At 74.9% G+C, this 55,703-nt stretch carries 48 protein-coding genes, 3 pseudogenes and 3 riboswitches (1 of these 54 running past the window's edge); of the genes and pseudogenes, 35 read left to right on the top strand and 16 right to left on the bottom strand.

Features of this window, described 5'->3' with window-relative positions; genetic code table 11:
• From AB0N04_RS27870 to AB0N04_RS27880, 3 genes and pseudogenes are all read left to right on the top strand, one after another.
• Positions 1–263: pseudogene (locus AB0N04_RS27870) on the top strand (NmrA family transcriptional regulator); the annotation flags it as partial.
• A 179-nt stretch (positions 264–442) separates the two neighbouring features.
• Entirely contained in the window at positions 443–1,039 is a 597-nt protein-coding gene (locus tag AB0N04_RS27875; protein ID WP_363365487.1) for an anthrone oxygenase family protein, read from the top strand.
• Positions 1,040–1,312: 273 nt separating this feature from the next.
• The gene (locus AB0N04_RS27880) at positions 1,313–2,008 is read left to right on the top strand and encodes a polysaccharide deacetylase family protein (protein ID WP_360217174.1); all 696 of its coding nucleotides are present in this window, start codon (positions 1,313–1,315) and stop codon (positions 2,006–2,008) included.
• Positions 2,009–2,190: 182 nt separating this feature from the next.
• Here AB0N04_RS27880 and AB0N04_RS27885 read toward each other — a convergent pair whose 3' ends face one another.
• A complete protein-coding gene (locus tag AB0N04_RS27885; protein WP_360217177.1) occupies positions 2,191–2,685 on the bottom strand; it encodes a DUF1772 domain-containing protein in 495 nt (164 codons plus the stop codon).
• 159 nt (positions 2,686–2,844) lie between these two features.
• Here AB0N04_RS27885 and AB0N04_RS27890 point away from each other — a divergent pair, with 159 nt between their 5' ends.
• The 4 genes from AB0N04_RS27890 (at position 2,845) to AB0N04_RS27905 (ending at position 6,669) form a co-directional block, all read left to right on the top strand.
• Positions 2,845–3,852, top strand: coding sequence for an AraC family transcriptional regulator (locus AB0N04_RS27890; RefSeq protein ID WP_360217180.1), 1,008 nt, complete (start codon positions 2,845–2,847; stop codon positions 3,850–3,852).
• 168 nt (positions 3,853–4,020) lie between these two features.
• Complete coding sequence (locus AB0N04_RS27895) at positions 4,021–4,599, top strand: TetR/AcrR family transcriptional regulator (RefSeq protein ID WP_360217183.1); 579 nt, start codon at positions 4,021–4,023, stop codon at positions 4,597–4,599.
• Between the two features lie 137 nt (positions 4,600–4,736).
• Positions 4,737–5,915, top strand: coding sequence for a GDSL-type esterase/lipase family protein (locus AB0N04_RS27900; RefSeq protein ID WP_360217186.1), 1,179 nt, complete (start codon positions 4,737–4,739; stop codon positions 5,913–5,915).
• Between the two features lie 100 nt (positions 5,916–6,015).
• A complete protein-coding gene (locus AB0N04_RS27905; RefSeq protein WP_360217188.1) occupies positions 6,016–6,669 on the top strand; it encodes a hypothetical protein in 654 nt (217 codons plus the stop codon).
• A gap of 98 nt (positions 6,670–6,767) precedes the next feature.
• Here AB0N04_RS27905 and AB0N04_RS27910 read toward each other — a convergent pair whose 3' ends face one another.
• Together AB0N04_RS27910 and AB0N04_RS27915 are read right to left on the bottom strand one after the other, a co-directional pair.
• Positions 6,768–7,604 carry an SDR family oxidoreductase gene (locus AB0N04_RS27910; RefSeq protein ID WP_360217191.1) on the bottom strand — a complete coding sequence of 279 codons (837 nt, stop codon included), beginning with the start codon at positions 7,602–7,604 and terminating at the stop codon, positions 6,768–6,770.
• A gap of 254 nt (positions 7,605–7,858) precedes the next feature.
• Positions 7,859–8,431: a histidine phosphatase family protein gene (locus AB0N04_RS27915; RefSeq protein ID WP_360217194.1), complete on the bottom strand. Its 573-nt coding sequence runs from the start codon at positions 8,429–8,431 to the stop codon at positions 7,859–7,861.
• Between the two features lie 166 nt (positions 8,432–8,597).
• Positions 8,598–8,690: riboswitch (cobalamin riboswitch) on the top strand.
• A 63-nt stretch (positions 8,691–8,753) separates the two neighbouring features.
• Between AB0N04_RS27915 and AB0N04_RS27920 the strand changes: the two genes are divergently transcribed.
• The 12 genes and pseudogenes from AB0N04_RS27920 to AB0N04_RS27975 all read left to right on the top strand — a co-directional run bounded on the left by AB0N04_RS27920 (position 8,754) and on the right by AB0N04_RS27975 (position 21,131).
• Entirely contained in the window at positions 8,754–8,978 is a 225-nt protein-coding gene (locus AB0N04_RS27920) for a CbtB-domain containing protein (RefSeq protein WP_360217197.1), read from the top strand.
• A 19-nt stretch (positions 8,979–8,997) separates the two neighbouring features.
• Complete coding sequence (locus AB0N04_RS27925) at positions 8,998–9,750, top strand: CbtA family protein (protein ID WP_360217200.1); 753 nt, start codon at positions 8,998–9,000, stop codon at positions 9,748–9,750.
• Between the two features lie 165 nt (positions 9,751–9,915).
• Positions 9,916–10,635, top strand: a pseudogene (locus tag AB0N04_RS27930) (enoyl-CoA hydratase/isomerase family protein); the annotation flags it as partial.
• On the top strand, positions 10,632–11,516 hold the full coding sequence (mmsB, locus tag AB0N04_RS27935) for a 3-hydroxyisobutyrate dehydrogenase (RefSeq protein ID WP_360217203.1): 885 nt from the start codon (positions 10,632–10,634) through the stop codon (positions 11,514–11,516). The pseudogene AB0N04_RS27930 and the gene mmsB, both read left to right, overlap by 4 nt.
• Positions 11,513–12,286 carry an enoyl-CoA hydratase gene (locus tag AB0N04_RS27940; RefSeq protein WP_360217206.1) on the top strand — a complete coding sequence of 258 codons (774 nt, stop codon included), beginning with the start codon at positions 11,513–11,515 and terminating at the stop codon, positions 12,284–12,286. The genes mmsB and AB0N04_RS27940 overlap by 4 nt, the downstream gene beginning before the upstream one ends.
• A 96-nt stretch (positions 12,287–12,382) precedes the next feature.
• Positions 12,383–12,523, top strand: a riboswitch (cobalamin riboswitch).
• A 98-nt stretch (positions 12,524–12,621) separates the two neighbouring features.
• A complete protein-coding gene (locus AB0N04_RS27945; RefSeq protein WP_360217209.1) occupies positions 12,622–13,707 on the top strand; it encodes a peptidase in 1,086 nt (361 codons plus the stop codon).
• A 51-nt stretch (positions 13,708–13,758) separates the two neighbouring features.
• Positions 13,759–14,238 (top strand): flagellar hook-length control protein FliK, encoded by a 480-nt coding sequence (locus AB0N04_RS27950; RefSeq protein WP_360217212.1) that lies wholly within the window; start codon positions 13,759–13,761, stop codon positions 14,236–14,238.
• Positions 14,239–14,404: 166 nt separating this feature from the next.
• Positions 14,405–14,534, top strand: a riboswitch (cobalamin riboswitch).
• A gap of 107 nt (positions 14,535–14,641) precedes the next feature.
• Positions 14,642–16,222 carry a prenyltransferase/squalene oxidase repeat-containing protein gene (locus tag AB0N04_RS27955; RefSeq protein WP_360217215.1) on the top strand — a complete coding sequence of 527 codons (1,581 nt, stop codon included), beginning with the start codon at positions 14,642–14,644 and terminating at the stop codon, positions 16,220–16,222.
• A 116-nt stretch (positions 16,223–16,338) separates the two neighbouring features.
• A pseudogene (locus AB0N04_RS27960) lies at positions 16,339–16,773 on the top strand (hypothetical protein); the annotation flags it as partial.
• Positions 16,774–17,440: 667 nt separating this feature from the next.
• Positions 17,441–18,661: a CbiQ family ECF transporter T component gene (locus tag AB0N04_RS27965; protein WP_360217218.1), complete on the top strand. Its 1,221-nt coding sequence runs from the start codon at positions 17,441–17,443 to the stop codon at positions 18,659–18,661.
• Positions 18,658–20,301 carry an ATP-binding cassette domain-containing protein gene (locus AB0N04_RS27970; protein WP_360217221.1) on the top strand — a complete coding sequence of 548 codons (1,644 nt, stop codon included), beginning with the start codon at positions 18,658–18,660 and terminating at the stop codon, positions 20,299–20,301. Before AB0N04_RS27965 ends, AB0N04_RS27970 begins: the two co-directional genes overlap by 4 nt.
• Positions 20,298–21,131, top strand: a complete 834-nt coding sequence (locus tag AB0N04_RS27975) for an ECF transporter S component (protein ID WP_360217224.1) — start codon at positions 20,298–20,300, stop codon at positions 21,129–21,131. Before AB0N04_RS27970 ends, AB0N04_RS27975 begins: the two co-directional genes overlap by 4 nt.
• 87 nt (positions 21,132–21,218) lie before the next feature.
• On the opposite strand, the gene AB0N04_RS27980 is transcribed toward AB0N04_RS27975, so the two are convergent.
• The 3 genes from AB0N04_RS27980 to aceA form a co-directional block, all read right to left on the bottom strand.
• Positions 21,219–22,085 carry a 3-hydroxybutyryl-CoA dehydrogenase gene (locus AB0N04_RS27980; protein WP_360217227.1) on the bottom strand — a complete coding sequence of 289 codons (867 nt, stop codon included), beginning with the start codon at positions 22,083–22,085 and terminating at the stop codon, positions 21,219–21,221.
• Positions 22,086–22,110: 25 nt separating this feature from the next.
• Positions 22,111–23,721 (bottom strand): malate synthase A, encoded by a 1,611-nt coding sequence (gene aceB / locus AB0N04_RS27985; protein WP_360217230.1) that lies wholly within the window; start codon positions 23,719–23,721, stop codon positions 22,111–22,113.
• A 99-nt stretch (positions 23,722–23,820) separates the two neighbouring features.
• Complete coding sequence (aceA, locus tag AB0N04_RS27990; RefSeq protein ID WP_360217233.1) at positions 23,821–25,113, bottom strand: isocitrate lyase; 1,293 nt, start codon at positions 25,111–25,113, stop codon at positions 23,821–23,823.
• Between the two features lie 362 nt (positions 25,114–25,475).
• Here aceA and AB0N04_RS27995 point away from each other — a divergent pair, with 362 nt between their 5' ends.
• Positions 25,476–26,870: a short-chain fatty acyl-CoA regulator family protein gene (locus AB0N04_RS27995; protein ID WP_360217236.1), complete on the top strand. Its 1,395-nt coding sequence runs from the start codon at positions 25,476–25,478 to the stop codon at positions 26,868–26,870.
• A 53-nt stretch (positions 26,871–26,923) separates the two neighbouring features.
• Here AB0N04_RS27995 and AB0N04_RS28000 read toward each other — a convergent pair whose 3' ends face one another.
• Positions 26,924–28,246, bottom strand: coding sequence for a diacylglycerol kinase family protein (locus AB0N04_RS28000; protein ID WP_360217239.1), 1,323 nt, complete (start codon positions 28,244–28,246; stop codon positions 26,924–26,926).
• 207 nt (positions 28,247–28,453) lie between these two features.
• On the opposite strand from AB0N04_RS28000, the gene AB0N04_RS28005 reads away from it, so the two are divergent.
• Complete coding sequence (locus AB0N04_RS28005) at positions 28,454–29,200, top strand: hypothetical protein (RefSeq protein ID WP_360217242.1); 747 nt, start codon at positions 28,454–28,456, stop codon at positions 29,198–29,200.
• Positions 29,201–29,227: 27 nt separating this feature from the next.
• Here AB0N04_RS28005 and AB0N04_RS28010 read toward each other — a convergent pair whose 3' ends face one another.
• Together AB0N04_RS28010 and AB0N04_RS28015 are read right to left on the bottom strand one after the other, a co-directional pair.
• A complete protein-coding gene (locus tag AB0N04_RS28010) occupies positions 29,228–29,533 on the bottom strand; it encodes a GNAT family N-acetyltransferase (RefSeq protein ID WP_360217245.1) in 306 nt (101 codons plus the stop codon).
• A gap of 59 nt (positions 29,534–29,592) precedes the next feature.
• A complete protein-coding gene (locus AB0N04_RS28015; RefSeq protein WP_360217247.1) occupies positions 29,593–29,976 on the bottom strand; it encodes an ASCH domain-containing protein in 384 nt (127 codons plus the stop codon).
• Positions 29,977–30,299: 323 nt separating this feature from the next.
• On the opposite strand from AB0N04_RS28015, the gene AB0N04_RS28020 reads away from it, so the two are divergent.
• From AB0N04_RS28020 to AB0N04_RS28030, 3 genes are all read left to right on the top strand, one after another.
• Complete coding sequence (locus tag AB0N04_RS28020; RefSeq protein WP_360217250.1) at positions 30,300–32,528, top strand: tetratricopeptide repeat protein; 2,229 nt, start codon at positions 30,300–30,302, stop codon at positions 32,526–32,528.
• A 297-nt stretch (positions 32,529–32,825) separates the two neighbouring features.
• A complete protein-coding gene (locus AB0N04_RS28025; RefSeq protein WP_360217253.1) occupies positions 32,826–34,151 on the top strand; it encodes a peptide ligase PGM1-related protein in 1,326 nt (441 codons plus the stop codon).
• Entirely contained in the window at positions 34,148–35,257 is a 1,110-nt protein-coding gene (locus tag AB0N04_RS28030; protein ID WP_360217256.1) for a zinc-binding dehydrogenase, read from the top strand. The genes AB0N04_RS28025 and AB0N04_RS28030 overlap by 4 nt, the downstream gene beginning before the upstream one ends.
• 140 nt (positions 35,258–35,397) lie before the next feature.
• Here AB0N04_RS28030 and AB0N04_RS28035 read toward each other — a convergent pair whose 3' ends face one another.
• From AB0N04_RS28035 to AB0N04_RS28045, 3 genes are all read right to left on the bottom strand, one after another.
• Complete coding sequence (locus tag AB0N04_RS28035) at positions 35,398–35,928, bottom strand: MaoC family dehydratase (protein ID WP_360217259.1); 531 nt, start codon at positions 35,926–35,928, stop codon at positions 35,398–35,400.
• A gap of 17 nt (positions 35,929–35,945) precedes the next feature.
• On the bottom strand, positions 35,946–37,181 hold the full coding sequence (locus tag AB0N04_RS28040; RefSeq protein WP_360217262.1) for an aminotransferase class I/II-fold pyridoxal phosphate-dependent enzyme: 1,236 nt from the start codon (positions 37,179–37,181) through the stop codon (positions 35,946–35,948).
• Between the two features lie 160 nt (positions 37,182–37,341).
• Positions 37,342–38,220, bottom strand: a complete 879-nt coding sequence (locus tag AB0N04_RS28045) for a CoA ester lyase (protein ID WP_360217265.1) — start codon at positions 38,218–38,220, stop codon at positions 37,342–37,344.
• Positions 38,221–38,603: 383 nt separating this feature from the next.
• Here AB0N04_RS28045 and AB0N04_RS28050 point away from each other — a divergent pair, with 383 nt between their 5' ends.
• The 7 genes from AB0N04_RS28050 (at position 38,604) to AB0N04_RS28080 (ending at position 47,261) form a co-directional block, all read left to right on the top strand.
• Complete coding sequence (locus AB0N04_RS28050; RefSeq protein ID WP_360217268.1) at positions 38,604–40,541, top strand: hypothetical protein; 1,938 nt, start codon at positions 38,604–38,606, stop codon at positions 40,539–40,541.
• A 585-nt stretch (positions 40,542–41,126) separates the two neighbouring features.
• A complete protein-coding gene (locus AB0N04_RS28055; RefSeq protein ID WP_360217270.1) occupies positions 41,127–42,206 on the top strand; it encodes an inosamine-phosphate amidinotransferase 1 in 1,080 nt (359 codons plus the stop codon).
• A gap of 217 nt (positions 42,207–42,423) precedes the next feature.
• Complete coding sequence (locus AB0N04_RS28060; protein ID WP_360217273.1) at positions 42,424–44,484, top strand: phosphocholine-specific phospholipase C; 2,061 nt, start codon at positions 42,424–42,426, stop codon at positions 44,482–44,484.
• A gap of 157 nt (positions 44,485–44,641) precedes the next feature.
• The gene (locus tag AB0N04_RS28065; protein WP_360217276.1) at positions 44,642–45,622 is read left to right on the top strand and encodes a S8 family serine peptidase; all 981 of its coding nucleotides are present in this window, start codon (positions 44,642–44,644) and stop codon (positions 45,620–45,622) included.
• On the top strand, positions 45,619–45,834 hold the full coding sequence (locus tag AB0N04_RS28070; protein ID WP_360217279.1) for a hypothetical protein: 216 nt from the start codon (positions 45,619–45,621) through the stop codon (positions 45,832–45,834). The genes AB0N04_RS28065 and AB0N04_RS28070 overlap by 4 nt, the downstream gene beginning before the upstream one ends.
• Positions 45,835–45,909: 75 nt before the next feature.
• Positions 45,910–46,869: a hypothetical protein gene (locus tag AB0N04_RS28075; protein ID WP_360217282.1), complete on the top strand. Its 960-nt coding sequence runs from the start codon at positions 45,910–45,912 to the stop codon at positions 46,867–46,869.
• Positions 46,870–46,991: 122 nt separating this feature from the next.
• Positions 46,992–47,261, top strand: coding sequence for a hypothetical protein (locus AB0N04_RS28080; protein WP_360217285.1), 270 nt, complete (start codon positions 46,992–46,994; stop codon positions 47,259–47,261).
• Positions 47,262–47,366: 105 nt separating this feature from the next.
• Here the strand turns inward: AB0N04_RS28080 and AB0N04_RS28085 are convergent, their stop codons facing one another.
• The gene (locus AB0N04_RS28085) at positions 47,367–47,873 is read right to left on the bottom strand and encodes a hypothetical protein (RefSeq protein WP_360217288.1); all 507 of its coding nucleotides are present in this window, start codon (positions 47,871–47,873) and stop codon (positions 47,367–47,369) included.
• A 463-nt stretch (positions 47,874–48,336) separates the two neighbouring features.
• Between AB0N04_RS28085 and AB0N04_RS28090 the strand changes: the two genes are divergently transcribed.
• Positions 48,337–49,389 carry a DNA polymerase IV gene (locus AB0N04_RS28090; protein WP_360217291.1) on the top strand — a complete coding sequence of 351 codons (1,053 nt, stop codon included), beginning with the start codon at positions 48,337–48,339 and terminating at the stop codon, positions 49,387–49,389.
• A 383-nt stretch (positions 49,390–49,772) separates the two neighbouring features.
• On the opposite strand, the gene AB0N04_RS28095 is transcribed toward AB0N04_RS28090, so the two are convergent.
• The gene (locus AB0N04_RS28095; RefSeq protein ID WP_360217294.1) at positions 49,773–51,035 is read right to left on the bottom strand and encodes a glycosyltransferase; all 1,263 of its coding nucleotides are present in this window, start codon (positions 51,033–51,035) and stop codon (positions 49,773–49,775) included.
• A gap of 389 nt (positions 51,036–51,424) precedes the next feature.
• On the opposite strand from AB0N04_RS28095, the gene AB0N04_RS28100 reads away from it, so the two are divergent.
• Positions 51,425–52,066 (top strand): hypothetical protein, encoded by a 642-nt coding sequence (locus tag AB0N04_RS28100; protein WP_360217297.1) that lies wholly within the window; start codon positions 51,425–51,427, stop codon positions 52,064–52,066.
• A 145-nt stretch (positions 52,067–52,211) separates the two neighbouring features.
• Positions 52,212–53,105 (top strand): hypothetical protein, encoded by an 894-nt coding sequence (locus tag AB0N04_RS28105; protein WP_360217300.1) that lies wholly within the window; start codon positions 52,212–52,214, stop codon positions 53,103–53,105.
• A gap of 148 nt (positions 53,106–53,253) precedes the next feature.
• Here AB0N04_RS28105 and AB0N04_RS28110 read toward each other — a convergent pair whose 3' ends face one another.
• Both AB0N04_RS28110 and AB0N04_RS28115 read right to left on the bottom strand, forming a co-directional pair.
• Positions 53,254–54,357, bottom strand: coding sequence for an NADH:flavin oxidoreductase/NADH oxidase (locus AB0N04_RS28110; protein WP_360206584.1), 1,104 nt, complete (start codon positions 54,355–54,357; stop codon positions 53,254–53,256).
• Positions 54,358–54,463: 106 nt separating this feature from the next.
• Entirely contained in the window at positions 54,464–55,180 is a 717-nt protein-coding gene (locus AB0N04_RS28115) for a GntR family transcriptional regulator (protein ID WP_360206587.1), read from the bottom strand.
• Between the two features lie 186 nt (positions 55,181–55,366).
• On the opposite strand from AB0N04_RS28115, the gene AB0N04_RS28120 reads away from it, so the two are divergent.
• Positions 55,367–55,703 carry the beginning of an SDR family oxidoreductase gene (locus tag AB0N04_RS28120; protein WP_360206590.1) on the top strand. The gene runs 461 nt beyond the window's last position, so the window shows 337 of its 798 coding nt (coding positions 1–337); its start codon is at positions 55,367–55,369; its stop codon lies off the right edge, out of view.

Here is a 55,703-nt window from a genome sequence, read left to right on the forward strand (position 1 = left end):
TGCTGTCGTTCGCGGAGGTGGCGGGGGAGTTGTCGCGGGCGACGGGTCGGGTGGTGCGGTTCGAGGCGGTGTCGGAGGCGGCGTACCGGGGGGTGCTGGCGCAGGCGGGGCTGCCGGAGGACTTCGCGGAGCTGTTCTCGGTGATCCTGGACGGGCGCAACGCCTCGTTGGGGGACGGGGTGCGGCGGGCGCTGGGGCGGGAGCCGCGGGACTTCGCGGACTACGCGCGGGAGGCCGCCGCCACCGGAGTCTGGGACGTGTGAGCCGGCGGCAGCGGCCGATCCGCCTGCCCGTCATGTCCGTTGATCGTCGGTACCGGGCCTCGCCGGCCTCCTGACCACCCACCCGGGCCGGAACCGGGCGGGGTGGCGGAGGTCGCGGCCCGGGACCGGGGTGGCCCCCGCGCAGGGCGGGGGCCGGGGAGAGAACCGAAGGATTACCGATGCGCTCGAACCAGACCGCGACCACTTCCTCCACCGCTCCACCGGCCTTCGGCGGCCTCGGCGCGGGTGCCGCGGCCCAGGCCGCCCCCGCCGTGCGGAGCAAGGCAGCCGGGCCCGTCCTCGTGGGCGCGACCGTCGCCATGGGCCTGATGGCGGGCCTCTTCTTCGCCTTCGACGTGTCCGTGATGCCGGGCCTGGCGGCCGGCGACGACCGGACGTACGTGACGGCGATGCAGCACATCAACAAGTCGATCGAGAACGGCATGTTCGGCCTGGTCTTCGTCGGCGCCTTCGTGGCGACGGGCGTGGCGGCCTGGCTGCAGCACAAGGCCGGCCGGCGCCAGGCGGCGCTGTGGGCGGGCGCCGCCACGCTGCTGTACGTGGTGGCGCTGATGGTGACGATGGGCGTCAACATCCCGCTCAACAACCAGCTCGCGGCGGCCGGTGACCCGTCGCAGATCAGCGACTTCGCCGCGGTGCGCGCCAAGTTCGAGGGCACCTGGGTGGCCACCAACATGGTCCGCACGCTGCTCTGCACGGCGGGGCTGGGTGCGCTGGCCCGGGCGCTGGTCCTGTACGGGCGTTCCGAGCGCTGAACGACCGTGTCCTGTCAGGGGGTCGGGGCCGGAAGGCCCCGCCCCGGGCAGGGCCCGCGGCACCGCCCCCGGTGGCACGCGCCGCACCGGGGGCGGTGCGGCGCGCGCCGGGGCCCGTCGGTCGTGCCGCGCGCCGCGGGTGCGCCGTGCCCGCCGGCCGGTCGACCCGCCGGTCGGCTGGCCGGATCCGCCCCCGGGCGGTCGCGCCGGTGCGCCGGTCGGGCGCAGACTGCACGCAGGCAGGCAGCGGAGTTCCGACGGCAGGGGGCGGGCATGGCAGCACGTACCGGCAGGCGCACGGCAGTTGGACGAGTCCGGACGGCGGTCGGCGTGCTGGCCGCCGCCCTGACGGCCGCGGCGGCGGTCGCGGTGCCGGCCGCTCCGGCGGAGGCGGCGGGCGGACAGGGCGGCAAGGTCGTGTACCTGACCTTCGACGACGGCCCCAGCCCCGCCTACACGCCGAGGATCCTCGGGATCCTCTCGCGCTACGGCGTGCGCGCGACCTTCTTCGAGATCGGGCAGAACGTCGCCGCCAACCCGGGGCTCACCCGGCAGGTCGCCCGGCAGGGCCACAGCGTGCAGAACCACTCCTGGTCGCACCCGGACCTGCGCAGGCTCTCCGGGGCGGCCGTCAGCGCCCAGGTGGCCGACACCGACAAGGCGATCCGGGCGCAGACCGGCCGCACCCCGACCTGCCTGCGCCCGCCGTACGGCGCGGTCAACGGCACGGTGCGCTCGCGGGCGGCCGCGCTCGGCAAGCAGGTGGTGCTCTGGTCGGTGGACCCGGCGGACTGGTCCCGGCCGGGCGCGGCGGCCATCCGGTCGCGGGTGCTGGGCACCGTCCGCCCGGGCTCGGTGATCCTGCTGCACGACGGGGGCGGGGACCGCAGCCAGACCGCGGCCGCGCTGCCGGACATCCTGTCCACCCTGAAGGCCCGCGGCTACGGCTTCGCCACCCTCTGCGGCTGACCCCGGAGGGTGGCGGCGGCCCCGGCGGGAGGCGGGTGGCGGGAGGCAGGTTCCGTGCGGCGTGCGGAGGGTGGCGGCGGACGGTCACGGTGCCCGGCGCACCACCGCCGGGGCACACGGCACGACGCGGCGCCGGCCCGGGCGGACGGAGTCCCGGGCCGGCGCCGCGTGCGGCGGGTGCGTCAGGCCTGGCCGTGCAGGATCAGCGCCCAGCCGAGGCAGGCCAGTGCGGCGGTGCACAGCAGGGTGCGCAGCACGTTGAAGCGCGCCCAGCGGGCCTCGAAGCGGCTGCGGACGGCGGCCGGGTCGGCGATCCGCCGGGGGTCGCCGGCTGCTTCGAGCTCGTCGTTCAGCGGGATGTTCACCGAACGGGTGACGCCGATCGCCGCCACGTACAGGACGAGCGCGGCCACCGTGGCGGGCAGCGCGTGGTGGCCGTCCGAGGGCAGGTGCAGGGCGACCGCGGCCCCGGTGGTGAGGAGGGCGCCGACGAAGCCGAGGACGAACCAGCCGTTCAGGATCGCCACGTTGACACGCTGCATCACCTCGATGAACGTGCGGTCCTCGACCTGCGCGAGCGCGGGCATGACCGAGCACGAGTAGGCGTAGAACAGCCCGGTGGTCAGGCCGCAGGTGACGGTGGCCGCCACCAGTACGAGTGTGCGTGCCAGTTCCATCTTCGTAGCCCCTCACTGTCTCTGCACTGCATCTGCTTGTCGGTCCGTCCCCCGTGTACCGATCATCCGGCATCCGGGGCGCCCGGGCCACCTCGATCGCTCAAGACTCTCTCAAATGACGAGCCGTCAAATAATGTCCCTCCGTCTACACTTGGCGGCATGGACACTCTGACAGGTCTCCTCGACGGGCCCAAGGCCCGCGGCGCGTTCCTGCTGCGCTCGATCCTCACCCCGCCGTGGTCGCTGCGGATCGAGGACCGGGCGCCGCTGTCGGTGGTGACGATGGTCCGCGGCGAAGCCTGGATCCTGCCCGAGCGCGGCACGCCCCTGCTGCTGCACCCGGGCGACGTGGCCATCGTGCGCGGCCCGGAGCCGTACACCGTGGCGGACGACCCCGACACCCCGGTGGACGTGATCGTCGGGCCGGGCCAGGTCTGCACCCGCGACGGGGTGGACGTCTCCGAGGTGATGTCGCTGGGCGTCCGCACCTGGGGACAGGGCCGGGAGGGCGACCAGGCCTCCTCGGTGGTGCTGTCCGGCACCTACCAGGCCGAGCACGAGATCGGCCAGCGCCTGCTCGGCTGCCTGCCCGCGCTGCTGGTCCGGCCGGTCGGCACCGGCGCGGACGACACCCTTGTCCACCTGCTCTCCGCCGAGATAGGGCGCAACGAGCCCGGCCAGGAGCTCGTCCTGGACCGCATCCTCGACCTCCTGGTCGTCTCCGTCCTGCGGGCCTGGCTCGCCGCCCCCGATTCCGGCGCCCCCGCCTGGTACCGGGCCCAGCATGACCCGGTGGTCGGGCCGGTGCTGCGGCTGATGCACGACGACCCCGCCACCGCCTGGACGGTCGCCGACCTGGCGCAGAAGGTCGGGGTCTCGCGGGCGGGTCTGGCCCGCCGGTTCACCGCCCTGGTCGGCGAACCGCCCATGGCCTACCTGGCGGGCTGGCGCCTGGCCGTCGCCGCCGACCTGCTGCGCGAACCCGAGTGCACCATCGCCTTCGCGGCCCGCAAGGTCGGCTACAGCAACGCCTTCGCCCTGTCCGCGGCGTTCAAGCGGGTGCGCGGCATCAGCCCGCAGGAGCACCGCCGGCTGGCCGCCAGCGGCGCCCCGGCGCAGCAGCCCGGCTTCTCTGGCCCGGCGGAGACGGTGATCCTGGCGGGTTGAGGGCGGCCCGGCCCGCCGCGGCGGCCCGCGGGCGCCGGTGGTCGCCGCGGCCCGTCGCCCGCCACCACCGACATCCGGTGGAAGGCCGGCGGCTTGGCGCGGCGAAGCCATTTGCCTAAATGGTGTAGGTAATTCCATACTGGGTTCAGCCGGTACGGGAGGAACGCCATGGCACGAGCAGGACTCAGCACACAGCGGTTGGTCGTCGCGGGCGCGGAGCTCGCCGACGAGGTCGGCTTCGAGCAGGTGACCGTCGCGGCCCTGGCCCGGCGCTTCTCCGTCCAGACCGCCAGCCTCTACTCGCACCTCAAGAGCTCCCAGGACCTCAAGACCCGGATCGCCCTGTACGCGCTCGAGGAGCTGGCCGACCTCGTCGCCGACGCCCTCGCCGGCCGGGCCGGCCGGGACGCCCTCGCGGCCTTCGCCGACGCCTACCGCGACTACGCGGCCCGGCACCCCGGCCGCTACGACGCCACCCGGCTGCGCCTGGACGCCGCGACCGCCGCCGCCAGCGCCGGTGTCCGGCACGCCCAGATGGCCCGGGCGCTGCTGCGCGGTTACGACCTCGCCGAACCCGAGCAGACCCACGCCGTGCGCATGCTCGGCAGCGTCTTCCACGGCTACATCAGCCTCGAGGCGGCCGGCGGATTCAGCCACACCGCCGTCGACGCGCAGCAGTCCTGGGACTGGATCATCGACTCCCTCGACGCCCTGCTGCGCTCGGGCGGCGCCCCGCGGACCTCGTGAACGCCGGACCCCGCGAGCGCCGGATCCGGCGAGCGTCGGGATCCGGCGAGCCCCGGGACGCGGTGAACGCCCCGCCCACCCGAACGCCTGACGCCCCGTGAGCGCCGGGCCCTGTGAACAGCACCGAGGAAACGGCCATGAGCGCCCCCCGCACCACCGCCACCACCACGACCCCCGTCACCGAGGAGCTGCTCCGCGGCCACCTCGACGTCGAGCACACCGGGCGCGGGCTGCTGCCGCACCGCCTGCCCGCCCGGGCCCGCCGGCAGATCCCCGACGACCAGCTCGCGATGGCCGAGTCCCAGCCCTCCGGCGTCCGGCTGGTGTTCCGCACCCGCGCCACCGCGATCACCCTGCACACCGTCCCGACCAAGCGCGCCTACCCGGGCGTGCCGACCCCGCCGGACGGCGTGTACGACCTCCTCGTGGACGGTCGCCTCGCGGCCCAGGCCACCGCCGCCGGCGGGAACCTGCGCACCGTCGACCTGGCCACCGGCCGCGTGGAGCTGCGCCAGGGCCCGCCCGGCGCCGCCGAGTTCACCGGTCTGCCCGGTCGTGACAAGACCGTCGAGATCTGGCTGCCGCACACCGAGACCACCGAACTGATCGCCCTGGACACCGACGCCCCCGTCACCCCGGAGCCGGAGACCACCCGGCGGCGCTGGCTGCACCACGGCAGTTCGATCAGCCACGGCTCCAACGCCGCCCACCCGACCGGCACCTGGCCCGCCATGGTGGCGGCCGGGGCGGGAGTCGACCTGGTCAACCTCGGCTTCGGCGGCGGCGCCCTGCTCGACCCGTTCACCGCCCGGGCCATCCGCGACACCCCCGCCGACCTGATCAGCCTCAAGATCGGCATCAACCTCGTCAACGCCGACGCGATGCGGCTGCGCGCCTTCGGCCCCGCCGTCCACGGCTTCCTCGACACCGTCCGCGAGGGCCACCCGACCACCCCGCTGCTGCTGGTCTCGCCGGTGTTCTGCCCGACCCACGAGGAGACCCCGGGCCCGCTGGCCCCGGACTTCAGCACCGGCGCGCTGCGCTTCCGGGCCACCGGCGACCCGGCCGAGACCGCCGCGGGCCGCCTGACGCTCGAGGTGATCCGCACCGAGCTCGCCCGTCTCGCCGCAGCCCGCACCGAGGCGGGTGCCGATCCCAACCTCCACTACCTGGACGGACGTTCGCTCTACGGCCGGGCCGACCACGACGAGCACCCGCTGCCCGACGGGCTGCACCCCGACCCGGCCGGCCACCGCCGGATCGCCGAGCACTTCGCCGACCTGGCGTTCGGGCCCGCGGGCGCCTTCGCGGGCTGACCCGCAGGAGACCCCGCGGCGGCGGTGTACGACAATCGACCCGGCCGGTGTGCGGACGCACGGCCCGGCCGGGGAGACCGAGGGGCGAGGGGGAACGCCGATGCGGCGCGCAGGGGCGGGAGTCCGGTTCGGGACGGGCGCGGCGGCGGTGGCCGTGGCGTTGGCGTCGGCCGCGTGCGGCTCGGTGCACGCGGGCGGCTCGCCCGGGAACGCGGCCACCTCCGTGACCTCCGCCGCCGGCGGGACCGCCACCGGGACGCCCTCGCCCACCCCCACCCCGCCGCCCGGTCCGGCGGAGGCCCGGGCCCGGCACGACCGGCTCTTCCCGCAGGTCGCGGCGGAGTGCGCGGGCGTGGCCGCCACCCCGCTGCCCACGCCGATCGCCCCGCCCACCGGAGCGCGCGACCCCTGGGCCGACAAGTACGCGGAGAACCACGGCTTCAGGACGACCGCGACGCTGCTCGCCGACGGCAGGTGCCGGGGCGAGGCGCACCGGGCCCGGATCGCGGACGCCCTCCGGCGTGACGGACGGACGGCCGGCCTCGACCGGGCCGGCCTGCGGGCGCTGCTGGAGGGCCTCGGCTACCGGGCCGAGGAGACCAACGTGTCCACCGACGGCGGCTCCCTCGGCTTCTCGCTCTGGATCCCGGAGGCCGGCCCGTGCGTGACCGGGGTGCTCACCACGCCCCCCACGATCGAGGCCCACGGGCCCTACCTGGAGGGCGGCTGCACCGAGCCCAAGGGCGGCCACTGACCGGCACGGGCCGACACCCGCACCCGATGGGCACCCGGCCTCGCGCCGGCTCAGTGCGGCCCCGGCTCAGTGCGGCCCCGGCTCAGTGCGGCGCCGGTTCAGTGCGGCGCCGACGGCTCCCGCAGCAGCGTCCGGACCGCCTCGAGCTCGGCCGCCGCGGCCTCCCCGGCCGCCGACACGAACGCGAGGCTGTCCGGGCCGACGGGTATCCGCACCGGCAGCGGGCCGGGCTCGGCGACGATCCGCAGCAGCAGCCTCGCGAAGTCCTCGGGCCGCCCGACGCCGGGGAGTTCGGCGAGCACCCGGAGCTGGTCGCGCATCGGCTCGGTGAGCTCGCGGTAGTGCGCGGAGCGGTCGGCGGCGTCGGTGAGCGAGGAGCCGTAACGGGTGGCGTAGCCGCCGGGCTCCACCGCGGTGACCCGGATCCCGAACGGCGCCGCCTCGACGGCCAGGGCCTGCGTCATGCCCTCCAGCGCGTACTTGCCGGTGACGTACGCGGCGAGCCCGGGGAAGGCCATCCGCCCGGCCAGTGAGGAGACGTTGACGATGTGGCCGCCGCCCTGGCCGCGCATCACCGGCAGGGCGAGCCGGGCCAGCCGCCACGGGCCGACGACCAGCGTCTCCAGCTGGTCCCGAAGTTCCGCGTCGCCGACCTCCTCCACCGCGCCGAACAGGCCGTTGCCGGCGTTGTTGACCAGGACGTCCAGCCCGTCGAGCAGCTCCACCGCGGCGCCGACGGCGGCCTCGCAGTGCGCCGGCTCCCGGACGTCCAGGACGACCGGCACGATCCGGTCCGGGTACCTGTCGGCCAGGTCCGCCAGCGCCTCCGGTCTGCGGACGCCCGCGATCACCGTGTCCCCGGCGGCGGCCGCGGCCTCCGCCACCGCCCGTCCCAGCCCGGACGAACACCCCGTCACCAGCCAGCCGCGTGCCATCCCGCGCCCCCGTCCCCGCCTGCCGTCCTCGGAGCCCACACGGTCCCAGAGCACCGCCCGCCCGCCCAGCCCCACGGTCACGCTCCATCGGGCGCACAGGAGTGCGAGGGGTGGTGAGGCGGCCCTGGTGCGCCCCCGTCCCACCACCGCGCCCCGCGTGCCCGAGTCCCTGCGTCCCCGCCTCCCCGGGCTCATCCGACGGCTCGGCCGGCCCGGCCCCGCCGGTCCGGTGCCCCGGGGGCGCCCGGCCCCGGTCAGCCCCCGGCCGTCGCCCCGCCCAGCCGCAGGTTCCACCGCCCGGCGCGTCCGGTGATCACCGTGAACGCCAGCGGCGGGACGTCGAGGCGCCAGAACACCGGCGCGGGCAGATCGAGGGCGTGCACCACGGCCGCCCGGACCACGTCCGGTTCCACCACGGCCACCACCCGGCCGCTCTCCGCGGCCAGGCCGTCGAGCCATCCGCCGACACGCCCGCCCAGCTGCTGCAGCGACTCCCCGCCGTGCGGGGCGGCAGCGGGGTCGGCCAGCCAGGCGGCGACCTGCTCGGGGCGCTCGGCGGCGACCTCGTCCAGGCGCAGCCCGCGCCAGGAGCCCATGGCGCAGCCGCGCAGCGCCTCGTGCGGGGCGGCGGTGAGGCCGAGGGCGGCGGCGGTCTGCCGGCAGCGCGCCGACGGCGAGCTGAGGGCCGTGCCCGGCGCCGGCAGGGTGCCCGCCGCGGACCGGGCGGCGGCGAGTCCGGAGGCGTCCAGGGGTGCGTCGTCGTCGAACCGCGCCTCGCGGACCGCGCTGCTCATCGCGGGTGAGACCAAGGTCACTCGTACCGTCATCGCCTGCCGCTCCGCTCCACGGTGAACGCCAACTCCTCTGCCTGGCAGTCGGTTTCGGGCCACCCGCCGGTGCGGGGCGTACGTGGCCGGAATTCGCGCCCCACGCACGCCCTTGGCCGGTCCGTCACCAGGCGGTACGGTCCTCGGCGATGTGACGACGGTGCGAGGAAGCCGGTGAGACTCCGGCACGGTCGCGCCACTGTATGCCGGAACGGTTCCGTGCGCTCCCCCCGGGGTGCGCGGGCCGGGTGAGTCAGACCCCGAGCCGTCGTCGATGCTCCAACGACCGGGACGCGTACTTTCCCCCAGGAGGTTCCCAGCCATGGCTTCGTCCGTCGCTTCCCCGATTTCCTCTCCCGAGGAGGGTGGCCTCGCCACCATTCCCGTCCGGGCCGTCCTGCCCTGGGCGGTCTTCTTCGGTGTCCTGATGCTGCTGGCGATCTACTTCGTCGGTGCCGAGCAGGGTGCCACCTCGCTGATCTCCGGCGAGGACGTCCACGAATGGGTGCACGACGGTCGTCACCTGCTCGGCTTCCCCTGCCACTGAGGACGGGGAAGACCGCACAGTGAACTCCGCAACCGTCAGAACCCTGCTCGTGCGCGGGATGATCGCCGGCCTCGCGGCCGGCGTTCTCGCGCTCGTCACCGCCTACCTGCTCGGTGAGTCCAAGGTGGACGCCGCCATCGAGTTCGAGGAGGCGCACTCCGCCGAGCACGGCATGGAGGTGGTCAGCCGCTCCCTGCAGTCCACGGCGGGTCTGGCCACCGGCATCCTGCTGTTCGCCGTGGCCATGGGCGGCATCGCCGCCCTCGCGTACTGCTTCGCCCTCGGGCGGATCGGCCGCTTCGGCGCCCGGGCGACGGCGCTGGTCGTCTCGCTCGCCGCGCTGGTGACCGTGTACGTGGTGCCGTTCCTCAAGTACCCGGCCAACCCGCCGTCCATCGGCAACCCCGACACCATCGGCAAGCGCACCGTCCTGTACTTCCTGATGATGGTGCTCAGCGTCCTGCTCGCGGTCGCGGCGGTCATCATCGGCAAGCGCCTGGCCCCGCGCCTGGGCAACTGGTACGCCGCGGTCGCGGCCGGGGGCGGCTTCGTCGTCGCCGTCGGCCTGGCCTACGCCCTCCTGCCGGTGATCAACGAGGTGCCCGAGGAGTTCCCGGCCACCCTGCTCTGGCAGTTCCGCCTCGCGGCGCTCGCCATCCAGCTCGTGCTGTGGACCTCCTTCGGGCTGGTCTTCGGCGAGCTCGCCAAGCGCGTGCTCGAGCCCGAGCCCGCCGCGGTGAAGGCCCCGGCCCAGGCCGTCGCCGCCCGGTAGCGCCCGCGCCGCCGACCCGCAGCCCGCTCCCCGCACGGGGGGCGGGCTGCGCGTCGTCCTGCGCCGGTCGGGGGAGGGCGCGGTGACGGTTCGTCACGGGACCTGGACTTACTAGGACGTCCGACTATATGGTCGACGGCAGGTCCGCGGTGTCAGGGAAGCCGCGGCGTCGGCGTCTCCGCCCACGGGAGCGTCCGGATCGTCACCGGGAACACGCGCGTCGCCATGCCGGAGGCCGGCATCGGCGTCGTCCCCGACGTCGGCGGCACCTACCTGCTCGCCCTCGCGCCGGGCGAGCTGGGCACCCACCTCGCCCTCACCGCGGGCTCCGTCGGTGCCGCCGACGCGCTGCTCTGCGGGCTCGCCGACCACTACGTCCCCGCCGAGCGGCTGCCCGTGCTGCTCGACGACCTCGCCGAACTGCCCGTCCACGAGGCCCTGGAACGGCATGTCGAGCCCACGCCGGCCGGTCTGCTGGACGGCCGGCGGGCGTGGATCGACAGCTGCTACGCGGCGGGCACCGTCGAGGAGATCCTCGCGCGGCTGGGCGACAGCGGTGAACCCGAGGCCGAGAAGGCCGCCGAGCGCATCGCCGCCAACTCCCCGACGGTGGTCAAGGCCACCCTGGCGGCCCTGCGCCGGGCCCGCGCCCTGGGCCCGCTGGAGGCCGTGCTCGACCAGGAGTACCGGACCTCCTGCGCGGCGCTCGCCACTCCGGACCTCGCCGAGGGGATCCGGGCCCAGGTGATCGACAAGGACCGGTCACCGCGCTGGACGCCGGCCTCCCTGGGAGCCGTCGAACCCGCCACCGTGGCCCGCTACTTCGCCCCGCTCGGCGACGGAGAACTCGGCCTCGCCGCCACCACACCCCTGGAGCGCTGGTGACCCACCGCATCGGATTCGTCGGACTGGGCAACATGGGCGGCCCGATGGCCGCCAACCTCGTCGCCGCCGGACACCGGGTGACCGGCTACGACCTCTCGGCGGAGGCCCGGGAACGGGCTGCGGCCCGGGGAGTGAAGATCGCGGTTTCCGCCGCCGAAGCGGTCGGCGAGGCCGAGGTGGTGCTCACCATGCTGCCGACCGGACGCCATGTCCTCGATTCCTACGGCGAGTTGACGGAGGCGGCAGCGGGAGCGCTGTTCGTCGACTGCTCCACCATCGCGGTCGGGGACGCCCGGGTCGCCGCCGACCTCGCCCGGGTCGCGGGGCACCGGGCCGTCGACGCGCCGGTCTCCGGCGGCGTGCCCGGCGCCGAGGCCGCGAGCCTGACCTTCATGGTCGGCGCGGACGGGCCCGACTTCGCCGAGGCCGAGCCGGTGCTCGCCGCCATGGGCCGCCGGGTCGTGCACTGCGGGACGTCCGGGGCGGGGCAGGCCGCGAAGATCTGCAACAACATGATCCTCGGCATCTCGATGATCGCGGTCAGCGAGGCCTTCGTGCTCGGGGAGAGCCTCGGGCTCAGCCACCAGGCCCTGTTCGACGTGGCCTCCGCCGCCTCCGGGCAGTGCTGGGCACTGACCAGCAACTGCCCCGTCCCCGGGCCCGTCCCGGCCAGCCCGGCCAACCGCGGGTACGCCGGAGGCTTCGCCGCCGCCCTGATGGCCAAGGACCTCGGACTCGCGGCCGCGGCGGCGACATCCTCCGACGTCCCCGCCGAACTGGGCGGCAGGGCAGCCGAGTTGTACGCGGCGTTCGCCGAGGAGGTGGGCGCCGGGCTGGACTTCTCGGCCATCATCACGACCCTCAGGAAGGACGACGCATGACGTTCGAGACGATCCTGGTCGAGCGCAGGGGCCGGGTGGGCGTGATCACGCTCGACCGCCCCAAGGCGCTGAACGCCCTCAACACCACGCTGATGAACGAAGTCGTGGCGGCCGCGGAGGAGTTCGACCGCGACCGGGAGGTCGGCGCGCTGGTGGTCACCGGCTCGGAGAAGGCCTTCGCGGCCGGCGCCGACATCAAGGAGATGCAGTCCCTGGACTTCGTGGACGCCTACCTCGGCGACTGGTTCGCCGCGTGGGACCGCTTCGGAGCCCTGCGCAAGCCCGTCGTCGCGGCCGTCGCCGGGTACGCGCTGGGCGGCGGCTGCGAGCTGGCGATGCTCTGCGACGTCCTGCTGGCGGCCGACACCGCGAAGTTCGGGCAGCCGGAGATCAAGCTCGGGGTGATCCCGGGCATAGGCGGCTCGCAGCGGCTCACCCGGGCCGTCGGCAAGGCCAAGGCGATGGAGCTGTGCCTGACCGGCCGGATGATGGGCGCCGAGGAGGCCGAGCGGGCCGGCCTGGTCTCCCGGATCGTCCCCGCGGACCAGCTGCTGACCGAGGCGCTGGCCACCGCCGAGGCCGTCGCGGCGATGTCCGCCCCGGCGGTGGCGATGCTCAAGGAGAGCGTCAACCGCGCCTTCGAGACCACCCTGGCCGAGGGCGTGCGCTTCGAACGGCGGCTGTTCCACGCGACGTTCGCGACGGCCGACCAGAAGGAGGGCATGGCCGCCTTCGCCGAGAAGCGCCTGCCGGAGTTCCGCCACCGCTGACCCGTACGGTTCCGGCACCTTGCGCGCGGCCCGCGGTGCCGTGTTCCGGTGCCGGAACCGTGACGTGGCGCACCGTCCCTTGACCGGATCTTCGCGTCTTCGCCATGATGGGCCGTCATGTTGTGACTCCGCCGACGGGGGAAGTCCGGTTCGAATCCGGCGCTGACCCGCAACGGTAGGCCGCCGACGTCCCGTCGGCGGCGAGCCCGAGTACCCGGCGGCGGAGGTGTGTCACCCCCTCCTCCCGTCGTGGTCTGCGGGCCGGAGCTCCGAGGGCTGCCCGGCGTGCCGCCGGCGCCCTCCGGGCCCCTGCGTCCAGGCCCGGAAAGGCAGCCATGCCCGCCCTCCGCCGCACTCTCGGTCTGCTCGCGATACCCGCCCTCGCCCTCGCCACCGCGCTCCCGGCGGCCACCGCCGCCCAGGCCGCGCCCGCCGCCGCACCCGCCGCGACCGCGGCCCCGACGATCCGCCCCGACGCCGCCGCGGGCGGCTGGCTGGCCCGCCAGCTCGTCGACGGCGACCACTTCGAGTCCGTGTTCAACGGCACCGCCTACCCCGACCAGGGCCTGACCGTCGACGCCGTGCTGGCCTTCGCCGCCTCCCACGGCTCCGACGAGGCCGCCGCCCGGGCCACCGCCTGGCTGGCCAAGCCCGAGATCCTCGGCGGCTACCTCGGCGACGGCACCACCGAGGCCTACGCCGGTGCCACCGCCAAGCTGCTGCTCGCCGCCGAGGTCCGCGGCGCGAACCCGACCGCCTTCGGAGGCGTCGACCTGCCGGCCCGGCTGCGCTCCCTGCAGACCGCCGAGGGCCGCTTCTCCGACCGCTCCCAGTGGGGCGACTACAGCAACGCCTTCGGCCAGTCGCTCGCCCTGATCGCCCTGCACCGCACCCCCGGCGGCGCCCCCGCCGCGGCCGTCGACTTCCTGGCGAACAGCCAGTGCGCGGACGGCGGTTACCCGGTCTCCTTCGGCCAGACCACCTGCACCAGCGACCCGGACGCCACCGCGCTGGCCGCCCAGGCCCTCGCCGCCACCGGCCGCACCGCCAAGGCGAACGCCGGCCTCGGCTGGCTCACCGCCCACCAGAACGCCGACGGCGGCTTCGCGGCCGCCGGGGCGACCGCCTCCAACGCCAACACCACGGGCCTGGCCACCCAGGCGCTGCTGGCCGGCGGACGCCTCGGCGCCGGCCTCAAGGGCTGGAGCCGGCTGGTGAAGTTCCAGCAGGGCTGCTCCGCCGACCCGGCGGTCCGCGGCGCCGTCGCCTACGACGCGACCGGATTCGACCCGGCCAACGGCGCCCGGGCCACCGCGCAGGCCGCGCTCGGCCTCGCCGGCACCCCGCTGGCCACCCTCTCCGCCGCCGGCGCGCGTCCGGCCGCCCCGACCCTGGCCTGCCCGGCGCCCGCCGCCCGCTGAGCCACCGAACTCCTGAGCCACCGAACCCCTGAGCCCACGAGGAGAGTTCCGATGACCGACACCCTCACCCCGGCCAGACCGGCCCGCCGCGCGCTCGGCTCGATCGCCGCGGCCGCGGCCCTCACCGCCGGCCTGCTCGGCGCCTCCGCCGTCCAGGCCCCCGCGGCCCACGCGGCCGCCTGCAGCGGCACCACCGGCGTCACCGTCGTGGTCGACTTCACCGCCGTCGGCGGCGGCGTCGAGACCGGCTGCGCACCCGGCGATCCGGCCACCGGGCTCGCCGCGCTGACCGGCGCCGGATTCACGTACGCCTTCCACCCGCGGTTCCCCGGCTTCGTCTGCAAGATCAACGCGCTGCCGGCCACCTGCACCAACCCGACCGGCAGCGCCTACTGGTCCTACTGGCACGCCCAGCACGGCGGGCCCTGGTCGTACAGCAGCCTGGGCGCGGGCAGCTACAATCCGGCCCCCGGCGACGTCGAGGGCTGGTCCTTCGGCGCCGGCGCCCAGCCGGGCATCACGGCGCCCTGACGTCCGGAGGCACCTGCCGGCACCCCGGAGCCCCGCGGGGAGGGGTGCCGGCAGCTCCGGCACGCCCTGCGGTGCGGCAGGAGGCGCCCGGCCGTCCTGATCCGCGCGGCCCGTCCCGTCAGGGTGAGCGGACCATCTGACGGGCCGTTGACTCCCACTCCGCTGACGTGGTCTGATGAACCGGTTTTTCACCTCGGTCCTCAGGGGAAGCCGGTCCAACTCCGGCGCTGACCCGCAACCGTAGATCCGCCCAGGGCGGATGAGCCGGAATGCCTGAACCGGGGTCTGTTCAGAGAGCACTCGCGTCGTCGCGGACTACGACGCAGTTCCGACGGCTGCGCGCTCCACCGGCAGCCGTCGGCTGCGCCGTTGCTCCCCGCGTCGACCGACCAGGGAGACGCCGGTGAGGGTCAGCAGCAGTCGTACGCGCCACAGGAGCCGGGGCACCACGTCCCTGCTGGCCGCCGCAGCACTCGCGGTCACCGCCTGCGGCACGGCGCTTGTCGGCCGGCCCGCCGTCTCGCTCGCCGGGGCGGCCGTCCCCGCCGCGGGCCGGACGCCGGACGTCGCCAGGGGCGCCGCCTACCTCGCCGACCCGTCCCGCCTGATCGACGGTCACTACTACGAGGGCTTCCCGGCCTTCGCCGACTTCGGACTCACCATCGACGGCGCCTACGCGCTCGCCGCCACCGGCACCGACGACGCCGCGCTGCGCCGGATCGTCGACTTCCTGGACCAGCGGGGCAAGGACGCCAGCGAGCGCACCGTCGACGACTGGACCGCGATCGGCACCGAGTACGCCGGCGGCGGGTCGATCGGCAAGGAGGCGCTGCTCGCCGAGGTCGTCGGCCGTGACCCGCGGAACTTCGGCGGCCACGACCTGATCGCCGCCCTCGCCGCGATGGTGTGCACCAAGGCCGACGCCAACACCGGCTGCGACGCCGCCGGGAACTACGGCTACGCCACCTCCGTCTTCTCCCAGGCGCTCGCCGTCATGGCCCAGCTCCGCGCCGGGGACGCCGCCAACGCCGCCCCCGCGGTCGCCTACCTGAAGGGCCTCCAGCACCCGGACGGCTCCTGGCCGAGCCTGATCCCCGCCACCGGCGACTCCGACGTCGACAGCACGGCGATCGCCGCCATGGCCCTCGCGCTCGTCCCCGGCGACGACGCCGCAGCGCAGGCGGTCGACAAGGGCCTCGGGTGGCTCGCCGCGCGGCAGTTGCCCGACGGCGGCTTCCCCGGCGCGGCCGGTGACTCGACCAACTCGGCCGCGCTGGCCGTGCAGGGCATGACGCTGCGCAAGGCCGACTACGGTGCGCAGATCGCCAGGGCGCTCGACTTCCTCGCCGGTCAGCAGAACGGCGACGGCGGGTTCAACGTCGCCTCCGCCGGGCAGCAGGGTTCGGACGTCCGTGCCTCGACCCAGGTGGTCGGCGGCGCCACCGGGATCTCCTTCGGCACGCTGAGCCGCCCCCTCGGGGGCACACCGACGCCGACGCCGACGGGGACGCCGACCGGAACTCCCACGGGGACGCCGACGGGGACGCCGACGGGCACGCCGACGGGCACGCCCACCGGAACCCCGACCGGTACGCCGACGGGCACGCCCACCGGAACCCCCACCGGAACCCCGACGGGCACGCCCACCGGAACCCCGACGGGAACGCCCACGGGCACGCCGACCACCCCGGCCGGCACCCCGACGGGCTCGCCGACCACGACCGCACCGGCCCCGGTCACCGACACCCCCGCGGCCGGCGGCGGCCCGACCGTCCGTCCGGCCGGAGGCGTCGACGCCCCGGCGGGTGCCGGTGTCGCCCCGTCCGGGGGCGTGCCGGTGTCGACCGGCTCCGGCAGCCTGGCCGGCACCGGTAGCCAGGCGCTGACGCTGACGGCAGGGGCCGGTGCGCTGACCGCGCTCGGCGCCGCCGCCGTCCTCGTCGCCCGCCGCCGCCGGACCGCGGCCCCTGGACGTCACCGATGACCGGGGGACCGGGCGCCCGCCTCGGCCGGCTGTTCGCGGCGACGGCGCTGACCGCGGCCCTCGCCCTCGGCGGCGTCGCCGTGGACACCGCCCCGGCCGCCGCGGCGCCGTTGCCGATGGACCAGTGCACCACCACCTCCGGCGTCGTGCTCGCCGTGGACTTCAGCAGGTGGGGCGGCCCGCTGTTGCGCTCCTGCGGGAGCACCCCCACCACCGGGTACGCCCTGCTCAACCAGGGCGGCTGGAAGACCGCCGGCACCGGGCACGACGGCCCGGCGTTCATCTGCCGGATCGGCTACAGCGGCTACCAGGGCGGCAAGCAGTTCCCGACCCCGGACCAGGAGAAGTGTGTCCTCACGCCGCCGGCCACCGCCTACTGGTCGTACTGGCACGCCGATCCGGGCCAGAACGAGTGGTCCTACAGCCAGCTCGGCGCGATGAGCTACCACCCGAAGCCGGGCAGCGTCGACCTGTGGATCTTCGGTGGCACCGACATCGAGGGCACCGAGGGGCGTCCGAGCTTCTCGCCGGACACCGTCCGGGCGCACAGCGCCGACCCGGGTGGGCAGCCGGCCGACCCGGGCCAGGGCTCCGCGGGTGCTTCCGGCGGCGCCGCGGGCGGGTCGAGCGGTGGTTCCGGTGCCGCGGGCGGCTCGGGTGCCTCGGGCGCTTCGGGCGGCTCCGGCGGCGGGTCGACGGGTGCCGGCGGTGCGACCGGCGGTGGCGGCGCCGCTGCGGCTTCGGGAAGCACCGGGGCCACCGGCAGCACCGGGGCCACCGGCGGTACCGGCGGGACCGGCGGCACCGGCCGTGCCCCGGCCCCCGCCCGGCCCCCGGCGGGCGGGGCCCGTCCGCCCGCGCCCGCCACACCCCCGACGGGTGGCACGGCCGGTACCCCGCAGGACGGCATCACCCCGCCGGGCGCCCCCGAGCCGGTGCCGGTGCCCGCCACGCCGGTGCCGGTCGAGCCGTCCACCCCGGCACCGACGGACACCCCGACCGACCGGTCGGCCCCGCCGGCCGTGGAGCCCGCGGTGGCCGCACCGACGGCCACCCCCGCCGTGCCCGGCGGCGTGGTGAACGCCGACCCGGTGGCCGACGCCCCGCACGACTCCGGCTCGATGCTCCCCGCCGTGGTCGGATCCGTCCTCGTCGTGGCCCTGGGCGTGGCGACGGTGGTCACCGCACGGCGCCGCCGCCGACGGGCCGAGTGATCGCGTGACCGTGCTCGACGAACGCGTCGCGGCCCCGCCCGCCGTCCGCGGGCCGGGCCCGGGCGGCCGGCGCGCCCCGCGGAACCTGCACCCGCTGGCGTGGTGGGCGTGGGCGCTGGCCCTGGCGACGGCGGCCAGCCGCACCACCAACCCGCTGCTGCTCCTGCTCGTCCTCGCCGTGCTCGGCTACGTGGTGACCGCCCGCCGCACCGAGGCCCCGTGGGCCCGCGGGTTCACCTACTACCTGTGGGTGGCCCTGACGGTGGTGGCGATCCGGGTGGTCTTCCGGTGCGTCTTCGCCACCGGCATCACCCCGCACGACCACCTGCTCTTCTCGCTGCCGCACATCCCCACGCCCGCCTGGTACGCGGGCATCGAGATCGGCGGCCCGGTCTCGCTGGAGGCGACGCTCTCGGCGGCCTTCGACGGGCTGCGGCTGGCCTGCCTGATCTGCTGCATCGGCGCGGCGAACACCCTCGCCAACCCCAAGCGGGCCCTGCGGGTGCTGCCGGGCGCCCTCTACGAGCTGGGCGTCGCCGTGACGGTCTCGCTGAGCGTCGCGCCGCAGCTGGTGCAGAGCGTCCAACGCGTCGCCCGGGCGCGGCGCCTGCGCGCCGGACGGACCAAGGGCGTCCGCGCGTTGCGCAGCATCGTCGTGCCGGTCCTGGAGGACGCGCTGGAACGCTCGCTCAGTCTGGCCGCGGCCATGGACTCGCGCGGCTACGGGCGCTCCGGCACGGCCTCGCGCCGCTCCCGCCGGCTCACCGGCGCCCTGATGCTGCTCGGCATGTGCGGCCTGTGCGCCGGGGTGTACGGGCTCCTGGACGGCACGGCTCCCGCCGCGCTCGGGCTGCCGGCCTTCCTCGCGGGTGCCGTTCTCTGCGTGGCCGGCCTGCTGCTCGGCGGCCGGCGGGTGCGGCGCACCACGTACCGGCCGGATCGGTGGCGGGCCGCCGAATGGGGCGTCGCCGGCTGCGGGGTGACGGCCGCCGTCCTGCTGTTCGCCACGGTGGGCTACGACGCCACCGACCTCAACCCCTCCCTCTACCCGCTGACCTGGCCGACGCTGCCGCTCGTCCCGGTGCTCGCCCTGCTGCTGGCGGGCGCCGCCGGGATCGTCTCGCCGCCGCCCGGCCGGACGCCCGAGCCGGCCGGCGACCGGCGCGGGGCCGGCACCACCCGCGGCACCGGTACCGACCGCACGACCCCCGAGGTGAGCACGTGATCCGATTCGACCAGGTCGGCGTGGTGTACGACGGCGGGAGCGAGCCCGTCCTGCGCGACGTCGACCTGCACGTCCCGGAGGGCGAGCTCTGCCTGGTGGTCGGGCGCACCGGCGCCGGCAAGTCCACCCTGCTCGGCGCCGTCAACGGTCTCGTGCCGCACTTCACCGGCGGCACCCTGCGCGGCCGGGTCACGGTGGACGGCCGGGACACCGCGCACCACCCGCCGCGCGAACTCGCCGACGTGGTCGGTGTGGTCGGGCAGGATCCGCTGGCCGGCTTCACCACCGACACGGTGGAGGAGGAACTCGCCTACGTCATGGAGCAGTTGGCGATTCCGCCGGAGGTCATGCGCAAACGCGTCGAGGAGACCCTCGACCTGCTCGGTCTGGCCGACCTGCGCCACCGCGCCCTGTACGAGCTGTCCGGCGGGCAGCAGCAGCGCGTCGCCATCGGCTCCGTGCTCACCGCGCACCCGCGCGTCCTGGTGCTGGACGAACCGACCTCCGCGCTGGACCCGACCGCCGCCGAGGAGGTGCTCGCCGCGATCACCCGGCTGGTGCACGACCTCGGCGTCACCGTCCTGCTCGCCGAGCACCGCCTGGAACGGGTCGTCCAGTACGCCGACCGGGTCGCCTACCTGCCCGGCGACGGCACCGTCGTGCACGGCCCGCCCGCCGAGGTGTTCCGGGCGACGGCGATCGCGCCGCCCGTCGTCGACCTCGGCCGACTGGCCGGCTGGCGGCCGCTGCCGCTGTCGGTGCGGGACGCCCGCCGAGCCGCCGCGCCGCTGCGCGAGCGGCTCACCGATCGACCGGTTCCCCCGCCGCGCCGGGCAGCGGTGGCGGGGGAGCCGGTTCTGGAAGCCCGCGGGGTCGTCGTCCGGTACGGTCCGGTGGCCGCCGTGCGGGAGGTCGACCTGACGCTGCGCGCGGGCGAGGTGACGGCGCTGATGGGCCGCAACGGCTCCGGCAAGTCCTCCCTCCTGTGGGCCCTGCAGGGCTCCGGCCCCCGCCAGGGCGGCAGCGTCCGGGTCGCCGGAGCCGGGGGCGGGAAGGCCGAGGACCCCAAGCGCCTGTCCGCGGCCCGGGCCCGGCAGTTGGTCGGACTCGTCCCGCAGACCCCCACCGACCTGCTCTACCTGGAGACGGTCGCCCAGGAGCTCGCCCAGAGCGACCTCGAGGCCGATGGCGCGGGCGGGCCGACCGCGCGGCGGATCCTCGACCGCCTGGCCCCGGGGATCCCGGACGAGACCCACCCCAGGGACCTGTCGGAGGGGCAGAAGCTGGCGCTCGTCCTGGCGATCCAACTGGCCGCCGCACCGCGGGTGGTGCTGCTGGACGAACCCACCCGGGGGCTGGACTACCAGGCGAAGGAGGCGCTCACCGGCATCGTGGACGCCCTCGCCGCCGAGGGGCGGACCGTCGTCGTCTCCACCCACGACGTCGAGTTCGTCGCCCGCGCCGCCGACCGCGTCGTGGTGATGGCGGAGGGCGAGGTCGTCGCCGACGGACCGACCGCCGAGGTCATCGTCGCCTCTCCCACCTTCGCCCCCCAGACCGCCAAGATCCTGGCGCCCCTGGTCTATCTGACGACACGTCAGGTCGCCGAGGCGCTCGCACCCGCGGAGTCCGCCCGATGACCGCCCTGCGGATCCCCGGCCGGGCCCGGATCGTCATCGCCCTGGCCGCCTTCATCGGCCTGGTCGCCTTCACCTGGCCGTTCGTCGTCGCCCCCGGAACGTTCGGCTCCACCTACGCGCCGCCGCTCATCTTCGGCGCCCTGCTCGTGCTGGTGCTCGCCGTCGTCATCGCCGAGATCTCGGCCGGCGGCATCGACGCCAAGGCGCTCGCCATGCTCGGCGTGCTGTCCGCCGTCAACGCCGGGCTGCGCCCGCTCGGCGCCGGGACGGCCGGCGTGGAGACGGTGTTCTTCGTGCTCGTCCTGGCCGGCCGGGTCTTCGGCCCCGGCTTCGGCTTCACCCTCGGCTGCACCTCGCTGTTCGCCTCCGCCCTGCTCACCGGCGGGGTCGGCCCCTGGATGCCGTACCAGATGTTCGGCTGCGCCTTCGTCGGCATGCTCGCCGGACTGCTGCCGAGGGCCCGGCGGCGCTGGGAGGTCCCGGTGCTGGCCGCGTACGGGGCCTTCTCCGGCTACCTGTTCGGGTTCCTGCTCAACCTCTCCTTCTGGCCGTTCTCCACCGACCCGAACAGCTCCATCGCCTACCTGCCGGGCCTGCCCTTCACCGAGCAGTGGCACCGCTACCTGCTGTTCGACCTGGCCACCTCGCTCGGCTGGGACACCGGCCGCGCCGTGACCACCTTCACCGCCGTCCTCGTCGTCGGCCCGGCCGTCCTGACCGTCTTCCGCCGCGCCGCCCGCCGCGCCAACTTCGAACCCACCGTGCGCTTCGAGGCCCCGGCCGCCCCCGGGACTCCGGCCGGGGCGCCCGCCGGGGTGCCGCCCTCCTGAGACGGCCGAGCCGGTGCTCCGGAACGGCCGGACGCCCCGGGGACGCGCGGGCGGCGCGTTTCCCGGGGCGGTGGGCGTGCGGGCCGGTCAGGCGGCCCGATGGGTGTGGAACCCGCGGCCGGTCTTGCGGCCGAGCAGACCGGCCTCGACCATGCGGGAGAGCAGCGGCGGCGGCGCGTACAGCGGCTCCTTGTACTCCTCGTACATGGAGCGGGCGATCGCCTCGACGGTGTCCAGGCCGATCAGGTCGGCGAGGGCGAGGGGGCCCATGGGGTGGGCGCAGCCGTGCACCATGCCGGCGTCGATGTCCTCGGGGCTGGCGTGCCCGGCCTCGGCCATGCGGATCGCGGAGAGCAGGTAGGGCACCAGCAGGGCGTTGACGACGAAGCCGGCGCGGTCCCGGGAGTGGACGATGCGCTTGCCGAGGACGTCCGTGGCGAAGGCCTCCACCCGGCCGACCACGGCGGGGTCGGTGTGCAGGGAGGTGACCAGCTCGACGAGCGGCATCACCGGCGCCGGGTTGAAGAAGTGCAGGCCCAGGACGTGGGAGGCCCGCCCGGTGGTGATGCCCAGCCGGGTGACCGGGATGGCGGAGGTGTTGGTGGCCAGGACGGCGCCCTCGTCGACGAGGACCTTGTCCAGGGTGTGGAGCACCTCGGCCTTGACGTCCTCGTGCTCGACGACCGCCTCGATGACCAGCTGACGGTCGGCCAGGGTCTCCAGGTCGTCGGCGAACAGCAGGTGCGCCCAGGCGTCGGTGCGCTGCTGCTCGCTGATCCGGCCGCGGTCGACGGCGCGGTGCAGGGAGCGGTCGATGCGGGTGCGGGCGGCGCGCAGTGCGGCCGGGCCGTTCTCACAGACGATGGTGTCGAGCCCGGCGCGGGCGAGGACCTCGGCGATGCCGGAGCCCATCTGCCCGGCGCCGACCACGGCGACCCGTCGGATCTCGTTCATGTCAGTGCCTCCGTGCTGGGGCGGTTCAGGCCGCCGTGCGGATTCGGACGAGGTGGCGGGCGTAGGCGTCGGTGGTGAGGAAGGGCGGCAGCTCGGCGCCGAGGGCGGTCTCCTCCAGGATCCGCACGGCGTCGTCCACCGGCGCCGGGTCGGCGCCCTCGGCGAGCAGCGTGCTGCGCTCCCGGTCGATGAGCCGCCGCACCAGGTCGGGGGTGGCGAGGGAGCCGCCGGTGAGGCGGGTGCAGTGGTGCTGCCACTGCCAGAGCTGGCAGCGGGCGATCTCGGCGGTGGCGACGTCCTCCATCAGCCCGAACACGGCGACGGCGCCGGAGCCGTTCAGCCAGGCGACCAGGTAGCGCAGGGCGACGGCGACGTTGGAGCGCAGGCCCTGTTCGGTGGGCAGGCCGGCCGTGAGCCGCTGGACGCCGAGCAGGTCGGCGGCGCTGACCTCGACGTCCTCGCGGGTGCGGTCGAGCTGGTTCGGGCGGTCGCCGAGGACGGCGTCGAAGGCGCTCCGGCAGGTGTCGACCAGGCCGGGGTGGGCGACCCAGGAGCCGTCGAAGCCGTCCCCGGCCTCGCGCTCCTTGTCGGCGCGGACCTTGGTCAGCGCCGTCTCGTTGGCGGCGGGGTCGCGCTGGGGGATCGCGGCGGCCATGCCGCCGATGGCGTGGGCGCCGCGCCGGTGGCAGGTGCGCACCAGCAGGTCGGTGTAGGCGCGCATGAACGGCTGGGTCATGGTGAGGGTGGCGCGGTCGGGCAGGACGTAGCGCGGGCCGTGCTGGGCGAAGTTCTTGATCAGGCTGAACAGGTAGTCCCACCGGCCGGCGTTCAACCCGGCGGCGTGCTCGCGCAGTTCGTGGAGGATCTCGTCCATCTCGAAGGCGGCGGTGATGGTCTCGATCAGGACGGTGGCCCGGACCGTCCCGTGCGGGATGCCCAACTCGGCCTGGGCGAGGGTGAAGACGTCGTTCCAGAGCCGGGCTTCGAGGTGGTTCTCCAGCTTCGGCAGGTAGAAGTAGGGGCCGCTGCCGCGCTCGATCTGCCGCTTTCCGCAGTGGAAGAGGTAGAGGCCGAAGTCGACCAGGGCGCCGACCGCGGGGCGGCCGTCGATCAGCAGGTGCTGCTCGTCCAGGTGCCAGCCGCGCGGGCGGACCACGATGGTGGCGGGCGCGGCGCCGATCCGGTACCGCCGGCCGTCGGGGGTGGTCTCGTCGATCCGGCGCTCGATCGCGTCGATCAGGTTGAGCTGCCCGGAGACCAGGTTGTGCCAGGTGGGCGAGGTGGCGTCCTCGAAGTCGGCCAGCCACACCTTCGCGCCGGAGTTGAGCGCGTTGACGGTCATCCGGCGCTCGGGCGGGCCGGTGATCTCCACCCGGCGGTCTTCGAGGCCGGGCCCGGCGCCGGCCACCCGCCAGCCGAGGTCCTCGCGGACGGCGCGGGTCTCGGGGAGGAAGTCCAGGGTGCCGCCGGCGGCCAGCGCGGCGGCGCGGCGCCCGCGCTCGGCGAGCAGTTCGGCGCGGCGGCCGGCGAACCGGTCGTGCAGGCGGGCGAGGAAGGCGAGCGCCTCGGGGGTGATGACCTCCTCGAAGCGGTCCTCGTGGGCGCCGAGGATCTCGATGCGGCTGGGCAGGCTCATCCGGTTCTCCAGGAAGGTGGGCCCGGGGCCTCGTCCCTCAACGAGGCCCCGGGCGGGGGGTGGAAGGCGGCCCGTCCCCAACGGGACCACCGGGGTGGCTCAGTGGAACTGCTCGGCCTCGGTGGAGCCGGTCAGCGCGAGGGTCTCGGCGTTCGGGTTGAGCGCGGTGGACACCAGGTCGAAGTACCCGGTGCCGACCTCGCGCTGGTGCTTGACCGCGGTGTAGCCGTCCGGCACGGCCGCGAACTCGGCCTCCTGCAGGTCGACGTAGGCCGTCATGCCGTGTTCGGCGTAGCCGCGGGCGAGCTGGAACATCGAGTGGTTGAGCGCGTGGAAGCCGGCCAGCGTGATGAACTGGAAGCGGTAGCCCATCGCGCCCAGCTCCCGCTGGAACTTGGCGATCTGGTCGTCGTCCAGGGCCGCCTTCCAGTTGAAGGACGGCGAGCAGTTGTAGGCCAGCATCTTGTCCGGGTACTCGGCCTTGAGCGCCTCGGCGAACTCGCGGGCCTGGGCGAGGTCCGGGGTGCCGGTCTCCACCCAGATGAGGTCCGCGTACGGGGCGAAGGCGAGGCCGCGGGAGATCACCGGCGCCATGCCGGGCTCGACCCGGTAGAAGCCCTCGGCGGTCCGCTCGCCGGTGCAGAAGCGGGCGTCGCGCTCGTCCACGTCGCTGGTGAGCAGGTTGGCGGCGAGGGCGTCGGTGCGGGCCACGATGACGGTGGGCACGTCGGCGATGTCCGCGGCCAGCCGGGCCGAGTTGAGGGTGCGGACGTGCTGGGCGGTGGGCACGAGCACCTTGCCGCCGAGGTGGCCGCACTTCTTCTCGGAGGCGAGCTGGTCCTCGTAGTGGATGCCGGCGGCGCCGGACTCGATCATGCCCTTGGTGAGCTCGAAGGCGTTCAGCGGGCCGCCGAACCCGGCCTCCGCGTCGGCGACGATCGGCACCAGCCAGTCCGGGCCGTCGTTGCCCTCGGCGGCGTCGATCCCGTCGGCGCGCAGCAGCGCGTTGTTGATCCTGCGCACCACCTGCGGCACCGAGTCGGCCGGGTAGAGGCTCTGGTCGGGGTAGGTCTGCCCGGCCTGGTTGGCGTCGGCCGCGACCTGCCATCCGGACAGGTAGATCGCCTGCAGCCCGGCCTTCACCATCTGCACGGCCTGACCGCCGGTCAGCGCGCCGAGCGCGTGGACGTAGTCCTGCTCGTGCAGCTGCTTCCACAGGCGCTCGGCGCCGCGCCGGGCCAGCGTGTGCTCCTCGCGGACGGTGCCCGACAGGCGCACCACGTCGGCCGCCGTGTAGGTGCGCTCGATGCCGGCCCACCGCGGGTCGGACGCCCACCGGGCGGTCAGCGCCGCCGCCTGCTGCTCCTGCTGCTGCCGGACGGACGTCGTCATGGTCTGCTCCCGAGAGTGCTCGTTGTGAAGGGTGTGAGGCACCTCACCGCACGGGGTGGGTGGGCGGCCGGGTGGTGCCGGGCGGCGGTGTGACACCGCGGGACGTGGTCGCCCGGACAGCGGCGGGAACCAGGCTGACCTGGCCGTTCACCGCTGTCCTGTGCGCCTCCCGGCCGCACCACCGACTCTGGCAGCTCGCGCCGCGGCCGTCACCGCTGGACGGGTGCCACGTTCTGCGAACCTTCCACGGCGAATCCGCGAAGTCTGCGAAGGCCCGGGCGGAGGCTCCCGGGCTAGGCTGCCCCCACCCGGTCCGCGCCCCACCCGGTCGGCGGGCGGGTTCGTGGAGGGAGAGCGGCACCATGGGAAAGGCCTTCGCCGGCGCCCGGCTCCGCCGGCTGCGGGAGGAACGCGGGCTCAGCCAGGCCGCGACGGCCCGGCTGATCGACCTGTCGCCCAGCTACCTCAACCAGCTGGAGCACGACGCCCGCCCGCTCACCGTCCCCGTCCTGCTGCGGCTCACCGAGGCGTTCGGCGTCGAGGTCGGCTACTTCGCCCCACCGGACAGCGCCCGGCTCACCGCGGAACTCCGCGACGCCCTGGGGGAGGAGCTCACGGCCGGGCGGGTCACCGCCGGGGACCTCGACGAACTGGCCGCCCGACTGCCCTCCGTGGCACGGCTGTTGACGGACCTGGGGCGCAGCCGCCGGGCCGTCGCCGAGCAGCTCGCCGTCCTCGCGGGGGAGCGCGGCCCGGCGCCCGACGGGCTGACGCCGCATGAGCAGGTCCGCGAGTTCTTCTACCGCCGCCAGAACTACGTCCACGAACTCGACGTCGCCGCGGAGGAGTTGGCGGCCGGGATCCGGCTGCGGCGCGGCGGCGTGCGGGAGGTGCTGGCAGAGCGACTGGCCGGCGGGCACGGCGTACGGATCGCCACCGGCGGCGAGCAGCTCCACCAGTACGACCCGGACGCCCGGATCCTGCGGCTGTCGGACCGGCTGCGCCCCGGCCAGCAGGCCTTCCGGATGGCCACCCAGCTCGCCTACCTGGAACACGACCCGCTGCTGTCCGAACTGGCCGCCCAGGACAGCCCGGAGGCCTCCACCGCCTGGTCGCTCACCCGGATCGGCCTGGCCAACTACTTCGCCGCCGCGCTGGTCCTGCCGTACGCCGCCTTTCACACGGAGGCGGAGTCGGCCCGGTACGACATCGAGCACCTCGCCGACCACTTCGGGGTCGGCTACGAGACCGTCTGCCACCGGCTCAGCACCCTCCAGCGGCCGCGGCTGCGCGGGGTGCCGTTCTCCTTCGTCCGGGTCGACCGGGCCGGGAACGTCTCGAAGCGGCAGTCCGCGACGCCCTTCCACTTCTCCCGCACCGGCGGCACCTGCCCGCTGTGGAACGTCTACGAGGCCTTCGCGGCGCCCGGCCGGGTGCACGTCCAGGTCGCCGCGATGCCAGACGGCCGGCGCTACCTGTGGACGGCCCGGGCCGTCACCCGCTCGCCCGCGGGCTGGGGCCGGCCCGGCAAGACCTTCGCCATCGGCCTCGGCTGCGAGATCCGGCACGCCTCCCGGCTGGTCTACTCGACCGGCCTCGACCTCACCGACGAGAGCGCCGCGACCCCGATCGGCCTGGGCTGCAAGGTCTGCGAACGCCCGGCCTGCCCGCAGCGCGCCGCGCCCGCCATCGGGCGGCCGCTGGCGGTCGACGAGCACACCAGCAGCTTCGTGCCGTACCGCGCCGTGACGCCGTGAGGCGGCGCGCCCTGCCCGCGGGGTCTAGACCCCGCGCGCCCTGCCCGCGGGGTCTAGACCCCGGCCTGGATCCCCGTCCGGCGTCCGAGCGCGAGGCGGAGGATCAGCCGCCAGTCCGCGGGGGCGGCGGGCGGCGGGGCCCCGGGGCGGTGCCGCGGCACCCGTACGCGCAGGGCGCCGGGGCGGATCTCGCAGACCACCGGGGTCGGCAGCACCACCGCCTCGCCGTCGACGCCCACCGGGACGGTCGCGGCGTCGGCGGTGACGGTGACCCGCCCGGCCGTCAGCAGGCTCACCGCCGGGGACCGGGCCCCGCGCAGCGCGAGGTCCGCGGCCTGGGCGGCGCCGTCCACCCGCAGGCCGAGGACGCCCAGCGCCCCGCCGTCGAGCCGGGGCCGGCGGCCCGCGCCGAGGGGGTCCGCGCCCGCGTACGGGTTGTTGCTCACCAGCAGTGCCTGCGGGTTGTCCAGCCGGGTGCCGCCGGCGTCGGCCGCCAGCCGCGGCCCGGTGCTGCCGAGCAGCAGGTCGGGCAGCGCGCCCAGTGCGGTGCTCGCCTTGGCGTCGCGGTACTCCGGGCTCTGCACGATCTGTGCGTAGACCCCGAACGAGACGGTGTTGACGAAGGGCCGGTCCGCCACCCGGCCGAGGTCCACCGTCAGCTCGACCCCGTCCGTCAGCGCGTCGAGGCAGGTCGACGGGTCGTCGCGGTCGAGGAGCAGGTCCATCGCGAAGTGGTTGCGGGTGCCGGCGGAGACCACCATGAACGGCACTCCGCGCTCCGCCGCGACGTCGGCCACCAGCGCCTGGGTGCCGTCGCCGCCCGCGACGCCCAGCAGGTCCGCCCCGTCGGCGACCGCCCGGCGGGCCAGCGCGGCGACGTCCTGGTGCTGCGCGGTGTCCAGGAGCACCACCCGTGCACCGAGCGCCTCCGCCTTCCGCACCAGGTCGAAGCGGCCGACCTTGCCGCCGCCGGACTTCGGGTTCATGATCAGCACCGGGTGCGCCGGCGGCGGGCTCTCCCGGGTCCGCATGCCGTGCGCGGGCCGCACCTCGCGCATCACGCCCCGCGCGCAGAGCAGCGCGGCGCCCCACAGCACCAGCCCGCCGAAGGCGTCGAGCCACAGGCCGTGCGCCGTGTAGAGGGCGAACACGCAGAGCGGCGCGGCGACGGCCAGCACCAGACCGAGCATCCGCAGCGCCCGCCGGTGCGCGACCGCCCACCACACGCCCACCGCCGCCAGGGCCAGCCCCACCACGCCGGTCGCCAGCACGACCAGACCCCCGGCCGGTGTCGCGACGAGCACGACCAGGGCCGCGACCGCCGCGAGCACCGCGATCCGGGCGAGGAGCGTGGCCCGTGCCTGCCTGCTGCTCATGCCGACCTCCTGCGCGCCATCCCCCCATCCTCCCGACCCGTCGCCGTCCCGGCGCGCCGGGCCCACCCGAACGTGCTACCGGGTGCCGACCGCCGGGGTGCCGCGGACGGGAGGGCGCGGCCGTGGTGCCCCGTGGGGCCGGCACCCGCCCCGGTCCGCCCCCGGTCGTGTCCGGGCGGCGCCGGCGGGGCGCCTATGCTGGCGGCCGTGATCGAGTTCCCCGGCTTCGCCACCCTGCTGGCCCGCCTGCTGGACCACCGCGGTCTGGCGCCCGCCGACCTGGCCGGGCAGGCCGGGGCCGCCGAGCCCGAGGTGGCCGCGCTCCTCGCCGGCGCCGGGCCCGATCCGGTGCTGCTGCGCCGGCTCGCGCCCGCGCTCGGCCTGGACGCCGCCGACCTCTTCGAGCTCGCCGCCCTCCCGCTGCCGGAGGACCTCGCCCCGGCCGGCGGCATGGCCACCACGTCGATCACCGGCGTGATGCGCTTCGCCCTCGCGCTGCCGCCCGAGGCGCGGGCCGAACTCCGTTCCCACGTGGCGGGGTTGCCGTCCGCCCGGCAGCGCGGACGGATCGAGGGCCTGCCCGCCTCCGTGCCGTACCGGCACACGCCGGGGAACGTACTGATGCGGATGGTCGCCACCCGCAACCTCGGCTGGAACGGCACGGCGAAGGCCGTCCAGCTGCTGACCGGGCGGTCCCGGATGGCCACCGTCTACGGCCGGATCGCCGCCGACCAGACCGAGTTGACCCCGGACCTCGTCGCCGACCTCGCGGTCGTCCTGGCCCTGCCCGCGGCGGACCTCGCCGCGCTCCTCGGCCTCCCGCTGCCCGAGGACGCGCCGGCGCCGGGCGAGGCCGTCCGGGACACCGCCCTGCTGCTCCGGGACCTCCGGCGGCTGGGCGTCGAGCAGTTGCGCGAGGCCGAGGACCTGGCCAGGTCCCTGCCGCCCGCCTGAGCCCCGGGCGCAGGGGCCGGGCGGCGGTCAGAGACCGAAGCGGGCGCGGTGGGTGGCGGGGACGAGGTCGGCGTACTCGGGGTGCTTGGTGATCCACCCGCGGATGAAGGGGCAGTAGGGCAGGACGGCGAGCTGCTGGTCGCGGGCGGCGTCGAGGGCGGCGCGGGCGAGTCGGCTGCCGAGTCCGCGGCCCTCGAAGCGGGGGTCGATCTCGGTGTGGATGAAGGCGATCTCGTCGCCGGAGCGGTGGTACTCGGCGAAGCCGGCGAGCTCGCCGTCGTCGGTGATCTCGAACCGGGACTGCGCGGCGTTGTCGTTGACGGACTGCTCCATGGTTCCTCCTCGGGTGCGGCTGACCGCCTGGTCGGTGCCCCTTGATCATAGTTGAAGAATCAACATTTGTCGCCGTCGACCAGCCGGAAGGCCAGACAGACCACCTCGGTGTCGTCCTCGACCACGCTGCCCAGGCGGCCCCAGTAGCGGCGGTGACCGGCGCGCCAGTCGTCCAGCGAGGTGAAGCCCTCGCCCTCGGCCCGGGCGTGCTCCCAGGCCACCGCCGCGAAGGACGTCACCTCGATGCCGGTGATCTCGATGACGGCGACGGGCCGCCCCCGGACGTCCAGCAGCGCCAGCCGCTCACCAGGGTGCTCCAGGTCCTCGGCCTGCGCGGCGTAGTCCGCCAGCAGCCCGGTGGTGGTCGTCTTCCTCCCCTCCAGCACCAGCGCGTTCAGCTCGACCCGCATCCCGTCCGGCGTACCCAGCTCCATCGAACGCATGCCGTTCACCCGCGGCCACATCGTCGATCCACTCCTCTCCGGCGACCCTGCGGACGGATCGTCACGCCCCGACGATAGGAGCAGCGGGCCACCGCGTCCGGCAGGATCCGCCGGACGGGCCGTCGCCCGCCGCGGCGCGGCTCAGCGCTACCACCCGCCCGCGCCGGGCCGCAGCACCATGAAGCCGTCGAGCGGGGTGAATCCGAGAGCCCCGACCTCACGGACGGAGCACCTGGGCTCCGCCGACCGTGCCGGGGTACTCGCGAAATGGCCACGTACCGCCTGCCCGTTGGCCTAGCGTGGGCGTCGGGGAGGGAGTACTCATGGACAACCACATCAGTGGCGGGATCTTCTTCGGTACGGTCGTGCAGGGTCGGCGAGTGAAAATCACCCTTCCGCGTGTGATCACCCCTTCGCTGCAGGGGCTGCCCAGGCGTGGCCAGCTGTTCTCCGGGCGAAGTGACGAACTTGCTGAGGTCGTCCAAGAGTTGCAACGCGTTCCGGTGACGTCGATCGTCGGGATGCCCGGGGTAGGCAAGACCGCGTTGGCAGTGGAGGCCGCGTGGCGGGCCTGGAAGGACAAGGGCCTGTTCTCCGGTGGAGTGCTCTTCGTCGAACTGCACGGCTACGACGACCATCACCGGGTTTCGACCCACCAGGCGCTGGTGCAGTTGCTCCATGCGCTGAGCATTCCGGACGAGCACATCTCGAAGGACCCGAAGAGCGAACAGGAGTTGACCAGGCTCTACCGCTCGGTGCTAGCGGCCTACGCCGAACAGGAACGGCGCCTGCTGGTCGTGGTGGACGACGCCTCGGACGATGACCAGGTCGGTCCGCTGCTGCCCAACGACGACTACCATGGCGCATTGGTTACCTCACGGCACAAGCTGGTGCTCAGCGGGACACGTCTGCACCTGCGGCCACTCGACACGGATTCGGCGGTCGAGCTGATCCGTCGTGTCCTGCAGGAGATCAAACCGGTCGACCGGAGGGTGGACGGTGACCGTGCCTCGGCCGAAAGGATCGCCGACCTGTGCGGCTACCTGCCGCTTGCACTCTGGATCTCGGCGGCCCTGCTGGCCGATATCTCCGACAGGCCACTCGCGGAGTTCGCCGCCCAACTCGCCGAGGCCCACCAGCGACTCAACGCGCTGGCGCGCGACGAGCGCACTGTCAGGGCCGCCTTCGACCTCTCGTACCAGCGCTTGGACCGCGAACAGGCCCGGCTGTTCGGGCTGTTGGCGCTCAATCCGGGCCCGGACATATCCACTGAGGCGGCCGGGCAACTGGCGGGCACGCGAGCTGACCGGACGCTCGAGTCGCTTGCCCGGGCGCACCTGATCGAGGCTCCACGGTGGGGTCGCTGGGCCTTCCACGACCTGGTCCGGCTCTTCGCGGAGGAACGAGCCGTCAACGCTCCCGCTGGAGAACTCTCCGAGGCGCGGAACCGGCTGAACTCCTACTACGTGGAAACGGCCCTGGCGGCCGCGCTCAACCTCAATGACACCGTCGCGACCAGTAACGACGGCCCGTTTACACGCTTCCTGGGCGCACCGGACCGGGGCATTGCCTGGCTGGACGATGAGTACCTCAACCTGTTGGCCGCGGCCGTCCGTGCCAACGCGGACAGACACGCTGGGCTCTCCCTGATCCTGCCGGTCGCGTTGGGCGGCTACCTTCGGCTTCGTCGAGTCCTGCCCCAGTGGACCGAACTCCTGGAACGGGCAGTTCGGGCCGGGAAGTCACTCGGCGAGGTGGACACCACCGGCATCGCACTCGATCTTCTTGCCCTCGCCTTACAGCAGGAGGGGCGTCTGGAGGAAGCAGCCGTCGCGGCACGTCGCGCCGTGAAGTCGCTCCGCAAGGCGCGCGAGAAATTCCGGGAGAACGCCGCACTGAGCCACCTCGCCGCGATTCTGGCGGATCAGGGCCAGTACGAGGAAGCCGCCCGGATCCTTCGGAACACCGTGGACCGGTTGAAGGAGGAAGGCGGCGGAGGGATGACCAATAGGGCCCACGCTCTGAAGGACCTCGGTGAGGTCTTGTTGCGGTTGGGACGGTATGAGGAAGCAGAGAAGTTCAGTGCGGAGGCCGCGGACTGTTTCGATCGGGTGGTGAGGGACGAGGTCTCGGAGGCCGAGGCACTGCTGTGTCGCGGTTCGGCCATGTTCACTCTGGGCAATCCGGCAGCCCCCCTCTACCTTCACCGGGCGAGTGAGCACTTCCGCAAGCACGGGAATCTGGTGGGTCTGGCTGCGACGCTGAACGTGTACGGTTGTGCCACTTGGAGCTTTGGTCATCACGATCAGGCAGTTGAGATTCTGTGCGAGGCCGCCGACTGCGCCGCGGAGGCCGGCAACGACGCCATCCGGGCCCAGGTGGTCGACAACCTGGTATCGGCTTACACGGCTCTCGGCCGGCCGGAGCAGGCGGCCCGGCTGGCTCTGGTGCACGGAGCGCGAGCCCTGACAGCGGAGCCTCGTCCCCCAACGCCGCGCGCTCCGGACGGTGGCAGACGGTGGCGCTTCGGGTGGCTTTCCAGACACCGCTGAGCGGTCCTCCCGGATGGAACCCGCGGCTGGCCCGAACCGACGTCATGGTCCGCCGACCGCTGCGAGCCATGAGTGGTCCCACGTGATCGGGGCGATCGTCAACCTCCCGACCGACGTGCAGACGCCCGCGCCGGAATCGGCCCGGGGAGGGGCGGCCCGGTTGTTCGGCGTTTTTGTTCAATGACCGAGGGCCGAACCAGAACAACCCCGGTGCGCTACATCTGTAGCGCACGCCCCACCCGTGACGTGCGACGGACCAGGGCCGCAACAGCGCCGAACCCCGGGAGAGTTCACCAGATGACGACGCTCTGCATCGCGAACAACCGCACCGAGGAAATGGTCGGCGACCTCACCGGGATGGAGCGGCTGGAGCAGCTGTTCGCCGGTTGCGGGGCCCAGCGGATGCTCTGGTGGGCCGAGGACGGCGACGTGCTGGTGCTGCCCTGGGGGCCCGACCCCGAGTACCTGGCGTACGTCACGGGGCTGACCGGCGTGCGCGCCGGGAGCCTGACCTTCGTGGTGCCGCCGCCGGGCGCCCAGGGGGACCAGGTGCTCACCACGGACCGCCTGACCCACCCGGACTTCCGGGCCGAGCTGCGCCGGGCCCTGGACGGGCGCACCCTCGACCGGGTGCTGGCGATCTCTCCGAACGGGGCCGTGGCCGAGCTGGCGGCGGCGCTCGGCGCGGCGCACGCGATGCCGGGGCAGGCCTTCGCCCTGCAGGGCGGCAACGCCATCGTCAACAGCAAGGCCGGGTTCCGGGCGCTGGCCGCCGGCGCCGGGGTGCCGATCCCGCCCGGGACGGTCGCCGGCTCGCCGGCCGAGGTCGAGGCCGCCGTCGAGGGCCTGCTGGCGCAGGGGCACAGCGTGATGGTGAAGGTCGAGTACCAGGCGGGCGGCTTCGGCAACGAGATCCTCAGCCGGGACGAACGGGTCGACCCGGCGGGCGCGGAGCGGGTCGTGCCGCTGCCGGACCGGGCCGCGGTGGCCGGCTACGTCGCGCAGCGCTGGGAGTGGCTCACCGGCGGGCGCGGGCAGCGGGTCGTGGTGGAACGGTTCTTCGCCGACTCCGCGCCGCTGTACGCCCAGTTCGACCTCGACGACGAGGCCGTGGTGCTGGCCGGCTGCGGCGAGATGGTGATGCAGCCGGTGGTGATCGGCGAGATCACCCCGCCGGTCACCCCGGACCCCGCGACGCTGGCCGAACTGGTCGACCAGGGAGCCCGGTTGTGCGAGTCGCTGCGGACGATCGGCTACCGGGGCACGGTCAGCGCGGACGCCGTGCTGACGCCCAAGGGCGAGATCTACTTCCACGAGACCAACGGGCGGCTCACCGGCTCCAGCCACCTGCACGACGCCTACGTCGGCCGCCTGCTGCGCCCGGAGCACCGCGGCTCGCGCTACCTGCTGGAGCTGGCGGGCCTGAAGGTGCCGTCCTTCGCCGGGGCGGTGGCCGCGATCGGGGACGCCGGGCTGGCCTTCGACGCGCGGACCGGCACCGGCGTGGTGTACAGCTGCGACTTCTCCCCGGCGGACGGCTCGGTGATGTACTGCGTGATCGCCGAGGACCCGGAGGCCGCCCGCACCCTCGAGGCGCGGCTGCTCGCGCTGTTCGCGGCGTGAGCCGGGTGGACGGGGTGGACGGGGTGGACGGGGCGGACCGCGTGGACCGGGTGAGCCCCGACGGCCCCGTGAGCCCAGGGAGCGCCGAGAGCACCGCGAGCGGCGAGCGCGATGAGCACGACGGGCACGACGCACGCCCCGCGGCCCCCGGTGGGATGCGTGCGGCGGTGATCCACCGCTACGGCGGGCCCGAGGAGTTCCGCACCGAGACCCTGCCGGAACCGGTGGCCGGCCCCGGTCAGGCGCTGGTCGACGTCACCCTGGCCGGGCTCAACTACGCCGACCTGCACTGCCGCACCGGCGAGTACGCGCGGTACCCGCTGCCGGCGGTGCTCGGCGCGGACGTGGTGGGCCGGCGGCGCCGGGACGGCCGGCGGGTCGCCGCACTGCTGCGCGAGGGCGGCGGGTACGCCCGCGTCGCCCGCGTCGAGGAGGCGTTCACCGTCGAGGTGCCGGACGCCGTCGGGGACGCGCAGGCGCTGGCCCTGCTGGAACAGGGCGCGACGGCCTACGGCGCGCTGACCCTGCTGGGCCGGCTGCGCCCGGGCGAGACCGTCGCCGTGACGGCGGCGGCCGGCGGGGTCGGGCACCTGGTGGTGCAGCTCGCGAAGGAGCTGGGGGCGGGCCGGGTCGTCGGTCTCGCCTCCACGCCGGCCAAGCGGGAGTTCGTCCGCTCGCTGGGCGCGGACCGGGCCCTGGACCCGGCGGACCCCGGGCTGCCCGAGCAGCTCGCCGAGTCGGGCGGGGTGGACCTGTTCGTGGACCTGGTCGGCGGGCCGCTGCTGCGCACCGGCTTCGACCGGCTGGCGCCGTTCGGCCGGGTGCTGTCCGTCGGTGCGCGGGGCGGCCCGGAGGAGAGCTTCGCGGTGGACGAGCTGGCGGACCGCTCGGCGGGGGTGCTGGCGTTCTGGCTCGAGCACGTCCTGGCGGACCGGGTGCTGTTCGCCGGCATCGCCGAGCGGCTGTTCGGGCTCGCCGAGCAGGGGCGCCTGGTGGCGCGGATCGACCGCACGGTGCCGCTGACCGGTGTCGCCGGGGCGCACCGGGCGCTGGCCGCGCGGGAGACGATGGGCAAGGTGCTGGTAAACGTGCACCGGGAGGGCTGAGGGCTCGGCGGCGCGTCCGCCGGGTCGCCGCGGGCCGGGCCCGGCACGGAGCTCCGTGCCGGGCCCGACGCCTCTGCGTCCGACCGCGTCCTACCGCGTCCGACCGCGAGCGGAAGGCCCGGCCCGTCGCCCTGCGGGGCTCAGTACCCGGCGACCTCGTCCAGGCCGTGGCCGCGCAGCGGCACCAGGAAGCTGCGCTCGAAGACCACCACGACCTCGCCGGTCGACTTCGTCCCGGTGGTGCGGCAGCTGACGATGCCCTGTCCGGGACGGCTGCCGGAGAGCCGGGTGGCGAGGGTCTCGGTCTCCGCGTAGAGGGTGTCGCCGGTGAACACCGGGTTGGTCATGCGGATGTTCTCCCAGCCGAGGTTGGCGATGGTGCGCCCGCTGGTGGAGCGGGCGGTCATCCCGCCGACGATGCTGAGCGTCACCAGGCTGGAGACGATCGGGCGCTTCCACGGCGTGTGCTCGCTGTAGGCGGCGTCGATGTGCAGCGGGGCGTCGTTCATGCTCAGCATGCTCATCAGGACGTTGTCCAGCTCGGTGACGGTCCGCCCGGGGCGGTGCTCGACCACCTCGCCGACCGTGAACTCCTCGTAGTAGCGCCCGACCACCTCGCGGTAGCGGTGCTCGCCGATCCGCCGGTACCCGGCGAACTCGGATCCGTCCATGGTGGGTCTCCCGGGTTCTAGAGGTCGGCGGTGAGTTCCTTGACGTGGCCGGCGAACTCGCGGATCAGCCGCTCGTCCATGTCGGCGCGCATCATCAGGCGCAGGCCGGCCTCGCCCTTGGGCACGATCGGGAAGAAGACCGCCGAGCTGTAGAAGCCGCGCTCGAAGAGCTGGGCGGACAGCTTGACGGCCTGGTCGGCGTCGCCGACGTCGACCCGGCGCACCGGCAGGCCGTTGCCCGCGAAGGTGGTCGGCAGCAGCTCGTCGAAGAGGTCGATGTTGCGGTTCAACCGGGCCTGGAGATCGGCCAGTTCGGGAGAGCGGTGGATGGACGCGGCGCCCAGTGAGGCGCCGACCAGCGGCAGCGCGACGTTCTGCGACCACCCGACCGGTCCGGCGTGCCGGTGCAGGAACTCGAACTGCTGGCGGTTGCCGAGCATCGCGACGCCGCCGCCGGTGCCGAAGCCCTTGCCGAGGCTCGCCACGATCACCGTGAGCGGGTTCATCTCCAGCCGGGAGCGGACGAAGCCCTCACCGCGCTCGCCCATGATGGAGAGCGAGTGGGAGTCGTCGATGTAGAGGAAAAGCCCGTAGCGGTCCTGGAGTTCGAGCAGGCCGTCGAGGGCCGCGGCGCCGCCCATGGAGTAGGCGCCGTCGGCCACGTAGGCGACCCGTGGGTACTTGCGGCAGATGTCCTCGAGGTAGTTCAGGTCGTTGTGCGGGCAGGTCAGCACCATCGACTCGTCGGCGCAGATCGGCTTCACGTACGCCATGCAGAAGTGGCAGAAGCGGTCGAAGACCATCACCCGGGGGCCGCCGCCGCCCTGACAGGTGCCGTCCAGGTGGCCGGAGGCGATCAGCGGCAGGATGCCGGCGGTGAGCGAGGTGCAGGACGCGCCGGGCAGGATGTGCGCGCCGAACAGCTCGCCGAGCTCCTCCTCCAGGCGCACCAGCAGGTTGTGCCGGATCCGGGTGGTGGAGGTGACCAGCCACGTGCTGCGGGACTCGGCGAGCGCGTCCACCGCGCCGGCCGCGACGGTCGGGTGGTTGTTCAGGCCCAGGTAGGCGCAGGAGACCATGTTGGCGAACTCGTGGCCGGTCTCGCGGACGATCAGCCGGTTGTTGGACTCCGAGTCCACCGTGATGCCGATCAGGCCGTGGGCGGCGGCCGCCTGCCAGACCGGGTCGGCGGTGGCGAGCATGGCCTCGGCGTTGCGGTAGCGGCGCGGGCCCAGGATCGATTCTTCGGTCATCGTCACTTCTCCGTCGGGTGGTTCGGGTGGCTCGGGTGTCGGCCGCGCTCGGCGCGGTCCTGCGGATGGTGCGGTGAGCGGGGCCCGGCCGGGGGCGTCTGCCCGGTCGGGGCGCGTCGTGGGGTCGGGGCGGGCCGCCCGGTCGGGGCGCGTCGTGCGGTCAGGGTGAGTCGTCCGGTCGGAGCGGGCCGTCCGGCCGGGGCGGGTCGAACTCCTCGATCAGCCGCTGCGAGGCCTCGAAGAACGGCATGCCGACCATCACCCCGTCCACCACGGTGACCGAGCGGCCGTTCTCCAGGCCCGCCGCGACCACCCGGCGGGCGTGCGCGAGCAGTTCCTCGCCGGGGCTGAAGGTCTCGTTGATCAGCGGGAGCTGGCTCGGGTGCACGGCGATCTTTCCGCTGAAGCCGAAGTCCCGGGCCAGCCCGGCCTCCTGCCGCAGCCCGGCCAGGTCGGCGACGGCGAAGAACGGGGCGTCCATCGCCTCCACCCCGGCGGCTCGGGCACTGTTGACCACCCGGGCGCGGGCGTGCGCCAGGGCCGCCCAGGAACGGCTGGCACCGACCGCGAAGGCGTAGTCGGCCGATCCGAAGACCAGCCCGCGCAGCCGGTGCCCGGCGGCCGCGATGGCGGTGGCGTTCTCGATGCCCAGCGGCGTCTCCACGACGGCGAGGAACGCCGTGTCCGGGCAGTCCGCGCCGAGCGCGCCGGCCGCGATCTCGACGTCCCGGGCGGACTCCACCATCGGGATCAGCACGATGTCCGGCTTGACCCGGTACCGGGTGATGGCGATCAGGTCGCGCAGACCGTCGGGCCCGGAAAGGGTGTTGATGCGGACCGCGCTGCGCGCGAGCTTGGTGGACGGGAGGGTGAAGAACTCCTCGGCCAGCCGGCGGGCCTCCTCCTTCCGGGTGGGTGGGACCGAATCCTCCAGGTCGACCATGGCGATGTCGGCCCCGGACTGGTGGCTCTTGGTGTACCGCTCCACCGCCATCGCGGGTGTGGACAGGAGGGAACGGCAGTACCGCGTGAACTTCATGGATGTCTCCGAAGTCAGCGAAGGCTGCGGGTCCCGGTTCTATCCCACCGCCATTGTTCGGCGCCGCAGGGCTGGACATTGAACATCAACTCGGAACAACCGACCCGCAGGCACCATTGTTCGGCGCCAACCGCCCTGTGCATGATGAATCACGGGGGATGGACAGGAGACACGCGTGAGACGCGTGGGCGCGCAAATGTGGTCAGGACACCGCTTCAACGGAGAAGGGGGCCGTAGTGCCGCGTCGGGAGAGTCCACTGGACCCTGGGGACGGACCGCTGCTGCGGTTCGCGGGTGATCTGCGAGCTCTGCGGGAGCGGGCCGGGAGCCCGCCGTACCGTCAACTCGCCGTTCGGGCGCACTGTTCGGCGGCCAGTCTGTCGGTGGCCGCGGGAGGCCGCCGGCTGCCCAGTCTCGCCGTCACCCTCGCCTACGTGCAGGCCTGCGGCGGGGACGTGCGGGAGTGGCAGCACCGCTGGCAGCTGCTCGCCGCCGAGATCGCCGCCGACACGGCCGCCCGCCGGCGCGCCCAGGACGCCGGGCGGGCCCCCTATCCGGGCGCGGCGGCGTTCGAGGCGGCCGACGTCGAGCGGTTCTTCGGGCGCGAGGTGCTGCTCGACCGCCTGGTGGGGCTGCTCGACGAACGGCGGCTGGTGGTCGTCACCGGTCCGTCCGGCGTGGGCAAGTCCTCGCTGGTCAGGGCCGGCCTGCTGGCCCGGCTCGGGGTGCCGGCCGGGTCCGGCGCCGGGGCGGTCCGCGCCGGTGGCCCTGGGTCCGGCGGGCCCCCGGGCCAGGCGGCCGCGTCCGGCCGGGGCGGGGCGGCGGTCCGGCCGGTGCCCGGTACCGGGGCGCCGGTGGCGCTGCTATCACCCGGCGACCGGCCGATGGAGGCGTTCGCGCTCGCGCTCGCCCGGCTCGGGCAGCGGGTCGGGGAGGCGGCGCGCGGCGGGTCCGGGCCGTCCGGCGGGGATCCGGTGCTGGTGGTCGACCAGGGGGAGCAGTTGCACACCCGGTGCCGGGACCCCCGCGAGCGGGCCCGGTTCCTGGACGCCCTGGTGGCGACGGCCGCGGGCGCCCCGTCGGAGGCGCTGACCGGTCTGCCGGTCGAGCCGCCGGCGCGCTGCCGGGTGGTGCTGGTGGTCCGCTCGGACCGCAGCGCCGCGCTGTTCGCCGAGCACCCCGGGCTGGCCGGCGCCGGTCGGCACGCGGTGCTGGCGGTCGGGCGTCCGGCACCGGACGAGCTGCGCCGGGCGATCACCGAACCGGCGTTACGGGCGGGCTGCACCGTCGAGGGCGCGCTGCTGGCCGTCCTGATCTCGGCCGCCGCTCAGCAGCCGGGTGCGCTCCCGCTGCTGTCGGCGGCCCTGCTGGAGACCTGGCGGCGGCGCAGCGGCAACGCCCTGACCCTGGCCGGGTTCCAGGCCACCGGGGGGTTCGAGGGCGCGCTGGCCCGGACGGCGGAGGCCCTGTTCAACGGGCTGGACGCGGCGGACCGGACGCGGGCGCGGGCGGTGTTCCTGCGGCTGGGGGTGGAGCTGCTGAGCGGGGTGGAGGCCGCGCCCGTCGGCGGAGCGGTGCAGACGGGGGCGCCGGCCCCGGTGGACGGGCTGCTCCCGGCGGGCGGGCCGGCCCTGGGCAGCGGGATCACCTCCGGCGGCGAGTTCGTGCCGGGCGGTGGGTTCGGCCCCGCTGGCGGGTTCACCGCGGGAAGCGGGTTCACCACCGGCGGATTCGCGTCAGGAGGCGGGTTCGCGCCAGGAGCAGGGGTCGGGTTCGCGCCAGGCGGCGGATTCGCCGGCACCGGCGGGTTCGTCTCCGGCGGGTTCGGCTCCGGTGGCGAGACGACGAGCAGGCGGCCCGTCCGCCGGGCCGAGTTCGACGACCCCGGAGTGCCGGAGGTGCTGGAACGGCTGGTCCGCGCACGGCTCGTGGTGGTCGACCGGGACACCGTCGAGCTGTCCCACCACGCGCTCCCGCAGGCGTGGCCCAGGCTGCGCGGATGGCTGGCCGAGGGCCGGGAGGCGCTCGGCGAACAGCGCAGACTCACGGCGGCCGCGCGCGGGTGGGCGGCCGCCGACCGGGACCCGGAACTGCTCTACCGCGGCGTGCGCCTGGAGGAGGCCCGTCGGCGGATGGCGGCCGGCGAGCTGGCCCCGGCCGGGGTGGAACGCGCCTTCCTGGCGGCCTCGGCGCGGGCGGCGGCCGACGACCGGCGCCGGGCGCAGCGCCAGAACCTCGCGGTCGCCGGGTTCGCGGCGGCCGGTGGAGCGCTGCTGGCGCTGGCGGGTGGCAGCCGGATCCGGCGGGCCTGGCGGTGGTGACCGCGGCGGCGCACCCCGGCCCCGCCCGGGCCGGCTCCGGGCGGGCCCCGTCCGGGCGTTGATCGGCCTCGGGGCGGGGAGAGCTGAACAACCGCCCCGATCAAACGACGGGCGGTCGCGGCGGCGCGGGGGCGGCGATCACGTCCTTGCGCCGCCGTCGGCCCGGCCGGTAGCTTGACGGTCGATCCCGGGCCCGTCGAACGGTGAATTCGGCTGCCCGATCGACGATTTCCCGTTCCGCCGTGGTCGGCCGGAGGCGTTCCGGCGATCGGTCCGGACCGATTCCGCGACCGGCCCGACCGGTTCGGCTCCCTGCGCCGCGGCCGGCCCGCGACGTGCGGCGCCCGGCCGACTTCGCCGTCGCGCCGCCGGTGGTCGCGTCGCGTCGTCCACCGGCGGCGCGGAATCCCGCCGTTCTCCTCCGTACCCGCCGTATCCCGCTTTTTCGCACCGCATTCCGTGGTCCCCGCCGCTCGTCGCCGTTCCCGGCGTTCCCGCGTTCCCGCCGCTTTCGCCGCTTTCGTGCTGCTCGCCGTTCCGCCGTTTCCGCGTTCCGTTTCCCGAAACCCGTGTCAAGGGGGAGTCATGTCCAATTCGGCCCGTCCGGTCCACAGTTGGGACGAGTTCAGCACGCTGCGCGAGGTGGTGGTCGGCAGCGCGGTCGGCGCCCGGCTGCCCGAGCAGTCCGAGCCGTCCTCGTGGCTGTCCTGCTTCCCGAAGACCAGCGCCGCCGACCTCGCCTCGATCGAGGTCGGCCCCTACTCACAGCAGGTCGTCGAGGAGACCGAGGAGGACCTGGACGCCCTGGTGGCCACCCTGCGCGGTCTCGGCGTCACCGTCCACCAGCCCGAAGTCATCGACCACGCGGCCGCGTTCGCCTCCCCCTACTGGGCGGCCGACGGTGGCTTCCACTCCTACTGCCCGCGCGACCTGACGCTCGTGATCGGCGAGACGGTGATCGAGGTGGCCAGCCCGATGCGGCAGCGCTACTTCGAGGTGTTCGGACTGCGCGGCCTCTTCCAGGACTACCTGCGCCGCGGCGCCCGCTGGCTGGCCGCCCCCCGCCCGCAGCTCAGGGACGAGCTGTTCGAGTACGACGCCGACGGGCTGCCGCTGCTCGGTGAGGCCGAGCCGGTCTTCGACGCCGCGAACGTGCTGCGGCTCGGCCGGGACGTGTTCTACCAGGTCTCCCGCAGCGGCAACGAACTGGGCCTGCAGTGGCTGGAGTCGACGCTCGGACTGCTCGGTGACGGCGGCCTGCGGCTGCACCCGCTGCGCGACATCTACGGCTACACCCACATCGACAGCACCATCGCGCTGCTGCGCCCGGGGCTGGTGCTGCTCAACCCGGAGCGGGTCACCCCGGAGACCGTGCCGGCCCCGCTGCGGAACTGGGACATCCTGTGGTGCCCGCCGGCCGAGCCCACCGGGGAGGCGCCCGAGCACTCGCTGAGCGAGAGCTGGATCAGCATGAACCTGCTGATGGTCTCCCCGGACACGGCGATCGTGGAGTCGGGTCAGGAGAGCCTGATCAAGCTGCTGGAGCACGCGGGCATCACGGTGCTGCCGCACCGGCTGCGGCACTCGCGGGTGCTGGGCGGCGGCTTCCACTGCGTGACCCTGGACATCCGGCGGGACGGCGGGCTGGAGGACTACCTGTCCTGACCCGGACGGCACGGACGCCGGGGCGGGGGGTGAGCGGGCGGCGGGGTGCGGGCGGCGGGACCGCCACCCGCACCCCGACCGTAGATGTCCGTACAACTTCAGGCATTCGTCTGCCGTACAGCGGGCAGTCATGAACGGTCCGCCGGGCGGCACCCCGTACCCGCTGTTCTTGGGGGGCCCGTCCTCCACCCCTTCGTGACCCGCGGAGTCGTCCCCCATGGCTGAGCTGAACCGCCGCCGTTTCCTCCAACTGGCCGGCGCGACCGTCGCCTTCTCCTCCCTCTCGGAAAGCATCGCCCGTGCCGCCGCCATCGCCCCGGCGGGGAGCACCGGCACCATCCAGGACGTCGACCACATCGTCGTGCTGATGCAGGAGAACCGTTCGTTCGACCACTACTTCGGCGCGATGAAGGGCGTCCGCGGCTTCGGCGACCCGCGCCCGGTCACCCTGCCGAGCGGCAAGTCGGTGTGGCACCAGACGGACAGCGCCAAGAAGGAGGTGCTGCCGTTCCGCCCGCAGGTCAGCGACCTCGGCATGCAGTTCGTCCAGGACCTCAACCACGACTGGGCCGGCGGCCACAAGGCCTTCAACAACGGCAGGTACGACCAGTGGGTCCCCGCCAAGACGGCCACCACGATGGCCTACCTGACCCGCGACGACATCCCGTTCCACTACGCGCTCGCCGACGCCTTCACCCTCTGCGACGCCTACCACTGCTCCTTCATCGGCTCCACCGACCCGAACCGCTACTACATGTGGACGGGCTACACCGGCAACGACGGCACCGGCGGCGGCCCGGTCCTCGGCAACCAGGAGGCCGGCTACGGCTGGACGACCTACCCGGAGCGCCTGGAGAAGGCCGGGATCTCCTGGAAGGTCTACCAGGACATCGGCGACGGCCTGGACGCGGCCGGCTCCTGGGGCTGGATCGGCGACGCCTACCGCGGCAACTACGGCGACAACTCGCTGCTCTACTTCACCAACTACCGCAACGCCAAGCCGGGTTCCCCGCTCTACGACAGGGCCCGCACCGGTACGAACGCCAAGGCGGGCGACGGCCTGTTCGACCAGCTGAAGCGGGACGTCCAGGCCGGCACGCTGCCGCAGGTCTCCTGGATCGCGGCGCCCGAGGCGTTCACCGAGCACCCCAACTGGCCCGCGAACTACGGCGCCTGGTACGTCTCCCAGGTCCTGGACGCGCTGACCTCCAACCCCGCCGTGTGGGCCCGCACCGCGCTGTTCATCACCTACGACGAGAACGACGGCTTCTTCGACCACGTGGTGCCGCCGTTCCCGCCCTCCTCCGCCTCCCAGGGGCTGTCCACCGTGTCGACCACGGCGGACTACTTCGCCGGGAACGCCGGCAACGCGGCCGGCCCGTACGGCCTCGGCCAGCGCGTCCCGATGCTGGTCGTCTCGCCGTGGAGCACCGGCGGGTACACCTGCTCGGAGACCTTCGACCACACCTCGATCATCCGCTTCATGGAGCGCCGCTTCGGCGTGGCCGAGCCCAACATCTCGCCCTGGCGGCGGGCGATCTGCGGCGATCTGACCACCGCCTTCGACTTCACCGCCTCGAACCCGGCGCCGGCGGCGCTGCCGTCCACCGCCCGCTACCTCCCGCCGGACCGCAACCGGCACCCCGACTACGTCCCCACCCCGCCCGCCACCGGCACCATGCCGCGGCAGGAGGCCGGCACCAAGCCCACCCGCCCGCTCAAGTACGCGCCCTACGTGGACGGTTCGGCCGACACCGGCACGGGCAAGTACCGGCTCACGTTCAGTGCCGGCGCCGCGGCCGGCGGCCAGTTCCTGACGACCTCGGCCAACCGCACCGACGGCCCGTGGACGTACACCGCGGAGGCGGGCAAGACGATCGCGGACGCCTGGAACACCACGTACTCCAAGGGCGTCACCGACCTGACCGTCCACGGCCCCAACGGCTTCCTGCGCCGCTTCCGCAACCCCGGCAAGACCGCCGGGCCCGAGGTCACCGCGCGCCACAACCCGACCACCGGCAACCTCGACCTGACCCTGACCAACGCGGGCACGGCGGACGCGGTCCTCACCGTCACCAACGGCTACGGCGGCACGCCACGCACCGTCACCGTCCGCCCGGGCGCCACCGTCGCCCACACCGTCGACCTCGGCGGCTGCCGCAACTGGTACGACGTCACCGTCACCTCCAGCGCCACCGCGGACTTCGTGCGCCGGCTGGCCGGGCACGTGGAGACCGGGGCGCCGGGCCTGTCCGACCCGGGCATCATCACCTCCTGACACCGGGCGGCCGGAGCCTTCCCCGTTCCGCCGTCACTGTCCGTCAACCCCCCTCCGCCACTGTCCGTCAACGCCGGTGCGGGCCCCTCGGGCCCCGGCACGTCCCGCCCACGCGGCCGGACGTGCCGGGGCCCGAGGCCCGTCCTACCGTAGGAACATGGGCACGATCCGTACGGAAACCGTCTCCGGCGGTGCCCGGCGGTCCCGGATCGACGAGCCGTCGAGCGCATCGCGCACCGGGGGCGCGAGCCCGTTGGACCTGGTGACCCTCGGGGCCCTGATGGCCCGCTCCCGGGGGCGGCCGGAGACCGTGGTGGCCCTGCTGGACGGTCCGGTCGCCCTCGGGCACCCGGGCCTGCGCGGCGGAAGCCTGCGCCGACTCCCCGGCGGCACCCCGGTGGGGTGCGCCGAACCGGGGAGCGAGCAGTGCCGGCACGGCACCTTCGTCGCCGGCCTCCTGGCCGCACGACGCGGCACGGCGGCGCCCGGTATCTGCCCGGACTGCACCCTGCTGGTGCGGCCCGTCTTCGCCGAACCCGGGCAGCCGGGCGCCGCCGCGCCGCGGACCGACCCCGACCAGCTCGCCGAGGCGCTCGCGGCCGTCGTGGACGCCGGTGCCCGGGTGGTGAACATCAGCGCGGACCTCAGCTGGTCGGCGGTGCGGGACGGCCGGGCGCTGACCGGAGCCCTGGACCACGCGGCCCGGCGGGGAGTGATCGTGGTGGCCGCGGCCGGCAACCAGGGCGTGGTCGGCAGCTCGGTGCTCACCCGCCACCCCGCGGTGATCCCGGTCGCCGCCTGTGACCGCCACGGCCGCCCGGCGCCCTACTCCAACCTCGGCGCCACGATCGGGCGTTCGGGTCTGAGCGCCCCCGGCGAGGGCCTCCTCGGTCTGGCCACCGGCGAGCGCCAGCCGCCGATCAGGGGCACCAGCGTCGCCGCGCCCCTGGTGACGGGCGCCGTCGCCCTCCTGTGGTCCGAGTTCCCGCGGGCCGGCGCGGCCGACGTCCGCCGGGCGCTGTGCGACGCCGCCCGCTCCCGCCGGACCCTCTGGCCGGCCCTGCTGGACGCCTCGCGCGCCCTGGACCGGCTGGCGGCCCGGACCGGTGTGACGACCACCGCGAGGAGGCCCTCATGACCGACCGCGCACCGGCCGCCCCCGAGCCGGCCCGGAAGCAGGACCGGCCCAGGATGCGACTGCCCGGGTTCCTCACCGACGAGGACGTCGGCCTGGGGGACGTCATCAAACGCGCGACCTCGACGGTCGGCATCCGGCCCTGCGGAGGCTGCCGCCGGCGCGCCGAGACGCTCAACCGGTGGGTGGGCTTCCGCGGCCGCTCGCCGCGGTGAGCACCCGCCGGCGCAGGACCGAGGAACACAGCCGATTCCGCAGCAGACGGTTCCGCAGCAGAAGGGAGTGGACCGATGGAGGAGTCCAGCACCGAGCGCACGGCAACAGAGCTGATCGACGAACCCGCGGGAGCGGACGGTACGAGTGGCCCAGGGGCGCGGGCGGGCGAGACCGCCGAGGTGGTCCCCGTGTCCGTCGCCGCCGCGGAACCGACCCCGGCCGGCTGCCCCGGCTGCGGCGGAACGGACCCGTTCCGGGCCGGGTCCGCACACGTCTACGCGGTGGGGCGCATCGAACCGCGCTTCCCCACCCTGGGAGCGGAGAAGGAGTTCGCCCAGGTCACCGGCCGGTCCGAGGTCACCGGGCTGACCGACCGGGAGGCCCTGCAGGCCGTCCTCGCCCAGCCCGGGAACCGTTACCTGGCACGGCAGTTGTGCTGGGTGCTGACCATCCAGGGGCTGGAGACCTACCTGCTGTACCCCCGCGACCCGCTGGACCTCTCCCAGCTGGTCGAGGCCGTCCGCCCGAGGCCCGACCCGGGTGACCTCGACGTCGTCATCGGCACGGCCGGGCCGATCGCCCCGCCGGAGGCCTGCAACGGGCTGGCGGTGCCGGTGGTGGCCTTCGACCAGATCTACTCCTTCGACCGCCGGACGCTGCTCGGCAGCCTGCCGGTGCCGGACGGCCAGGACGAGGACCGCTACCGCTCGACCGCGGAGGAGGTGCTGGACCTGGTCCTGCAGCTCTCCGACAACGCGGGCGCCGCCGACGAGCACCGGGCCGTCAACTACCTGGCCGTCCGGTACCCGGCGGTCTACGCGCGCGCGGCCGAGGCGTTCGGCCGCAACCAGTCCCTGGCCGCGGTCGAGGTCCGGCCGTCGCGGATGGGCGGGGGCGGCCGGACGATCGTGGACGTGGTCTTCTCCTACACCGGTCGCGACACGGACGTCACGGAGAAGGCCTTCGTCCGGGTCGACGTGACCGAGCGGTTCCCCTTCCTGGTCACCCGGCTCCAGCCGTACTTCGAGCGCTGACGACGGTGAAGGAGGCCGCTGGGCGGAGCCAGGAGCCAGGAACCAGGAACCAGGAGCGACGAGCGAGGAGCGAGGCACGAACGGGACAGAGGACGAACCGAACCAGTGAGAGGAGAAGCGTCATGCTTCCAGGTTTCACGGCTGACCGGGCGACGGCGGTGACGCGCGGTCACTACCGGGGGAGGGGCCGCAGCACCATCGCAACCGCCGGCACCGAGGTGCCCGCCGTCCACCGGGCGGCCGTGCAGGGCGCGTACGGCGGCACGTGGTGCATGGGTGGGGTGATCACCGTCGTCACCGTGGACCGGGACGACGAAGGGAGGGTCACCGGCTGGCACAACGTCGACGAGATCGGCAGCTGCGAGCCGTCGGACGGCAGTTTCCCGATGTAGACGGCGCTACGGGCGGCCCTCGGGCAGCCGGGCGCGCAGTACCGCGGGTCCCCCCTGACAGGAGGTGTCAGGGGGGACCCGCAGTACTGCCGGGCCCGGTCGTCGCTACACGACGCACGGGGCCTCGCCGTAGGAGACGCTGCCGTCGTCACAGCTCACCTCGACCGGTGCGTAGCCCGGGCCGACGCAGATCCCGCCGCCGCTCGCGCCGCGCATGCACGACACGTCGTCCGCAGGGGCGCAGCCGCCGTACGAGTAGCTGCAGCCCGCCGGACGGACCAGCCCCTGAGGGGCGGATCCCCACGAGCTCCGGCCGGGCGTGCCGCGACGGCGCCAGGGCGCGGCGACCTGGGTCCCGCGGGGCACGGCGTACCGCAGGGCGCCCTCGTCGACGGGGAACCCGCCCGAGTCGCAGCAGGGGCAGCCCTCGGCGGTGATGCAGACGCAGTTGGGGATGCAGCCGAGCCCGGAAGCATTCAGCCCGGATCCGAGGGCCCGGGCCGGGGCCACCCCCCGGCCCCCGGACGGCGGGCCCTGGCGACGGGCGCCGGTGCGGTAGTACCCGCCCGGTGGGCCGAGCGACGACTCGGCGGCAAAGCCTGGCATGTTCATCGTGATTGCCTCCTCCCGGAGTTGTCCTCCGAGCAGCGTGAAGCGCTACCGGCCGGGTCGGGGTCGGCCGGTTGCACGGGCGGGCCGGTCGCGCGGTCGGGCCGCGGAGGTCGCGAGGGGCGCGGAGGCCGCGACGGGATCCGGCGGCGCTCCGGTGGCGATTCGGTGGCCGGGGCTGACACGGCCGGGGCTGTCGGGTCCGCCCCCGGAACGCGAGCCCTCCACTCCTCACGATAGGGAGCCCGGCACCCCGCGGCATCCCGGCCGCCGACCCCGCGCGGGCGCCCGCCCCACGGAGAGTGACGGTGCGCCGGACGGCCCGGCGGAGCAGCCCGTTCGGGCCTCGCCCCGGCCCCGTCCGGGCCTCACCCCGACCCCGTCCGGCCCGTGGTCCGACCTCACCCGGAGCGCCGTCGCGGACGCCGGGCCGCCGCCCCGGGGCGGTCGGCGGATACTGGAACCCGTGTCCGCGCACTGGGTGCTCCACGTGGACCTCGACCAGTTCATCGCCGCCGTCGAGGTCGCCCGCCGGCCGGAACTGCGGGGTCGGCCGGTGGTGGTCGGCGGCACCGGCGACCCGACCGCCCGGGGCGTGGTGTCCACCGCCTCGTACGAGGCGCGCGCCCACGGCGTCCACTCCGGGATGCCGCTGCGGCTGGCCGCCCGGCGCTGCCCGGAGGCGGTGTTCCTGCCCGTCGACGCGCCGGTCTACCGGGAGGCCTCCGAGCGGTTCACCGACACCCTGCGCCGCTTCCCCGCCGTGGTGGAGGTACTCGGCTGGGACGAGGCCTTCCTCGGCGCGGACACCGACGACCCCGAGTCACTGGCCGCCCGGATCCGGGCCGCGGTGCACGCCGGGACGGGCCTCTGGTGCTCGGTGGGGATCGGGGACAACCGGCTGCGCGCCAAACTCGCCACCGGCTTCGCCAAACCGACCGCCCCGGACGGGCCGCCCCCCGGGCACAGCTTCCGGCTCACCCGGGAGAACTGGGTGCCCGTGATGGCCGGGCGCCCGACCGACGCCCTCTGGGGCATCGGGGCCAGGACGGCCCGGAAGCTGGCCGACGCCGGCATCGGCACGGTCGCCGAGCTGGCCGCCGCGGACCCGGAGGAGCTGGCCGCCCGGTTCGGCCCCGTCACGGGCCCGTGGTACCGCGCGCTCGCCCACGGCGTCGGCGACACCGAGGTCAGCGACGCCCCGCACCGCGCGCGCTCGCACAGCCGGGAGACCACCTTCCAGCACGACCTGGTGGACCGCGCGGAGATCGCCCGCAACGTCACCGTGCTGGCCGGGCGGGTGGCCAGGGACGTCGAGGACGAGGGCCGGCCGGCCGTCCGGGTCACCGTGAAGGTCCGCTTCGCGCCGTTCCACACCCACACCCACGGCCTCGCCCTGGAGGCACCGACCAGCGATCCCGCCGAGATCACCCGCGCCGCGCTGGAGGCCCTGGAGCGCTTCGACCGGGACCGCCCGGTCCGGCTGCTCGGCGTCCGCGCCGAGCTCGGCGAGCCGTAGCAGCCGCGAGCCGCCCCGTCCGGCCCACGGGCTCACCGGCCCACGGGCTCACCGGCCTAGGGTCTGTCTTCAAACCCGCGTCTGCGGGGCGACGCCGGGGCACGCACCTCGCCGCGTTGTCGTCGGTCGCCAATGCTCCGCAGTGGCTCCCTCCTCCGCCTTGCGATGCACGCACCCCAACGCCGCCCCGCCCGCCCTCCGGGCGGACGACGGGGGTTTGAAGACAGACCCTAGGGACAATCTGGCCCACGGGCTCGCCGGCCCACGAACGGTCCGGCCCACCGGTCTACCGGCGCACGGACGGTCTGGCCCACCGGCACCCACCGGCCCTCGCCGGCCCTGGGACCGTCCGACCGCGCGGCGCCCCGGCCCCGGGCGGTGCCTCACGCCGAGCCGGGACGCCGCCCGGCGCCGGCCGCGTCCGTCGCCTCCGCGGCCTCCGCCCCCTCGACGAGCAGGCGCGCGGCCACCGCCGCCCCGTCGGTGCGGATCGTGCAGGCCACCGCCAGCGCCCAGGTGCGGGCCTCGGGTGCCAGCGCCGTGGCGAGCGCGGCGGACAACGAGTCGACGGTCGGCGTCCGCCCCTCGTGGGCCACGCCGATCCGCAGCTCGGCCACCCGGGCCGCCCAGTACGGCTGGTCCGCGATCCGCGGGACCACCACCTGGGGCGCCCCGGCGACGGCCGCCGTCGTCGTGGTGCCCGCGCCGCCGTGGTGGACGACGGCGGCCACCCGCCGGAACAGCGCCTGCTGGTTCACCTCGCCGACGACGAAGCAGTCCTCGCCGTCGTCGACCGGGGCCAGCCCGGCCCAGCCGCGGGCGAGCACCACGCGCCGGCCCAGGGCGCGGCAGGCCGCCACGGCCACCCGGGCGATGTCCGCCGGGGCGTGCGCGGCCATGCTGCCGAATCCCACGTAGACCGGGGGCTCCCCGGCGTCCAGGAAGGCCTCCAGGTCGCCCGGGAGCGGCCGGTCGTCGGCCAGGATCCACGCCCCGGTCTGCACCAGGTCGAGCTCCGTCATGCCCTGCGCCGGGCAGAGCGTCGGATCGGCCGCCAGCCACGGCCGGTCGCCGAGGACGTGGTCACGGACGTTCTCCACCGGGGGCAGCCCGATCGCTGCCCGGCGCGCGTTGAGCGCCGGCCCGTACAGGGCGTTCACCCGCTGGGCGTCCTGCTCCCAGAGCACCCGGTTGTCGGTCTCGCCCGCCGGGGACGGCGTGCCCGGCCGGGCTCCCGGCGGGAAGTGCCGCGACGGCAGCCCGAGGACGTGGAAGCAGGCGAGCACGTACCGGATGCCCAGCTGCTCCGCCACGTCCCGCGCACCGGCCGGCATCAGGCCGGTGGCCAGCAGCACGTCGCACCCCTCGGCCGCCGCGGTGAGCGTGTCGAACCGGGCGGCGACCAGCTCCGGCGCCAGCCGGAAGGCGTCCTCCGCCGTCGGTGGCCGCGGGCCGGCGACGATCGAGCGCACCGTCGGGCCGAGCGGCACCAGCGGCACTCCGACCCGCTCCAGCAGGGCCGCGAACTCCTCGTCCGGTGGCGCGGACACCCGCACCTCCGCGCCGAGCTCCCGCAGGGCCACCGCCAGCGCCGCCAGCGGCTCGACATCCCCGCGCGATCCCCATGTCGTCAACAGCACGCGCATTTCCGAGACTCCCGTTTCCGCAGGTCATGGCACTTCCGGCGGTCGATTGTGCGGTACGAGGGGGGCCTTGCCACAAGCCCCCGGGTGGGCTATAGCTTGGTAGTGGCGGGGAGATCCGTCGTTCCCCCCCCCCGCCCCCTCCCGCACCGCCCGGCCGGGTTCCGGCCCGCCCCACCCGCGGCGGCCGCGCGTCGTACCATCACGGCCATGCCGCATCGGGAACTCCCCTGGACCGTCGCCCTGGTGAGCGATCACACCGGGCCGGGCCCCGCGCCGGCCCGGCGCCGGGAGCGCCCGGACGGCCTGCTGGCCGCCAATGGTGCGGGCGGTCCGGGTGCGCCGCGGCCGGACACTGGCGGCCCAGGGGCAGGGCAGGAGGCGGGAGACGCATGGACGACGACGGCCGACACACCGCCCAGGGCACGGGGACCACGGGCACGGGGACCACGGGCACGGGGACCACGGGCACGGACCCGGGCACGGATCCGGGAACGGCCGACCGGGCCGGGGTGCTGGGGACGGCGCTCGCCGGGGTGCTCGCCTTCTCGCTCTCCTCCGGCTCCTGGCAGTGGTTCTCCACCTACCTCGGGCTGACCCTGCTCGCCGTGGTGTTCGCGTTCAGCCGACCGCCGAGCCGGACGCCCGGCGCCGGGGCCCGGTTCGCGCGGAGCCTGGCGGCCTACGCGCTGGTCGTCGGCCTGGCCGCGGCGCTGGCGCTCGCCCCGGCGATGCAACGCTGGGCGTGGCTGTTCCCGATGCCGGAGACCCGCAGTGCGTGCGCCCACCTGTGCCGCTACGCCGAACTCGGAGCCCAGGCCACGCTGGGTGACCTGGCCGGCCAGGACGCCGCTGCCCTGGCGTACGCGCAGAGTGATCAGGCCCGGCACGCCGTGGACGACTGCCTGGCCGCCACGACGACCCGCTGGCTGCCGGTGTACGGTCTGGCAGCCGCGGTCCTGGTGGTGCTCGCGGTCCGGCTCGCAGACCGCTCCGGCACACGCCGCCGGGCCGCCGCACCCGAGGAACGGTGACGGAACGTCACTGGATCGGGCTGCTCCCGCACCCCCGCCCGGCCCGACCGGGAGTAGGTTCGGAACCGTCAGGGCCGGCGGCGCCCGGTGGCCGGGCAGGCGACGGGGCGGCGGCGGTACGGCTGCGAGGGCTCGGGAGGGCCGGATGAGTGGTGCCAGGGTGGCCGTCGTGACCAGCGGCGCCGGGATCGAGTTCGACGAGGACCTGCCGCCCATCGTGCGGGCGTTGCGCGCTGACGGCCTGTCGGCCGAGTCCGTGCGCTGGGACGACGGCTCGGTGGCCTGGGCGGAGTACGACCTGGCCGTCATCCGCTCGACCTGGGACTACGTGGAACACCTCGACGCGTTCCTGGCGTGGGCCGACGGCGTGTCGGCCGCCACCCGGCTCTGCAATCCGGCGCCGGTGGTGCGCTGGAACAGCGACAAGCACTACCTGAGGGAGCTCGCCGCGCGCGGGGTCGCCGTGGTGCCGACCCGGTTCCTCGAACCGGGGGAGCGGTTCACCGCCGCGGACCTCGACGGGATCGGCGGCGCGGACGGCGTGGTGGTCAAGCCCGCGGTCTCGGCGGGTGCGCAGGACACCGCGCGCTACCGGCCCGGAGGGTCGGCGGACGCCGCCCGGCACGTCGGGATGCTGCAGGAACGGGGACGCGCCGCGATGGTCCAGCCGTACCTGCCGCGGGTGGCGGAGGGGGAGCGTGCCCTGGTCTTCCTCGGCGGCGTCTTCAGCCACGCGATCCGCAAGGACCAGCTGCTCACCGAGCCCGGGCTGATCGACAACGACCGGATGCCGCACCTCGGCGTCACGCCGTACCGGCCGACCGGTGCCGAGATCCGCACCGCGCTGGCGGCGCTGGAGGCCGTCCCGTCGCCGGACGCGCCGCTGTTCGCCCGGGTGGACCTGGTCCTGGACGGGGCCGGGGAGCCGGTGGTGCTGGAGCTGGAACTGATCGAGCCGAACCTGTTCCTGGCGGCGAACCCGGACGGGCTGGGGCGTTTCGTCGCGGCGGTGGCGGCACGGGCCGCGGCGCCGCGCTGAGCGGGGACCGCTCCGGCCGGGCTCTTCGCGGGCCGGGTCCTGTTCGGGCCGGGCCGCTCGGGCCGGGTCCTGTGCGGGCCGGGCCGCTCGGGCCGGCGCCGACCCCGGGTGAGGCGAAGGGCCGCCCGGGGTCGGCGCGCGGGGCGGCTCAGGCGCGGTGGTACTGGATCGGCCTGGTGACCTCGCCGCCGAGCTCGGCGGCGGCACGGCGGGCCCAGGAGGGGTCGCGGAGCAGCTCGCGGCCGAGCAGGACGGCGTCGGCCCGGCCCTCGGCGAGGATGGCCTGGGCCTGGGCGGGCTCGGTGATCAGGCCGACGGTGGCGACGGGCATGCCGGTGCCGTTGCGCACCGCCTCGGCGAAGGGCACCTGGTAGTCCGGTCCGGCCACGATCCTGGCGTCGGGGGCGTTGCCGCCGGTGGAGACGTCCATCAGGTCCACGCCGTGCGCCAGCAGCTCCTTGGCCAGTCGGACGGTGTCCTCCGAGGTCCAGCCCTCGCGGTCGTCCTCGGGGTTCTCGGTCAGCCAGTCGGTGGCGGAGATGCGGAAGAACACCGGCAGGTCCTCGGGCCACACGGCGCGCACGGCGTCGACGACCTCCAGGGCGAGGCGGATCCGGCCCTCGAAGGAGCCGCCGTAGGCGTCGGTGCGGCGGTTGCTGTGCGGGGAGAGGAACTGGTTGATCAGGTAGCCGTGGGCGCCGTGGATCTCGACCCCCTGGAAGCCGGCCTCGAGCGCGCGGCGGGCGGCGTCCCCGAACTGCCGGACGATCCCGGCGATCTGCTCGGTGGTCAGCTCCTCGGGCGTGGTGGACGCCGCGTCGAACGGGACGGCGCTGGGGCCGACCGGGGTCCACCCGTGCGGTTCGTCCGGGGCGAGCGCGCGGCCGCGCTCGATCCAGGGGCGCTCGGTGGACGCCTTGCGGCCGGCGTGGGCGAGCTGGACGAACGGAACGGTGCCCTGCTCCTTCAGGAAGGAGGTGATCCGCCGGAACGCCGTGGTCTGGGTGTCGTTCCAGAGCCCGAGGTCGTACGGGGAGATGCGGCCCTCGGGGCTCACGGCCGTCGCCTCGGTGATGATCAGCCCGGTGCCGCCGGCGGCGCGGGCCGCGAGGTGGGTGAAGTGCCAGTCGTGCGGGACACCGGCCGCGTCGCCGTCGGGGGCCGCGCTGTACTGGCACATCGCCGCCATCCAGATGCGGTTGGGGACGGTGAGTTCCCGCAGGGTGTACGGGGCGAAGAGTGAGGTGCTCATGTCGGACTCCCGGTGAGGCGGTCGGCACGGTGGTTGCGGCCGATCTTTGCGCGTGAACACAATAATTGTGCACGCGCGTAAGTTGCAAGCGCTGCCTATTTTTCCGTCAGGCGACGCCTGGGTCGTGTCCGGGGCCGGTGCCCGCCTCGCCGGGCAGCAGGGCGAGCAGGCTGCGGCGGGCCGAGTCGACGTGCTCGCCGGCCAACCGGTCGAGCTCCTCCGGCGCGCCGCCGCCCCGCAGCAGCCGGGCCAGCTCGCGGTGCTCGTCGACGACCAGGGCGCGGTACTGCCCGCGGGCGAGCGCGACCCGCTGCAGCTGGAACAGGAACACCTGGGAGCGCACCGCCTGCCAGGCGTCCGTGAGGCGCCGGTTCCCGGCGGTCGCGTACACCTGGTCGTGGAAGGCCATGTCCAGTGCCAGCAGGTGCGGCACCCCGGCGCCGTCGGCCAGTGCGGCCGCCATCGACTCGACCAGTCGGTCGAGCTCGTCCAGCTGTGCCGGTGTCGCCCGCCGGGCGGCGGTCACGGCGGCCAGCCGGTCGAGCGCGGCACGCACCCGGTAGACCTCCTCCACGTCGTCGGCGGTCGCCGCCACCACGGTGGTCGGGCGGTGCCAGCCCGTCCGGACCAGCCCCTCCCGCTCGAGCCGGGCGATGCCCTCGCGCACGGCGCCGCGGCTGACGCCCAGCGAGTCGGCCAGCTCGGTCTCCCGCAGCGGGGAGCCGGGCGGGAAGTGCCCGTCGAAGATCGCCTCGCGGACCCGGTCCGCGACCTCGTCGGCCAGCCCTCTGCGGGTGGCCTTCATCAGGGGTAGGTCACTCATGCCCGAATGTTGACATTCGGACGCTGTCGGGATCAAGGTGGAACCGCCGCCGTGTCGTGCACGGTGCGTCCCGCTCGCGACCCCCAGGGAGCGTCACCCATGACCCGTCCAGCCCCCGCGGCGACTGTGCCGACCGCGGAGCCGGAAACGACCGTGGTTCCCGCGGAGCCGGGAACGACCGCGGACGTGACGGCGTCCGCAGCGACCCCGGCGTCCCGTCCGGTCCGGGGCGTCCTGGTCACGGGAGCCTCCCGGGGCATCGGCCGCGCCGTCGCGCACGCCTTCGCCGCCGCCGGCGACCGCGTCGCCGTGCACTACGGCTCGAATGCCGCACAGGCCGAGGCCACCCTGCTCGCACTCCCCGGCGACGGCCACGTACTGGTGGGCGGTGACCTGAGCGACCCCGCGACCGCGCAGCGCGTCGCCGACACCGCGCACGCGGAGCTCGGCGGGGTGGACGTCCTGGTCAACAACGCCGCCGTCGCCACCTCGGAGGCCAACGCGCACCCCGTGGCCACGGTCC

Origin of the sequence: Kitasatospora sp. NPDC051702, from assembly GCF_040681575.1 — a bacterium.
Classification (GTDB): Bacteria; Actinomycetota; Actinomycetes; order Streptomycetales; family Streptomycetaceae; genus Kitasatospora.

Bases quoted from the DNA above. Each gene is read 5' to 3' on its own strand.
- AB0N04_RS27875 (WP_363365487.1), top strand. From the start codon at position 443: ATGCGCTCGAACCAGACCGCGACCACTTCCTCCACCGCTCCACCGGCC.
- AB0N04_RS27880 (WP_360217174.1), top strand. From the start codon at position 1,313: ATGGCAGCACGTACCGGCAGGCGCACGGCAGTTGGACGAGTCCGGACG.
- AB0N04_RS27885 (WP_360217177.1), bottom strand. From the start codon at position 2,685: ATGGAACTGGCACGCACACTCGTACTGGTGGCGGCCACCGTCACCTGC.
- AB0N04_RS27890 (WP_360217180.1), top strand. From the start codon at position 2,845: ATGGACACTCTGACAGGTCTCCTCGACGGGCCCAAGGCCCGCGGCGCG.
- AB0N04_RS27895 (WP_360217183.1), top strand. From the start codon at position 4,021: ATGGCACGAGCAGGACTCAGCACACAGCGGTTGGTCGTCGCGGGCGCG.
- AB0N04_RS27900 (WP_360217186.1), top strand. From the start codon at position 4,737: ATGAGCGCCCCCCGCACCACCGCCACCACCACGACCCCCGTCACCGAG.
- AB0N04_RS27905 (WP_360217188.1), top strand. From the start codon at position 6,016: ATGCGGCGCGCAGGGGCGGGAGTCCGGTTCGGGACGGGCGCGGCGGCG.
- AB0N04_RS27910 (WP_360217191.1), bottom strand. From the start codon at position 7,604: ATGGCACGCGGCTGGCTGGTGACGGGGTGTTCGTCCGGGCTGGGACGG.
- AB0N04_RS27915 (WP_360217194.1), bottom strand. From the start codon at position 8,431: ATGACGGTACGAGTGACCTTGGTCTCACCCGCGATGAGCAGCGCGGTC.
- AB0N04_RS27920 (WP_360217197.1), top strand. From the start codon at position 8,754: ATGGCTTCGTCCGTCGCTTCCCCGATTTCCTCTCCCGAGGAGGGTGGC.
- AB0N04_RS27940 (WP_360217206.1), top strand. From the start codon at position 11,513: ATGACGTTCGAGACGATCCTGGTCGAGCGCAGGGGCCGGGTGGGCGTG.
- AB0N04_RS27945 (WP_360217209.1), top strand. From the start codon at position 12,622: ATGCCCGCCCTCCGCCGCACTCTCGGTCTGCTCGCGATACCCGCCCTC.
- AB0N04_RS27950 (WP_360217212.1), top strand. From the start codon at position 13,759: ATGACCGACACCCTCACCCCGGCCAGACCGGCCCGCCGCGCGCTCGGC.
- AB0N04_RS27975 (WP_360217224.1), top strand. From the start codon at position 20,298: ATGACCGCCCTGCGGATCCCCGGCCGGGCCCGGATCGTCATCGCCCTG.
- AB0N04_RS27980 (WP_360217227.1), bottom strand. From the start codon at position 22,085: ATGAACGAGATCCGACGGGTCGCCGTGGTCGGCGCCGGGCAGATGGGC.
- aceB (WP_360217230.1), bottom strand. From the start codon at position 23,721: ATGAGCCTGCCCAGCCGCATCGAGATCCTCGGCGCCCACGAGGACCGC.
- aceA (WP_360217233.1), bottom strand. From the start codon at position 25,113: ATGACGACGTCCGTCCGGCAGCAGCAGGAGCAGCAGGCGGCGGCGCTG.
- AB0N04_RS27995 (WP_360217236.1), top strand. From the start codon at position 25,476: ATGGGAAAGGCCTTCGCCGGCGCCCGGCTCCGCCGGCTGCGGGAGGAA.
- AB0N04_RS28000 (WP_360217239.1), bottom strand. From the start codon at position 28,246: ATGAGCAGCAGGCAGGCACGGGCCACGCTCCTCGCCCGGATCGCGGTG.
- AB0N04_RS28010 (WP_360217245.1), bottom strand. From the start codon at position 29,533: ATGGAGCAGTCCGTCAACGACAACGCCGCGCAGTCCCGGTTCGAGATC.
- AB0N04_RS28015 (WP_360217247.1), bottom strand. From the start codon at position 29,976: ATGCGTTCGATGGAGCTGGGTACGCCGGACGGGATGCGGGTCGAGCTG.
- AB0N04_RS28020 (WP_360217250.1), top strand. From the start codon at position 30,300: ATGGACAACCACATCAGTGGCGGGATCTTCTTCGGTACGGTCGTGCAG.
- AB0N04_RS28025 (WP_360217253.1), top strand. From the start codon at position 32,826: ATGACGACGCTCTGCATCGCGAACAACCGCACCGAGGAAATGGTCGGC.
- AB0N04_RS28035 (WP_360217259.1), bottom strand. From the start codon at position 35,928: ATGGACGGATCCGAGTTCGCCGGGTACCGGCGGATCGGCGAGCACCGC.
- AB0N04_RS28040 (WP_360217262.1), bottom strand. From the start codon at position 37,181: ATGACCGAAGAATCGATCCTGGGCCCGCGCCGCTACCGCAACGCCGAG.
- AB0N04_RS28045 (WP_360217265.1), bottom strand. From the start codon at position 38,220: ATGAAGTTCACGCGGTACTGCCGTTCCCTCCTGTCCACACCCGCGATG.
- AB0N04_RS28055 (WP_360217270.1), top strand. From the start codon at position 41,127: ATGTCCAATTCGGCCCGTCCGGTCCACAGTTGGGACGAGTTCAGCACG.
- AB0N04_RS28060 (WP_360217273.1), top strand. From the start codon at position 42,424: ATGGCTGAGCTGAACCGCCGCCGTTTCCTCCAACTGGCCGGCGCGACC.
- AB0N04_RS28065 (WP_360217276.1), top strand. From the start codon at position 44,642: ATGGGCACGATCCGTACGGAAACCGTCTCCGGCGGTGCCCGGCGGTCC.
- AB0N04_RS28070 (WP_360217279.1), top strand. From the start codon at position 45,619: ATGACCGACCGCGCACCGGCCGCCCCCGAGCCGGCCCGGAAGCAGGAC.
- AB0N04_RS28075 (WP_360217282.1), top strand. From the start codon at position 45,910: ATGGAGGAGTCCAGCACCGAGCGCACGGCAACAGAGCTGATCGACGAA.
- AB0N04_RS28080 (WP_360217285.1), top strand. From the start codon at position 46,992: ATGCTTCCAGGTTTCACGGCTGACCGGGCGACGGCGGTGACGCGCGGT.
- AB0N04_RS28085 (WP_360217288.1), bottom strand. From the start codon at position 47,873: ATGAACATGCCAGGCTTTGCCGCCGAGTCGTCGCTCGGCCCACCGGGC.
- AB0N04_RS28095 (WP_360217294.1), bottom strand. From the start codon at position 51,035: ATGCGCGTGCTGTTGACGACATGGGGATCGCGCGGGGATGTCGAGCCG.
- AB0N04_RS28100 (WP_360217297.1), top strand. From the start codon at position 51,425: ATGGACGACGACGGCCGACACACCGCCCAGGGCACGGGGACCACGGGC.
- AB0N04_RS28105 (WP_360217300.1), top strand. From the start codon at position 52,212: ATGAGTGGTGCCAGGGTGGCCGTCGTGACCAGCGGCGCCGGGATCGAG.
- AB0N04_RS28110 (WP_360206584.1), bottom strand. From the start codon at position 54,357: ATGAGCACCTCACTCTTCGCCCCGTACACCCTGCGGGAACTCACCGTC.
- AB0N04_RS28115 (WP_360206587.1), bottom strand. From the start codon at position 55,180: ATGAGTGACCTACCCCTGATGAAGGCCACCCGCAGAGGGCTGGCCGAC.